26 protein-coding genes, 5 tRNA genes and 1 pseudogene are annotated in these 46093 nt (G+C 60.0%); 21 read left to right on the plus strand and 11 right to left on the minus strand.

The features are described from left to right. Window positions 1–17: 17 nt before the first annotated feature. Window positions 18–1229, minus strand: coding sequence for a pyridoxal phosphate-dependent aminotransferase (locus APH36_RS11510; protein ID WP_019099440.1), 1212 nt, complete (start codon window positions 1227–1229; stop codon window positions 18–20). Between the two features lie 167 nt (window positions 1230–1396). Between APH36_RS11510 and msrB the strand changes: the two genes are divergently transcribed. After that, window positions 1397–1792 (plus strand): peptide-methionine (R)-S-oxide reductase MsrB, encoded by a 396-nt coding sequence (gene msrB / locus APH36_RS11515; protein WP_060498721.1) that lies wholly within the window; start codon window positions 1397–1399, stop codon window positions 1790–1792. Between the two features lie 13 nt (window positions 1793–1805). Beyond that, entirely contained in the window at window positions 1806–2294 is a 489-nt protein-coding gene (locus APH36_RS11520) for a glutathione peroxidase (RefSeq protein ID WP_060498722.1), read from the plus strand. On the opposite strand, the gene APH36_RS11525 is transcribed toward APH36_RS11520, so the two are convergent. Further along, entirely contained in the window at window positions 2284–4641 is a 2358-nt protein-coding gene (locus tag APH36_RS11525) for a response regulator (RefSeq protein WP_060498723.1), read from the minus strand. The genes APH36_RS11520 and APH36_RS11525 overlap by 11 nt on opposite strands. Window positions 4642–4717: 76 nt before the next feature. Here APH36_RS11525 and APH36_RS11530 point away from each other — a divergent pair, with 76 nt between their 5' ends. Continuing rightward, window positions 4718–5605 carry an ATP-binding protein gene (locus APH36_RS11530; RefSeq protein WP_060498724.1) on the plus strand — a complete coding sequence of 296 codons (888 nt, stop codon included), beginning with the start codon at window positions 4718–4720 and terminating at the stop codon, window positions 5603–5605. Next, entirely contained in the window at window positions 5606–6088 is a 483-nt protein-coding gene (locus tag APH36_RS11535; protein ID WP_060498725.1) for a GAF domain-containing protein, read from the plus strand. A gap of 67 nt (window positions 6089–6155) precedes the next feature. Here APH36_RS11535 and APH36_RS11540 read toward each other — a convergent pair whose 3' ends face one another. Beyond that, entirely contained in the window at window positions 6156–6923 is a 768-nt protein-coding gene (locus tag APH36_RS11540) for a hypothetical protein (protein WP_060498726.1), read from the minus strand. 273 nt (window positions 6924–7196) lie between these two features. On the opposite strand from APH36_RS11540, the gene APH36_RS11545 reads away from it, so the two are divergent. The 5 genes from APH36_RS11545 (at window position 7197) to APH36_RS11565 (ending at window position 7759) form a co-directional block, all read left to right on the plus strand. Then, window positions 7197–7272: transfer RNA gene (locus tag APH36_RS11545), tRNA-Glu, on the plus strand. A gap of 4 nt (window positions 7273–7276) precedes the next feature. Then, a tRNA-Gly gene (locus APH36_RS11550) sits at window positions 7277–7352 on the plus strand. A gap of 91 nt (window positions 7353–7443) precedes the next feature. After that, window positions 7444–7519, plus strand: a tRNA-Glu gene (locus tag APH36_RS11555). Between the two features lie 3 nt (window positions 7520–7522). Beyond that, window positions 7523–7598 (plus strand) — tRNA-Gly (locus tag APH36_RS11560). A gap of 85 nt (window positions 7599–7683) precedes the next feature. Then, window positions 7684–7759: transfer RNA gene (locus APH36_RS11565), tRNA-Gly, on the plus strand. Window positions 7760–8492: 733 nt separating this feature from the next. On the opposite strand, the gene APH36_RS11570 is transcribed toward APH36_RS11565, so the two are convergent. From APH36_RS11570 to APH36_RS11580, 3 genes are all read right to left on the minus strand, one after another. After that, window positions 8493–9575 carry a fimbrial protein gene (locus APH36_RS11570; protein ID WP_060498727.1) on the minus strand — a complete coding sequence of 361 codons (1083 nt, stop codon included), beginning with the start codon at window positions 9573–9575 and terminating at the stop codon, window positions 8493–8495. Next, entirely contained in the window at window positions 9575–12148 is a 2574-nt protein-coding gene (locus tag APH36_RS11575) for a fimbria/pilus outer membrane usher protein (RefSeq protein WP_060498728.1), read from the minus strand. The genes APH36_RS11570 and APH36_RS11575 overlap by 1 nt, the downstream gene beginning before the upstream one ends. A 250-nt stretch (window positions 12149–12398) precedes the next feature. Next, on the minus strand, window positions 12399–17498 hold the full coding sequence (locus APH36_RS11580; protein WP_060498729.1) for an RHS repeat-associated core domain-containing protein: 5100 nt from the start codon (window positions 17496–17498) through the stop codon (window positions 12399–12401). 376 nt (window positions 17499–17874) lie between these two features. Between APH36_RS11580 and APH36_RS11585 the strand changes: the two genes are divergently transcribed. The 7 genes from APH36_RS11585 to APH36_RS11615 all read left to right on the plus strand — a co-directional run bounded on the left by APH36_RS11585 (window position 17875) and on the right by APH36_RS11615 (window position 35424). Further along, a complete protein-coding gene (locus APH36_RS11585; RefSeq protein WP_156342122.1) occupies window positions 17875–19707 on the plus strand; it encodes a hypothetical protein in 1833 nt (610 codons plus the stop codon). Between the two features lie 71 nt (window positions 19708–19778). Continuing rightward, window positions 19779–22274, plus strand: a complete 2496-nt coding sequence (locus APH36_RS11590) for a hypothetical protein (protein WP_060498731.1) — start codon at window positions 19779–19781, stop codon at window positions 22272–22274. Window positions 22275–22276: 2 nt separating this feature from the next. Beyond that, window positions 22277–25222, plus strand: coding sequence for a hypothetical protein (locus APH36_RS11595; RefSeq protein ID WP_060498732.1), 2946 nt, complete (start codon window positions 22277–22279; stop codon window positions 25220–25222). A 93-nt stretch (window positions 25223–25315) separates the two neighbouring features. Then, complete coding sequence (locus tag APH36_RS11600; protein WP_256219177.1) at window positions 25316–29104, plus strand: sugar-binding protein; 3789 nt, start codon at window positions 25316–25318, stop codon at window positions 29102–29104. A gap of 402 nt (window positions 29105–29506) precedes the next feature. After that, on the plus strand, window positions 29507–31516 hold the full coding sequence (locus APH36_RS11605) for a hypothetical protein (protein WP_125474451.1): 2010 nt from the start codon (window positions 29507–29509) through the stop codon (window positions 31514–31516). A 143-nt stretch (window positions 31517–31659) separates the two neighbouring features. Beyond that, window positions 31660–33849: an autotransporter outer membrane beta-barrel domain-containing protein gene (locus APH36_RS11610; protein WP_060498735.1), complete on the plus strand. Its 2190-nt coding sequence runs from the start codon at window positions 31660–31662 to the stop codon at window positions 33847–33849. Window positions 33850–33894: 45 nt separating this feature from the next. Further along, the gene (locus tag APH36_RS11615) at window positions 33895–35424 is read left to right on the plus strand and encodes a hypothetical protein (RefSeq protein ID WP_060498736.1); all 1530 of its coding nucleotides are present in this window, start codon (window positions 33895–33897) and stop codon (window positions 35422–35424) included. A 6-nt stretch (window positions 35425–35430) separates the two neighbouring features. Here the strand turns inward: APH36_RS11615 and APH36_RS11620 are convergent, their stop codons facing one another. The 4 genes from APH36_RS11620 to APH36_RS11635 form a co-directional block, all read right to left on the minus strand. Then, window positions 35431–36168 carry a molecular chaperone gene (locus tag APH36_RS11620; protein WP_082426373.1) on the minus strand — a complete coding sequence of 246 codons (738 nt, stop codon included), beginning with the start codon at window positions 36166–36168 and terminating at the stop codon, window positions 35431–35433. A gap of 66 nt (window positions 36169–36234) precedes the next feature. After that, window positions 36235–36774, minus strand: coding sequence for a fimbrial protein (locus APH36_RS11625; protein WP_060498737.1), 540 nt, complete (start codon window positions 36772–36774; stop codon window positions 36235–36237). A gap of 197 nt (window positions 36775–36971) precedes the next feature. Next, window positions 36972–37382: a PA2817 family protein gene (locus APH36_RS11630; protein WP_060498738.1), complete on the minus strand. Its 411-nt coding sequence runs from the start codon at window positions 37380–37382 to the stop codon at window positions 36972–36974. 97 nt (window positions 37383–37479) lie between these two features. After that, window positions 37480–39927, minus strand: coding sequence for an acyl-CoA dehydrogenase (locus APH36_RS11635; protein WP_060498739.1), 2448 nt, complete (start codon window positions 39925–39927; stop codon window positions 37480–37482). Between the two features lie 213 nt (window positions 39928–40140). Here APH36_RS11635 and APH36_RS11640 point away from each other — a divergent pair, with 213 nt between their 5' ends. The 4 genes from APH36_RS11640 (at window position 40141) to APH36_RS11655 (ending at window position 43168) form a co-directional block, all read left to right on the plus strand. Further along, window positions 40141–40551 (plus strand): hypothetical protein, encoded by a 411-nt coding sequence (locus APH36_RS11640; protein WP_060498740.1) that lies wholly within the window; start codon window positions 40141–40143, stop codon window positions 40549–40551. A gap of 151 nt (window positions 40552–40702) precedes the next feature. Beyond that, on the plus strand, window positions 40703–41326 hold the full coding sequence (locus APH36_RS11645) for a glutathione S-transferase (RefSeq protein ID WP_060498741.1): 624 nt from the start codon (window positions 40703–40705) through the stop codon (window positions 41324–41326). A 133-nt stretch (window positions 41327–41459) separates the two neighbouring features. Continuing rightward, window positions 41460–42392, plus strand: coding sequence for an ABC transporter ATP-binding protein (locus APH36_RS11650; protein WP_016715124.1), 933 nt, complete (start codon window positions 41460–41462; stop codon window positions 42390–42392). Continuing rightward, a complete protein-coding gene (locus tag APH36_RS11655; protein ID WP_060498742.1) occupies window positions 42389–43168 on the plus strand; it encodes an ABC transporter permease in 780 nt (259 codons plus the stop codon). The genes APH36_RS11650 and APH36_RS11655 overlap by 4 nt, the downstream gene beginning before the upstream one ends. 9 nt (window positions 43169–43177) lie before the next feature. On the opposite strand, the pseudogene APH36_RS11660 reads toward APH36_RS11655, so the two are convergent. Beyond that, window positions 43178–43684 (minus strand): annotated as a pseudogene (locus APH36_RS11660) (DUF2062 domain-containing protein); the annotation flags it as partial. A 142-nt stretch (window positions 43685–43826) separates the two neighbouring features. On the opposite strand from APH36_RS11660, the gene APH36_RS11665 reads away from it, so the two are divergent. Beyond that, the gene (locus APH36_RS11665; RefSeq protein WP_060498743.1) at window positions 43827–46040 is read left to right on the plus strand and encodes a DNA internalization-related competence protein ComEC/Rec2; all 2214 of its coding nucleotides are present in this window, start codon (window positions 43827–43829) and stop codon (window positions 46038–46040) included. Window positions 46041–46093 lie beyond the last annotated feature (53 nt).

The following is a 46093-nucleotide window of genomic DNA, read 5'->3' on the forward strand; positions in this document are numbered from 1 at the left end:
AACAATCCCGTCGAACCCTACTGCGAATAAGTCCGCAGGAAATTGCCGATCCGGCCAATCGCCGCTTCCAGGTCATCCACCCGCGGCAAGGTCACCACGCGGAAGTGGTCCGGCCACGGCCAGTTGAACGCCGTACCCTGCACGATCAGCAGCTTTTCCGACAGCAGCAGGTCAAGCGCGAACTTCTCGTCGTTGAGAATCGGGCACACTTTCGGGTCGATACGCGGGAACGCATACAGCGCACCCATCGGCTTCACGCAACTCACGCCGGGGATGTCGTTGAGCAGTTCATAGGTGCGGTTGCGCTGTTCCAGCAAACGGCCTGGCGGCAGCACCAGGTCGTTGATGCTCTGGTAACCGCCCAGCGCGGTCTGGATGGCATGCTGGGCCGGCACGTTGGCGCACAGGCGCATGTTGGCCAGCATGTCGATGCCTTCGATGTAGCTTTGCGCGTGATGCTTGGGCCCGGAGATGATCAGCCAGCCGGAACGGAAGCCCGCCACCCGGTACGATTTGGACAGGCCGTTGAAGGTCAGGCACAGCAGGTCGGGGGCCAGCGAGGCGGTGCTGATGTGCACGGCTTCGTCGTACAGGATCTTGTCGTAGATCTCGTCGGAGAACACCACCAGGTTGTGCTGGCGGGCCAGCTCCAGCATGCCCTGCAGCAGCGCTTTGGAGTACACCGCGCCGGTCGGGTTGTTCGGGTTGATGATCACCAGGGCCTTGGTGTTCGGGGTGATCTTGGCCTTGATGTCTTCAAGGTCGGGGAACCAGTCGGCCTGCTCGTCGCACAGGTAGTGCACCGGCTTGCCGCCGGCCAGGCTCACAGCGGCGGTCCATAGCGGGTAGTCGGGGGCGGGGATCAGCACTTCGTCGCCGTTGTTCAACAGCGCCTGCATCGACATGACGATCAGCTCGGACACGCCGTTACCGAGGTAGATGTCCTCGATGGTGACGCCTTCGATTTCCTTTTGCTGGCAGTACTGCATTACCGCCTTGCGCGCGCTGAACAGGCCCTTGGAGTCGCTGTAGCCTTGCGCGGTGGGCAGGTTGCGGATGACATCCTGGAGGATTTCATCCGGCGCCTCGAAGCCAAACGGCGCCGGGTTGCCGATGTTCAGCTTGAGGATGCGGTGGCCTTCCTCTTCCAGGCGTTTGGCGTGCTTGAGCACTGGGCCGCGAATGTCGTAGCAGACATTGGCGAGCTTGTTCGATTTGCTGAACTGCATGATGGGATCCCGATATGAGAAAACACGCCACCCACGCCGAAAGGTTTGAAACGGCAGGAAGCGGGTGCCAGACTGAACGCCTGGCACACGAAGCCAACTAATATACGTGCCACCCGCGCCCCGGAAAAGACGGTGTGGGGTGAAATTCAGCCTGCCGAGGTTCCTGCATGAAAAAGATCGAAAAAACCCTGGATGAATGGCGGTCGATGCTCGACCCCGAGCAGTACCGGGTATGCCGCCTCAAGGGCACCGAGCGGCCGTTCAGCGGCAAGTACAACAGCGAGCGCCGCGGTGGTATCTACCATTGCATCTGCTGCGGCCTGGCGTTGTTCGATGCGCAGACCAAGTTCGATTCCGGCTGCGGCTGGCCAAGCTTTTATGCACCGATCGAGGACAGCGCGATGATCGAGATCCGTGACACCTCCCACGGCATGATCCGCACCGAAGTTACCTGCGCCCGCTGCGACGCGCACCTGGGCCATGTGTTCCCCGACGGCCCGCCACCGACCGGCCTGCGCTACTGCATCAACTCGGTGTGCATCGACTTGCGCCCACGCGACTGACCGGAGCCCGACCATGGCTGGATCGATGCTGGACATCCCCTGCGTAACCCTGGGCGGCGAGCACAAGAAGCTTGGCGACTTCCCGGGCAAGGCGCTGCTGGTGGTCAATACCGCCAGCCAGTGCGGCTTTACCCCGCAGTACAAGGGCCTTGAGCAACTGTGGCAGGCCTACCGCGCGCGCGGCCTGGTGGTGTTGGGCTTTCCGTGCAATCAGTTCGGCAAGCAGGAGCCGGGCGATGCACGGGACATTGCGCAGTTCTGCGAGCGCAACTTCGGCGTGAGCTTTCCGCTGTTTCGCAAGATCGAGGTCAACGGCCCGGGCGCCCACCCGCTGTTCGTCGAGCTCAAACAACGCGCCCCGGGCATTCTGGGTAGCCAGAAGATCAAGTGGAATTTCACCAAGTTTCTGGTCGACCCCGCCAGCGGCCAGGTCACGCGTTACGCGCCCACCACCAAGCCGCAGGCCCTGGAAGCGGATATCGAGCGTTTGCTCAGCCGTTGAAGGGCACCCAGTGGTCGACCAGGGCCAGTAGCTCTTCACGGCGGAACGGCTTGGCCAGGTAGTCGCTCATGCCCGCCGCCCGGCAGCGTTCGCGCTCTTCGGGCATGGCGTTGGCGGTGAGCGCAACGATAGGCAGGTGTGGCCAGCGGCCGCTCTGGCGGATGCGCCGGCTGGCTTCATAGCCGTCCATGACCGGCATGTTGCAGTCCATCAGTACCAGGTCGAATTCATCTTGCTCCAGCATTTCCAGGGCCTCGGCGCCCTGGGTGGCCAGCTGCACCTGGCAGCCGAGCTTGGCCAGCATGCCTTGGGCCACGAGCTGATTCACCGGGTTGTCTTCTACCAGCAAAATCCGCGCTCGCCCTTGCTCCAGGCTAATGGCCGGGGTGGCCAGTGGGTGCTCGGGCTCATGGCCTTGCAAGGTGCGGCGCAGCGTCTGGTACAGGGCGTTACGTGCCAAAGGCCGGGCCAGTTGATGCAAGGGCGCCAAGGCCAGCGACTGCTCGTTGGGCAGGAAGTTGCCGTAGGCGGTTACCAGCAGAATCGGCGTTTTCAGTGCCGGGCGCAGTTCGAACAGGTGGTCTACGTCGTCGGTGATCAGCAGGTCGATCGCTGTGGTGTCCAGCGTGGCGCTGCTGTCATGGCGCTGGTAGGCCAGGCCCCAGGCGGGCAGCAGGTTCTGCAACAGCTCATTAAGCCCGCTACCGGCTGCACTCAGCGCGGCTACCCGGCCATGCAGCGGTGTCGGCGGGATGGCTTCGGTGTGCACCGGCAATGGCAGCTCGGCCGTGAAGCAGCTGCCGAAGCCTGGCTCGGAGCGAATGTGCAGGTGACCTTGCATGGCCTTGCACAGGTTGCGTGTGAGCGACAGGCCCAGGCCGGTGCCACCGTACTGGCGGGTGATGCCGGCACCGGCCTGGGTGAATGGCTGGAAGATCCGCGCTTGGGCTTCTTCGGGGATGCCAATGCCGGTATCACGTACCTCCAGGCGCACGCCGCCGACGATCGTCACCAGGCGTATGTCGACACGGCCGAAGCGAGTGAACTTGAGCGCGTTGGACAGCAGGTTGCTGACGATCTGCCGTACCCGCGTGGGGTCGCCGAGCACGCTGCTGGGGAAGTCGCGGGCGATCAGGCAGGTCAGCTCTACGCTTTGCGAGGTGTTCTGCGACAGCAGGTTGGCGGTGTCTTCCACCATCGAGCCCATGTCGAACGCAATGCGCTCCAGCTCCAGCTGGCCGGCATCGAACTTGGACAGGTCGAGGATATCGTTCAGCAGTTCCACCAGCACCTTGCCCGAGTCGTGGGCAATCGCCAGTTGCTGGCGTTGCTCGCTGGGCGACGGGTTGTCCAGCGCCAGGGCGATCATGCCGAGCATGCCGTTGAGCGGGGTGCGGATTTCGTGGCTCATGTTGGCCAGGAAGGCGGCGCGCGCCTGGGCCATGTCCAGCGCGCGGCTGCGGGCCTGTTCCAGCTCCTGGTTGGACAGGCTCAGGCTACTGTTGCTGGCTTTCAGCTCGTTGGTGCGTGCCGAGACGATGTCTTCCAGCTCGTTCAGGTACTGGGTCAGGCGGTTTTCTGCGGTGCGCCGTTGTTCGATCTCGGTGGCCATGCTGACGAACTGCTGGTTGGCGACCTTCACCAGCACGCCGATTTCGTCGTGTTCGTGCCCGTGTGGGCATTCAAGGCGGGTTTGCCGGGGGTTGCGCGGGTCGCTGCCGCTGAGTGCGCCGATCACCGTCACCAGTGGCTTGGTCAGCATCATGTAGAACAACGCCAGCAGGATGCCGGTCAGCACCAGGCTGCGGGCAAAGCCGTTGAGCAGGGTGATGCCGGCGCGGTCGAGGAAGCGGCTGCCGAAGGCGTAGGTGTCGACGTCCAGGTACAGGGTGCCGAGGTATTCCTCGGGCATGTGGGTAAGGTACAGGCGCTCCTTGAACTGGCGCTGTTCACCGAACAGAAAGTCGCTCAGTGGCCGGTAGCGGTCCTCCAGCCTGGGCCGCTCGACGTCGGCCAGCACCGTTTCGTTGTTGTCGATCAACCGCGCGCGGATGATGGCCGGCGATTGCAGCAGGCCACGGGTCAGCTCCAGCGCCAGTTCCGCGTCGATGTTGTAGGCGATGCGCGAGGCCGGGTTGTGGCTGATTTGCAGCAACGCGCGCACTTCGCGGTTGATGGACGCGTCTTCGCTGGCATAATCGATGCCGATCTGGATGAGACTGAGCAATGTTCCCAGGATGAAGCCGACCAGGACTGTCAACCGGGCTTGCTTGTATGACAGGCGATTGGTGAACTTGATATCCATGAGTCCCGAGCCGGTTTCACGTCCCTTGCGCTGCGCAAGCATAGCCGAATAGCCCCGGCAGCTGGCGGGCCTGTCACACATTCAGCTGGAAATCTCACCTGTCTTGTTAGGAGTCGTCATGGACGCTCGCTTGATTGCTTTCCTGGACCGCGCCGAATCGGTACTGGCGCGCCTCGATCCCCTGTTGCCGGCACAGCGCCCGAACATCGACTGGGGCGTCACCCTGGCCGCCCGCTGGCAGCGCGATGGCCGCAGTGGTTACCTGCTGCCGCTGGACGTCAGCCTGGATATCCGCCTGACCGACCTGATCGGTGTCGACAAACAGCGCGACCAGCTGGGCCGCAACACCCACCAGTTCATCAACGGCCTGCCGGCCAACCACGCATTGCTGTGGGGCTCGCGCGGTACTGGCAAGTCGTCGCTGGTACGTGCCTTGCTGGCCGAACATGCCGGCGCCGGCCTGCGCCTGATAGAAATCGAACGCGACCACCTGGCCGACCTGCCACGGGTGGTCGAGCAGCTGCAGAAGCTGCCGCAACGCTTCATCCTGTTCTGCGACGACCTGTCGTTCGAAGCGGGGGAGGGCGACTACCGGGTGCTGAAAAGCGTGCTTGACGGCTCGCTGGAGCAGGCTCCGGACAACGTGCTGCTGTACGCCACCTCCAATCGCCGCCACCTGGTGCCGGAGAAAGAGAGCGACAACGAGAACTGGAAGCGCGTGGACGGCGAGCTGCACCCCAGCGAAGCCGTGGAAGACAAAATCGCCTTGTCTGACCGCTTTGGCCTGTGGCTGTCGTTCTACCCGTTTACCCAAGACCACTTCCTGAATGTGGTCGAACACTGGATCGGCCAGCTGGCGCGCCCTGCGGGCCTTGCGTGGCAGCGTACAGAAGAACTCGACATCCTCGCCGTGCGCTGGGCCACCGGCCGCGGTAACCGTAATGGCCGTTGTGCCTATCAGTTCGCCCGCTACTGGGTCGGGCTGCAATTGCTGGAGCAAAAGTAAATGATCGACCTCAATGCCAGTGGCGCCGGCCTCGACGGCTACAACCTGCTGGCGGCGCAAGTGCAGGCGCTGTTTGCCGACGAGCGTGACTTCATCGCCAATGCCGCGCAGTTTTCGGCGTTTCTGTACAACCAGGTGGACGACCTGAACTGGGCGGGGTTCTACCTCAACCGCAACGAAGAGCTGGTGCTGGGGCCGTTCCAGGGCCAGGTGGCGTGCGTGCGCATACCGTTCAGCAAGGGCGTGTGCGGGGCGGCGGCAGCCACCCGGCAAACCCAGCGGGTGGAAGATGTGCATGCGTTCCCTGGGCACATTGCCTGTGACAGCGCGTCCAACAGCGAGCTGGTGATCCCGTTGGTGAAAGAAGGCAGGTTGATCGGGGTGCTGGACCTGGACAGCCCGAAGGTTGGGCGTTTCAGTGAAGCGGATCAGGCGGGGTTGGAGCGGTTGGCGGCGATCTTTCTGGAGCTGACAGACTGCTGACTATTGTGCTGTCTGTGCTGGCCTCTTCGCGGGCATGCCCGCGAAGAGGCCAGCACAGGTTAACGCATCAGTCGTACATCACCTTCTTCTTCCAGGTCTCTTCCTCATCGGTCTTGAGCCCGTCTGTCAGTGCGTTGTGCTCATCCTCCGCTGGTGCCATGCGGTCCAGCACCTGGGCGTTGGCCCGGGCCAGCAGCTTTTCCAGGTACGTCAGCTGCTCTTCATACACCTTCGGCTCCGGCTGCTTGCGCAGGTATTGCACGCCACGCTCGAACGCCAGGCGCGCTTGGCCCGGCTGGTTCTTTTGCAGGGCCTGTTGGCCAAGGTTGTTGAAGAACTCGATATGCAACAGCACCAGGATATGGCGGATTTCCTTGACCCAGTGCTTGGCCTCGGGTGCTGGCAAGAAGCCTTCCTGGGCGGCGCGGGTTACCTGGTTGTGCATCGCCTCCAGCAAGAAGCGCACGTCCTTGGCCTTGACCTCGGTGTGGATCGGGTTGGGCGGGTTGTTCACCGGTATCTTGTCGCCCTGGGCAATCAACCCCTCCAGTTCGGCGATGCGTGCCTTCAGCTCGGGGTTGTGCTTGTCCACCGCCAGCTGGCGCTGGTTGAGGTTCAGCTCCAGGCGGGCCAGCAGCAATTTGAGGGCCGGGGTCATGAACTGCCCGGGGAAGGTCTCGGTGATTTCGCCACAGCGGCGCAGGCGGTCGGCCAGCTCGATCCTTGTCCGGACGCGTTCGATCTTGCCGTTCTCGACCACATTGTTGAGGTAGCCGATCACGATCAGCAACGCGATGCCCGCCACGATGAGCAGGGTGATCAGATGTGGTGTCACCGTTAATGCCTCATTGAAGAAGAATTACAGCTTTGAGTGTAGTGAGTTCGCCGGAGGACGAACAGCGGCTATATGCCGACACTGGCTTCTCTCTATATCGACAACCCGCCCCGCATCTGCACCTCCCTCCAGCCGGAAGTCATTGATTTAAATAAATTTCTACAAAGGGGTTGACGCACCTCTGAACCATCCCTAGAATGCGCGCCACTTGCAGCGTAAAGCACACAGCGAAACGCGGCAGGGAGTGAAAGCAGGCAGTAGTGCCAGCAGCGTGTCCCCTTCGTCTAGTGGCCTAGGACACCGCCCTTTCACGGCGGTAACAGGGGTTCGAGTCCCCTAGGGGACGCCAAATTGCGGGAATAGCTCAGTTGGTAGAGCACGACCTTGCCAAGGTCGGGGTCGCGAGTTCGAGTCTCGTTTCCCGCTCCAGTTTCTCCGGCAACGCTTAACGGCGGGGCAGGAAAAGAAAATCCAGGGTGAATCGTGAGGTTCAAGTCTGGTGCACTGAAAAGTGTTGTGTGTCCCCTTCGTCTAGTGGCCTAGGACACCGCCCTTTCACGGCGGTAACAGGGGTTCGAGTCCCCTAGGGGACGCCATTTGCGGGAATAGCTCAGTTGGTAGAGCACGACCTTGCCAAGGTCGGGGTCGCGAGTTCGAGTCTCGTTTCCCGCTCCAGTTAAATACTGTGGCGTCTATGCGGTGCAGTGGTGGTGAAGGTCTTCATGGTGCTTCACGCCGAAAGCGTTAAAAGCTTCAAAATGCGGGAATAGCTCAGTTGGTAGAGCACGACCTTGCCAAGGTCGGGGTCGCGAGTTCGAGTCTCGTTTCCCGCTCCAAACATAAATTCACAGGTTTCCTTGAAACGTTGTGATTATCCAGAAAAAGAGGCCGGACAGGCTGTGTGAAAACACACTGAAAGGTCTTAGACCAAACGCCCCGACTTGTTCGGGGCGTTTGTTTTTGTGCTGAAAAAGGCTCTTCAGCCCATCAGCTGCATCATTTTCTTGGCACCCAGGACGCTGATCGCTCGCTTGAGGTTGTAAGCGGTCACGGCCGGCGACATCTCAGCTTTTGTCCCTTCGAGTTGTCGCAGCAGGAAGCGCCCGTTCACACCCGGCAAGGGGAAGTGTTAGCCAGAGGCAAAATGCTGGCCTGACGAACATGAAGCGGATCAGGCGGCACAGCGGGGTTAGGCGGCAACAATCGCCAAAGCCCAATACCTGAACGCTGTGACGTAGATCCGACAGGCATAAGCAGGAAGGTCACGCGAATTACTCTGGGAGATCTGTACGTTTGCCATTGTGCTACCGAGCGTCGTGAGGCGACGGGATGAGCATGCAGAAGTCAGCCGAAGCCGTAGTCGCTGCTGTCGAATATCCTGCTCGACGAACTTGACCGCATACTAGAACGGCGGGGCCATCGCTTCGTCCGCTAACCGCCGTGTACTGAACTGTAAGCACGCTGATGTGAGAGGACGGCGGGTGTGACCCGCCTCCTACTCGATTCTGTTCGTTTAATTTTCAACTTTGCACAGGTCGCAGGGTATTCCCTGCGACCTTTTTTTGCGCGTTATTTGTAGGTGACGGTAAAGGTCAGGCCCCCTTCGGCGACGCCTGGCTTTACAGTGGGTGCGCTCTGGTAATAGCGTGCCTGAAAGTCCAGCTGGGTGATGCCGATACTCACCGGCTTGACCGATTCGTCGGATTGCAGTGGCATGGGGCTGCCATCACCGCGCAACAGCTGGATTTCAATCCCGGCGGCATCGGACAGCGTGCCCAGGCTGAAGCGTCCTTCGGCCGGAACGGTAGGTACCGAGCCGTTCGCACCGTCCAGTATCAGGTGAACGTTGGCGGGGGTGGGGTTGGGGGCGCTGGCATCTTCGCAGTCGCTGAGCCTGATATTGAACGGTACCGCCGGGGTGGTGCTGCCCACCCCTTTGAAATCTGCCAGCGGATGGCTGCCCAGTTGCACAGGGTCGGCGCTTACCGCGTCGGCTTTCAGGGAGCACTGTGCCTGGTTCACCGTTGCGCTCAGGCGGAACTCCATCATTTTACCCAGGTTATGCATATAGCCATGAAACAGCTCGCCATTGATACGCTGGGGACCGGGGGCGATCGGCCCTGTCTTGATGAGCCAGGCCTGCCCCCTGATGGTCGACAATTCGGTGTTGAACGGCTGGTCGCGCATGGTGCCGCTGTAAGGGATGACGGGGCGGCTGCCGGAATCGGGAACGAAGGAGTTATTGGCCACCCCGTCAAACGGTGAACCAAGCTCTATGTAGACCCCAATGCCGGGGATGTTGGTTTCCATGACATGGCCATCGATGTTCTTGCCACCGATAGGTGGCAAGCTTCCAGCGAAGATGGCCGCGGTGTTGGGGAGCGTTGACTTGGGGGGGGTGGCGGGGTCCCATACGCACCTGGCTATCGCGCCTTCATTGCTGCTTTTGGTTATTGAACTGGTACCGATCACGGTCCCCTCTGCAGCATCGCGGGGTACCCAGAATGTCCCGATGTCACGCTCGAAGGTCATGTAGGTGGCGCCCGTCGAGAAGCTACAGCTTGCGTACGCGTTGCCAGCGCCAAGGCCCAGGGCCAGGCAGCAGGCGGCCAGCCGCATGCGGCGGCGGGGGGTGAATGTAAACACGGTCATCACAGCGTTTCCTGGATATTGTCGCCGGGCAGGCGGGTCTGGCCGCTGGCCTGAGGCGGTTGGCAGTGCAGGGTTTGCAGGCGGTAGCCACCGTTTTGCGCAAGTGCTTGCGGGTCGATAATCAGTGGGCAGGCGTTATCGCTGGCGTCGCCCCACAGCACACGTATGGCCTGTGGGCCTGTGGTGCGGGTGGACACCAGCGCCTGCCCGGCCTGGCCGACCACCCCCAGGCTTTGGCCGTTGGCATCGAGTACCTGGGCGCCAAACGGCACGGGTTGGCCGTTGGCCTGGCGCAAGGTCAGCACCAGGCGTGCCACATGCTCGGCGGTGTAGCTGGCCTTGACCACCGCACCCCGGCGCGGCACCACGTGCTGGCTGGCGTTGCCAATCACCACTTCCGGCGACAGGTCGTCGGTTTGCAGCACCAGTGCATTCAGGCGATAGGGGCGCAGGTACGGCACCAGCGCATAACCCTGTGCATTGGTGCGCGCCGAAGGGGTGTTCTGCACACCGACGCCGGCCACGTCGGGCACATGTACCAGGGCCATGGTTTCGCCCAGTTGGCTGCCGAGTGCCACGCCATCGCCATGCAGCATGATGGCGCCGCTGGCATTCACCGAAAGGGTGCGGTAATCGCTGCCTTGGTTGTAACCCATGCCGACATTGGCCAGGCTGCCTTGGTAATTGACCGACATCCCACCACTGCTGCGCCCCTGGCCGTCGTTGCTCAGCGAGGTACTGTAGCTGAGCTGGTTGTCCAACAAGCCGCCGCTCAAACTGGCGCGTTCGCTGGTTTTGCCACCGTCGTTGCGCAGGTCGAAGCTGGCTTGGTGCTGTCGGCCGAAGTCCAGTGGCACGCTGAGGCTCAGGCCGAACATGCGGCTGTCGTCGTTTTGCGAGTTCAATGCCTGGGAGGCGAACAGGTTGACCGACACTTTGCCTACGCGGGTGGTGTATTGCAGCTGGTACTGGCGGCGCTGGTTGCTGGTTTGCCAGTAGGTGTCCTGGGAAAACGTCAGGTTCAGCGTGCTGCGCTCACCCACGGTGTGGTACACCGAAGCTTCCAGGCGGCTGCGCCGGTTGCCCAGGTAGCTGCTGGCATGGCTGCGCTGTTGCACGGCTTCGTCGAAGTCGCGGTAGCCCTCGGTCGAGTAGCGGTAGCCGGCAAAGCGCAGGTTGGTGCGGGTGGGGAAGCTCTTGCCATAGCGCAGGGCAAAGCTGTGGCCCTGGGGTTCGCCCAGTGTACCGCCCAGGTCGGTGGAAGAGCGGGTCACATCGAACGACAATGCCCCCAAATTGCCGACGTCGCGGGCCAGGCCCAGCACGCTGGCCTTGTAGTATTCGCTGGAAAGCAGGCCGCCGTAGAGGGTGGTATCCCAGGCACCGCCTCGGGCCAGGGTGGCTTGCCAGAACAGCGGGTCGTCGAGCTGTTCGGCGCCGTCGTAGCGGCCAACGGTCGCGCTGTAGCGCCATACACCGTCGCGTAGCAGAGTGCCCATGCTGGAATAGGGTTGGGTGAAACGGCGGACCTGGCCATCGGCCTCGGTGATGACCACCTCCAGCTCGCCATGGCCAGAGCCTACGCTGAGGTCATCGATGGCGTAGGGCCCGGGGGCCACGTAGCTGGAATAGATAGGATAGCCATTGTGCAGGATTTCTACCTTGGCGCGGCTCTGGGCCACGCCGCGGATCACTGGGGCGTAATGCTGCATGGCATCGGGCAGCATGCCCGTGTCGGATGCCACGCGTGCACCGGTGAAGCGTACGCTGCGGAACATGTCGCTGTTGGTGAAGGTTTCGCCCAAGGTGATGTTGGCCTGCAGGCCTGGCAGGTCGCGCTGTGCATAGGTGTCGCTGCGGGTCCAGTGGCGTGCCCCGTCGGCCTCGTCGCGCAGCGCCTGCTTGCTGCGCAGGCGCCAGGCGCCCAGGTTGATGCCGCTGTCCAGGTACAGGTCCTGGCTGCTTTGGTTGCCCCGGCCACGCTGGCTGCTGTGCTGTGCCGAGGCCTGGTAGCTGATGAAGGCAGCGTTGATGCCGTTACTCCATTGCGCCTCGGGCACGCTGCCCGAACGGTCCTGGCGCAGGGCGATCTGCGGGATCGACAGCGACAGGCGCAACTGCGCGGGGTCGAAGTCGACGCTGGCGTGTGGCACCCGTTGCGCCAGGTCGAGGCAGGTGTCGTCGTCAGGCAGGGGGGCATCCAGGGCCTGTTCGCGCAGGTCGAGGGTGCGCAGTAGCGTGCTGGTCAGGCAGGGCTGCAAACCCTGGCCATCTGGGCCTTCGATGAAGTCGATGTCCTGTTCGTGCAGGGGGCTGAGGTTAAGGGTGAGCTGCACCCGGTAGCGCCCTGGCGGCAGGCGGGTCTGGGCGGCAAGGTTTTGCAGGGCCAAGGCTCCGGCGTCGGCTGGCTGGCCAGGGGCTTGGCGCATGAAGCCGGGCTGGAAGGCGATGTCGGCCTGGTTGGCCAGGGCTGGGTGGGCAAGGGTCAGCGCCAGGCAACTGCCAAGCAGTGGCGGCAGCGGGGCGAGGCGCAGGCGCAACGGCAAAAGTCTGCGCCGTTCGAGCTGGGGCATGAGCGTTTCCTGGGCGGCGTCTACGGACGATGCACAGGTAGGCTCGTGGTAGGCGCCTGGTGCTGGAAATGGATGGGTGTCAGGGCAGGTTTGGCTGCCGGGTCACGGTTTACAGGCGGGGGGCAGGGTAAGCGGGAGGGCGAGACTTGGTATGTCGGAAAATTCTGGTGTATGGCGTGCTTTGTATTCAAAGATGCTACAGTGAAGAAGCCCGCTGCCTTCTAGCGGCGGGCTTCGGGTATCGGCGTTTCTAGAGAGGGCCAAACTGTCCTGTGCCTACAGGTCCGTAATCTCGCCCTTTGTTTCGACCCACAATGAAATGACCCCATGGGCTTGCTGGCGCACCGGTTGACTGGTTAATCACCCTGGAGGTCTCACTCACTGTCGTTATCGCTTCACGGACTTGTCCAGGGCCATTGGCCATTGTCGGCTCAAGCACCGTGGAGCTAGTGCTTGTTGATGTTGATGTTGATGTTGATGTTGATGTTAAGGCTGGTGAGCTGTGTGGGGTTGCCTCAGCACGAGCGTAGCCGGTACTCGGGCGTACCGTGCGACGTGAGCGGGCAACGGTAAATTTTTTGATTTGATTGATAATGGTTGTGTTGGTCGACTCCGAGTTAATGTTCTGAACTATGACCTTCCCACCTGCGTTTGCCACCGCAGGTGCCGCTTGCGCGCCCTGCGCTGCGGATTTCGCTGCCCTCACCGCCGCTTTCGTGGCAGCGGCGCCGTACCCGGCGGCAAACATGCCGATAACCGCGAAAGCATTGCTGAGCTGATACAGCAGGTTGGACTGTTCCGGGTCGCTGTACATGACCGCTGTCGCTGCTGCCTGCATGCCCAGGGCAACGCCGTTGGCCGCCACGCCGACCACGCCAATGACATAGCTGGTGGTCAAGCCGATACTAGCCGGTGCCGACCATGGCATGGCTATCGCCGATGCAACGAAAATGGCTGCGGCGACGGCGACGCCAAGCCAGGCATACCAGGGCACCTTGGGCTGTTCTTCTTCCTTGAAGCGCTCCAGCGGTGCCTGGCGGCCTCGTGCTGCGGGCTCCGCGCGGTGGCCAGTTGGGTCGTGCCAGTAAACCGGGTTGCCCAAGGCGTAGGTGTACGGGTTGAGGCCGGCTTCTTCAGGCGGTAACGAGTCGGGGCTGTGGAAGCGCATCAAGCCTGGGTTATAGGCCCGGTAACCACTGCCCAGCAGGTACCAGTCAAAGGCGCGCTCACGGGCTTCGCCGTTGAACGCCAACAGGCTGCGCATTTGCTGGTCAGCGTCCTCGGGCTGTTGTTCACCATAAGGGGCATAGTGGGCATGCCGGGTGCCGTCTGCATCGTGCTCGGTGTTCACGCTGCCGGCATGGTCGGTAAGCAGCAGTGTGCTGGCCCCGGCTTGTTGCTGCGCCCGGGGTTGGCCGCCAACATGCAGGTACTCGGTGAGCAGGCCGTCTTCCACAAGGCTGTCCAGGCGATGCGCTTCATAGCGGCGCTGTACCTTGTGCGCGCCAGTACCGGAATACAGCAACTGGTCATGCCCGTCATAGCCATACTGCGCCGTTACCGTGCCATTGGCATCCTGTACCTGGTGCAGGCGGCCAAGGCTGTCGTAGTAAAGCGCGTTGCCACGCTCATCGTTGAGCATGTTGCCCTGCTCGTCGTAGCTGAATGTTTGCTCCGCCGGGCAACCTTCAGGCGGCAGGGTATGCGTGACCTTTTCCAGCCTGAAGCTGTCGTGAGCACAGTAGGTGAAGTTCGCGTCGTCCCGCTCGCCGTCACTGAACGTGGTGCGGCAACGCTCGATATTGTCTACAGCGTCAAACCTGAACAGCTGGCTGGTAATTTGTCGGCCACTCGCGGTTTGGATGGGGCAATCGTATTTGGTCAGGCGACCGAGGTCGTCATACTCGAATGTTTCCTCACGCAGTTTTTGCTCACCTTGCCAAAGGGTGCGCGAATGCAGCATGTCGTTGTCCAGCCACACGTGTTCCAGTGTGCGCACCTTGCCGTTGACGCTCAATGTCCGGAGGGTCTCCCTGCCCAGGCTATCGTAGGCCTGAATGCACAGGGTGACAGGTTGTTGCTCAGGGGGGGGGTGGGTGGTGTCGCGGGTCTCGGTGGTTTCCAGCAAACCGGTGTCTTCGTTGTAGGTCAGTGTCGACACCACCTTGCCCTGTGTCACCGTCGTGAGCCGGCCGTGCTCGTCATAATCGTAATCACGGGCCAGGCCATCGCTGTGCTTGTGCTGCGTTGGCAGGCCTTGCCAGGACTGCTGGTAGGTGGCGCTGTAAGGCGTACCGTCGGTGTCGGTCAGGTGTTCTTCGCACAGGTCGCCCTGGTCGGTGTATACATAACGGCGTTTACCCAGCGCATTACTGGCTTCGGTGATTTCCGCGCTTTTCGGGTCATAGCCAAAGTCTGCAACCAGTTGGCTCTTCAGGTGTGCGGGGCTGTCCTCGTCTTCGAGCGATGCAACAAGTTTGCTGGGCTGATCGGTCAGTTCCTGCTTGTATTCATAACCGATAATCCGCTTGCGTGTGCCTTTGGTTGTTGTGTCCAGGCTGAAGAGCGTGCGTTTGTCGACCAGGTGTGTGGTGCCTTGATAGGTGTACGCCTCCACCCGAGCACCCACGGTCATGCGCTCGACGCGGCCAAGCCCATCGAATTTGCGCTCGTGCAGCACCTGTTCAGGTGCATCGCTGTGCGCTTTCAAATGCAGTGCGGTGACCAGCTCGCCCATGCTGTGAGGGGCGAACGTGCGCAACAGGATGGCACCGTCTGGCCGCTCATTGCTGGCCATACGCCCCAGGGCATCATAGGTGAACCGGTTGGTGCGCTGGATGGACTGGTTATTGCCTTCGGGGGCCTGAATCGTCTCGGTACGGCTCAGGCAGCGGCCTAGGCCGTCATAGGTGTAGTCTGTGCGGCCAGCCTGGCGGGCAACGCGTTTCTTGCCCCCCTCAGGGGTGTCTACCTCCTCCTCCAGCAGACGGTACTCATGAACCGGCTTGTAGAAGCGGTTAAGTTTGCTGACAGTCTGTTGCAGCCTCTGCTCTGGCTTGTTCGGGCTCTCGATCCAGCGGGTCACCCGCTGGCCACCAGGTTCCAGCGGCGAGGTTTCGACACATTCCCGGATGCCATCGGGGCGCACCGTTTCGCAGCGTTGGCCCCAGCTGTCGTAGCGGTAGGATGACTGCAATTTGAGCACACGGGGCTCTGCTGCATCGTCTTTGGCCGGCAGGTAGTCATAGCTGGTTTCACGCTCCAGGCGGCCAGCCGAGTCATATTTCAGCTCGGCAACCGTGCGTTTGACAATCTTCCCGGTGACCGCATCCTTGGCTTCACGCTCCTGCCTGACCGGGCGGCGGCTACCATCGAATACGGTGCGGGTGATCACGCCCTTGCTGTCGGTAACCTCTTCGCAGGCGCGTTTACGCCCGTCATCGTCAAGCAGCTTGTAGGCGGTAGTACGGGTCGTGGCGAAAGCGGTGCCGGGGCTGGCGGTTTCCGAGGTGACGCGGCCCAGCACATCGTGGTCATAGCGCGTGAATATGCCATTGGCATCGTGCTCCAGCACCACCTGGCCGTTATGCAGGGAGTAGGTGGTGGCCGTTTTCTTTTCCAGCGTACGGGTATGGTCAGTGAAGGTTTCGGTGCTGCGGCTCCAGGTGAGCTGGCCCGCGTCATCATTGACCTTTTCGTACTTCCATCTGCTGGTGGTCGTGAACCCGTTGACCTGCAACTCTTGTTGGTCAACCCGGCCGTGCAGGAACGGGTTGTCGGTTTTATTCAGGTAGCGGCGCACTTTGCGGTTCAGCAACTTGCGCCCGGTACCCACGCCCTCGAACATGTCCTCCTGCTCCAGGGACAGCCAGGCCTGCATCTTCCAGTCGGGGTCTTGTGGCAGCGGGGGCAGGCTGGCATAGGTGTATTCACTGCTCAGGGTCTGCGCCAGCGGTTCGTTCGGGCTGGACGGGGCGGCAGGGTAGATGGTGACGGACTTGAGGTTGCGTTCGAAGCCTTCCGGGTCATCCGTACCAGGGTAGTAGGTACGTACCATGCGTGTGCCGTCAGGTTTAACCTCGGTCAGCAAGTTGCCATAGTCGTCGTAGGTGGTCGTCGTGATTTCCTCGTCGCCGACCGTTGGGTCACCCTCCATCGCCCAGGATTTGGTCACGGTAGCAGGAAGCTGGAAGTACGCAGGCTGGTCCTTGAACGGCAAGTTTTCCTTTTCGTGGTACTTCGTGGTGACGGTTTCGACGCAGCCGTTGTCCGTGGTGGCCTGGGACGTCATCAAATGGAAACGGTTGAACGTACTCACGACCGTTCGGTAGCGTTCGCCATCCCGGTAATGCTCGGCGGTAGAGGCGTATTCAAAGGTATGGCCGGTAAACCGGTAGAGTTGGTCCGTACCGTCTTCATTGCCGTAAACCAAGCCGGTGCCGTTGCCCAAAAAGTTATTGGTGGAGTACGTGTATTTGGTCAGTATGTGCGTGCTGCTATCGCGCACATCAGGCTTGACCCAGTGTTCATCGACCGAAGGCAGGTACCGCTGAATACCTGGGTATTTATGGCCCGCGTTGCCTTCGTGGTAACTGATTGTGTCTATGCCTTTGTCGGGGTTTTCGACACTGATCAGAAAAGGCAGTGTGTCGAAAATCTTGTACTTCATTTCCCAGTATTCATCACTGGAAGTGGGCAATGTGATTCTTTTGAGTTGGTTATTTTCCAGGTCGAGCAGGTATGTGGCCGGGTTGCGTGTGGTTGGGTTGACCGTGAACTCTGCGCGGAAATCGGTGGGGTATTTTATTTCAAGCAGCAAGCGGCCAGTGTCATCGACGATGGATTGCAGCCGTGCCTTGCTGCGGGTTGTGTCGTAGCCGAGAGTCACGCCATGGCCCGCGGCGCCCATTACCCGAACAGGTACAGCGGTAGTCGCGTCATTTGCCTGGGGCTCAAGTATTTCAACAAGGCCGCCTTTATGGGCAGTGCGAATACGTGTTCTGTTGCCTTTGCTGATGTTGCTGAAACGAAAACTGTCCAGTTTCCGCTCTTCGATGACGGGTGCGTTGCCAGGCCCATTGTCTGCAACTTTGAACGATTCGCCAGTGTGCAGTGAGAGCATCCCGGTGGTGGTATTGAAACTACTGAGTTTCAGGTTCCAGCCAATGCCAAACCCGTTGTTTTCATTGCTCATTGGGCTGAAGCTCAATTGCAAGGGCAGGTCCGGGCCGCAATGGTCGTTGGCATTCAACGCCGGAAGGGCAATGGACAACGTGTACAGGCCCGTTCGAGGGTCGACGCTGCTCTGCATGAAACTGGAAAAATTGAAAGCATTCGATGTAGTTGCCATGGTGCGGGTTCCTGGGGGGCGGTAGCCGTTGAATAGCCTGTGTTCAGCGCATGGCCCTGTATGGGGTGTCGTCAGGGGCGTAATAAGCCCTTTGGCCGTGGTCAGTGGACATCCACGACAAACTGTCTACCGCGAAGCCTAAAAAAAAAGCCCCTCCCACGCACCTGGCAAAACTACTAGGTGTACGCGCGTCCGGCACCGCAGGCGGTGTATGGGCTACCTGTTATTTTTGCCAGTTGCGGGGGCAGGTTGGCTGTTCTAAAAATGTGCTGGCAGATCACCGAGCTGGGCAACAGGCACTGGCATAACGCGATCATCTATTTAATTGACGGGTGCACGGGATTCTTTGTGCAAGCGGCAGGCGTTCGCCAATTTTTTGGAAGTTTTATATATGAATGAGCGAATAAGAGAAGGTGAAACCCTGGAGGCGCCCACCATCGAGGGTTTGACGGCATTCAATGAGATTGATCTTGATCAACTTGGCAGTCAGGACCTGGAGACCTGGGTCAACTATACCGGTATGGCTGTTGACGATGAAGTGTTGGTGCGCTGGCTGGGGCGAGGTGCTGCGGGTGAAGGGTATGATTTTACCGGGACGTTCACTGTCAAGGCACCTGATTTGATCGATGGTATGAAAGTAGTTATTGGTAATAGCTATATTACAGGCGCCGCAGGCGGCGAGGCATTTTATTCATATACCCGCGTGGCGGACGGCCCCAGGCCCGAAGCTCAATCGCTTCGAACTTTTAGTTACATAGGCATCAGGCCCCGAGGCCAAGTTGAAGCATTGTCAGTCCTGCAAGTGGTTCACTCCCATGGCCTGATCATTCAGCCCAACCAGTTGCCAAGCAGCGGGATGAGTGTGATGGTGCCCCGCTACCAGGCCATGCAGGTGAACGACAAGGTTACCTTGACGGTAGCGTGCTACGAGCCAGACGGCACGCTCGACGACACCTGGAAAAAAGTCGTCACCGTCGGGGAAAAACACTTCGTGCAAGACGCTATCAGTGATGTGGTCCCTAAAAGTTACTTTGACTGGATCGACCCAGGCTATGTACTGGCCTCCTACGAGATCGAGTTCGCAGTGGGTGGGCGCCTTAAATCACCGGTGCAGCGGCTGGACGTTGACTCCAAAGGCAGTTTGCCTGGCTACCTCAGCAAGCCCGCCATTGATGGGTATAACGAAGGTGACCCGCTGGACCCGGACAAATCGCCGAATGGTCTGCTGGTCAAGCTGCCTGCCTACCCCGGCATCGCGGACTCCGACTACCTGACCCTGCTATGGTCGGTCCCTGGCGCCGGGGGCCTGCAGTATATGCCATCGGCGCGTGTCGACCCGAGCATGCGGGCTGTCGACTCGATAGCTTTCCTGATCGGCCGAGAAGCCCTGAGTAAAAGCCAAGGCACCACGGTAAGTGTTTCCTACTTGTATGGCCGCGAGGGCGAGGGGTTGCGTTCGCAAGTGCTGCAAGTTGACGTGCAAAGTGCACGCGACCTGCCAGTGCCCGTGGTAGAAGGCGCCACGGGCGACGGCGCAGCCGACAGCGGCAACATATTGGCTGATCTGTCCACTTCGGGTGTGTATATCAATGTGCCTGCCGGTAATGTGCTGCCGGGTGAGGAGCTGCATGTGCACTGGTCTGGCGCTACCGCGCTTGGCGAATATGTGGCGAAAGCACCGGTTTCCCCTGATAAGCCGTTGCGCTTCCTGATTCCGCCCGCGTATGTACCCGCCAACATGGGGCGTTCGCCTGTAGATGTCAGTGTTCGTTTTAATGTGTTCTTCAGGCTGGTGAGGGATGAAGACAACTACACCGACTCGCCGCCTTACAAGTTGCGTATCAAACCACTGGATAACGCGACATTGCCGACCGTCGACTTGCCCGATGGCCCGGTGTACCTCAGTCAGTTACCAGCAGCGGGGGCCAGGTTGCAGATGGGCACCTGGATGTTCATTGCACCCGGGCAACTGCTGACGATTGTGATGGAAGGGGTAGACCTGCAAAACAACCCTGTGAGCTTTACGGTCAGGGATGCGAAGCCAGTGACGGCCGACGAAGCACGCACCGGTGTGGGTGAAATGCTGCCCAGGTCGGAATTCATGAAGTTGAAAGTGGGCGAGCGTTTTACGTTGTATGCCCGGGTGAGCTTCAACGGCGGGGAGTTCTTTTTGAAGTTCAGGTCGCAGTCATATCCGCTCAACCCGTAATTTTCATTGTTGACTTTTTTTCATCTGCAGGGCCCTAGGTGGCCGTGCACCCACGTTACTGGAGAATGATCATGACCAGACCAACTTTTTCTGAACTTTACACTTACATGGCAGAGGCTCCGCGCACCCGCGGCTGGGGCGCATTTTTGATCTATGACCGTCAAAAAGCCAATCTTTTGCTGATGCAGGAACATATCCTGCGGTCGGACAGTGGAGCCTGGATCGAACCCATTTCAGATGAGTTGGAAACCGAGACCGGCAAGTATTCACGGTTGGAAAACTTTGCTTTTGGTACACCGGTGCTGTCGTTTGAGAACTCGAACATAGGGGGCTCCATGGCCGCCTTGAGTATTCCTGTGATCGGCGGCAAGTTGACCGAGTGGAGCCGCGTACCCGGGGCGGAGTTGCCGACGCTGGTCGGTATATCGCATCTGGACCCGCTGACCGCGCCACGCGTCAAGATGAATATAAAGCTCAACGATGGTGCAGGCGGGGTAGTTGATGAAGATGGTCGCGTGTATCTGGACCTGTCGCAAAGTAACAGCTATTACTTTGAGGTGAGCCAGTGGAAAGAGCTGAATACAAAACTGGGGCAGCTTATACAGGATAGGTTTAAGGACCCAGGGCGGGGTGAGCAGACTTGGGAGTTGAGCAGGTTGGAACCGATGGAGGGAAACCTGAGTCCGACAACGTTCAGGCTGCGCACGCACTCCTTGGCCAGAGCGGGTAAAGCGGTGCCCAGTACTAATCAGGCAGAGTTGGAAGAGGGTGCCATTATTGTTGGGGTAGCGTTCAATGGTGCTGAAAATGGAGACTTTCCGGATGAAGATAAGCTAATGCCGTATTTGTTGCCCTCGCGTGAGTCGGGGGGGGTATATTCGGCAGGGATTGTAATGAGCAGTTACGCGTATGCGGCAAGCGCTTTGACAGAATTGTTCTACAAGATTCGTAGTGGTTACTACGTTCCAGCTCCTGTCACGTATGTTGAAGATAGTGATGGGTTTGTGATTGGTGCTAAGGGGGGAGGGTTTAGGGTTGAGGGTGGGTACAGTATTATAAATGAACCTAGATTTTACTTTCAGATAGATGTTCTTTTTGCTGGTGGGGTGCTCTCGTTTACGGCTGGTGAACGTGGGGTAATGGGTAAATGGGAGTATGATGGTGTGGCGGGTACAGCGAGTTTTGGTGTCAGAGCCGGTGAGCACTGGTCCAGGGGTTCATATACTTTTAATATGAGAGGGGGTGCAGAATTCGCCCTGTCGGCAAAAATGATTGAAGGTAGTGCATTGGAGCTGGCCGTTGAGGGGGAGGTGAAAGTCGATGCCATTTTTTACGTCCAAACCGGTGAGAAAGATCAATATTTGGACGAAGGTCTTGAGCCTTTTATAGAAGGCTTTAAAAATTACGTCGGGAATGTTGTGAGGAGCATTACAGGGAAAGTGGAAACTATTGATTACTGGCGCCTGAATAGTCTGCTCTTCCGCAACGGTCACCGCTCTATGCCCGACACTTTTTCGTGTCCCGGCGAGGTCATGCTACTGGGTGATTTGGCTCCCGCCCTTACCGCCTTCGCGATCGACCCAATTGAATTAACACTCTCTGCGGAGAATACACAAGAGCTCACGCTCACACCCGCCCCCCCGGCAGGGCAGGAGGTAACATGGGCGGTGAGCGCGCGCCCGGATGATCCCGAAAAACCTGTGGGGCCTGAAAACCTGGGCGAAGTCGTCAACAGCGTATACAAGGCTCCCAAAGCAGAGAAAATCGCCGGTACGTTCCGCCAGGTCATCATTACTGCAACCGTGGGCGAAAACAGCAGCAGCGCATTGTTCACCGTGGTGCCCAAGCCTGTAGCGGTAAGGCCGCAGTTGCTCAATGCGCTTTATTCCACTGAAACTTCAGAGCGTTACGTTCTGGAGGGCGGCAGCGTTGGCGCGAGCTTGACTTGGACCAAGGGTGACGGCTTCAAAGGCGAACTGCGTGACCCCACGGCTGACGACCGTAAGGAGCTGAATATTCCGGATGACAAGATTGTAAAAGTGTATGTAGCCCCGAAGAAGAATCCTGAACAAGGGCCGGTGTTGGGATCGCTCATGCAACTGGACCAGGTCCATGTTTCCGCTGCTGGTCGCACGGAGACCATCGATATCACCGTAGTTTGGTCCCCGACTGCAGCAACCTTGAAAATGACCAAGGACGGTACGGCACTGAAGCTGGTGCTGGCTGTGCAGGGCTGGGGCGGCGACCCGACGGATCTGCCACCTGAAAAGACCAAATGGTTCGTGGCCAAGGGTAAAGGCACGCTCGATGAAGCAAAGGGTACCTACCATCCAGCGGCGGACGAGGGTAATTCGGTCATCATTGCCGGTGTAGGCCTTGATAGCTTTGCGTGGAATTACGTTGTTGTGCCTATGCCATACACCTTCGAAGATGCGTTGGCCTTCGAAGAGATGAGCAAAGCCTTGCAGCCCACCCAGGCCGAGCGGGTCGAGTACACCGCCGAGCAGATCGAGTCGATGGAAGCCGTGAAAAAAGCCTTCAGCAGCCTCAACGTGACAGGGGCTTGATCATGTCTACTAACACCAAGCAGGCACTCCTCGATGAACTGAAAAAAGGCGACAGCACGCGCGGTAGCGGCGCGGTGCTGGCATTGGGCCGTGATGTTCTCAATGAGGGGTTGCAGAGAACTTTCGTCGAACAGTTCGACCAGCGTGGCGGGTTACTTGCCATCGACGGTGAATATTTCATCGAGCCGGCCGTAAGGACCGAAAAGGTGGCGTTCACGCAACTGACGCTAGGCCCGCCTCAGCTGTCTTTCAAAGGTGCTCTGGGCGTTTCGGGGCAGGTCAGGGTCAGCATGGAACTGCTCACCGGGGAGTGCGTGTCGTCCACGGTGCTGCCAGGTAACACCGAGCAATTTCGAAGGAGCCACGTGCTGGAAATGGGCATGGGCTATCGCTTCGAGGTGTATGGTCGTTTGAAAGTGCAGCCGCACGCCTACCTCGACAAGTACCAGGTCTTGCTCGACCTTACCGAAGCCAGTGAGCCCCGTTGCACGCTGGGTGGCAACAGCACTGCCGCCGTCAGGATGGGAGAATTCCTGCTCGAACAGCTCAAGCCCGAGTGGGTAATGAGCAACCCCTTGGCGGTGCTGGAGTTCGACATTTCCGGCCATAACGCCTTGGCTACCCGGCGCATCCAGGTAGTGGCACAGCAAGCCCCTGAGGGGGCCGGTGGCGGCTCATCGCCAGAAGACGACGGGGCGCTGCTGGTGCTGATGCAACTGGTTGGTGGCCGGGAGGTTGGCCAGCCTGGCAGCCCCTTGCCCTACCTGCTGCCCCGCAAGAATGGCAACGATAACTACGCCAGCGCGCTGCTGATCAGCCGAGAGCGTGCACCGATTGCAAAGGGTCGCACCAATGTCGCACTGGAGCAACTGGTGCTGCCCGATGCTTATCGGGTGGTGCTGGAGCAAGAGGAACACAACCCGCATGACATGATCGTTTTCGGCGACGTCGCCGCTTCTGCCGCTTCTCGCCAGCCGCAACCGCCCCTGGGCAAAGTGGCTGCGGACAAAAGCGCCGCCTTTACGGTCGTGACGCCCTCCGTAAAAGCGTGGACCGCACTCGATGTGAACACCCCGCTCGACTCTGGCAGCATCGAAGCCGGCCAATACCATGCCCCTGCAGCGAAAACGTTCCGGCGTCGGCAGCGCCTGGTCAACGTCAAGGCGCATTTTGCCAATGCCCAGGAAGGGGCGAGCAAGTCGTCATTGGTGGTCGCAAGCAGCGAAGACCTGATGATTTCACCACGGGTGATCATCTGGGGCAAAGGCGATGGGCCCGTTCTGCTGACCGCGTCGCAAGGTGGCCCACTGGAGTGGGCGCTCGAGGGCGATGAGTTCGGCAGCGTCGTGGGAGACCCTGAAGGTGATTCCGAAACACAGCACGCTATCTTTACACCGACTGAGCCTACGAATAACCCGCCCATTCGCCTGCAACGGATCAAGGTGACCAACTGGGAGGGCAACAGTGGATATGCGACGGTGGTCATTCTGTCCATGCCCGCACCGTTGCAGCTCGCACCCTTCCATGTGCCGAACATGGCTGCTTCAGATGGCCAGCAGTTTACCCTGACCGAATCACTCGCCGAGCAGGCCCCGGATGTGCCTTGGGGCGACCGACCTGCGGTGCAGAGCACCGTGTGGGAGTTGTACGGGGAAGGCGAACTGGTAGACGGGCATTACACGGCGCCGGAGGCGAGTACCGGGCAGGTCAGTGTGGTGGTGGGTGTGTTTAGCGGCCGGGCGGGGCTTGCAGTGGTCGAACACAATGCCGTTGCCTACCCCAGCAACTTTGTCGGTTTGCAGCGCTGGTTGGCCTTGAGTCAATTCAAGCTCTTTCTTAACGACACGACGAGGAAAAAGGCCTGGGCGAATGGCCGGCAACAAGTGGCTATCGATATTCATATCGAGACCAAGCCTTTTAACGGCGAGGATGGCGACACGTATGAACCGGTAAGCGATGCAGAGTTGGCCACCCTGCAGCTTACCCATCGGGATGGCACCTTGATCGAATGGCTGCCCGCTGACACCGAGGCGATCGTACCGGGCGGAAAAAAATGGGCCGCCAGCAAGTTTCGCAACCGCTTCGACTACTTGCCGGCGGGCGAAGCGCGGGTGTCTGCGCAAGAGGCGCAAGACGTGCAAGCGCGCAAAGAGCAGTCGAAGGGAGCGGGGGTAAAAGGTAAGGAAGAGGCGTTGCGCATTGTCACGGTTTACCTTCAAACCACCGAGGCGGAAGTACGTTGGATTCGGGCCAAGTTTCAAAGCCACCGTAATGCCTGGCACGACTCTTTCGTAGAAAACCCTAATGCCGACGGTGAGGTAGAACTGGGTGGGCTGCCACCCAAGCAACTGGATATCGCCGACCTGGAACCGTTCACTGGCGTGCGCGTGGCCCAGAAAAACGGGTTCGATGTGCTCGATTCGGGGGGGCGCGTTATCGATGGCCACAATTACTGGCACTTCACCACGCACTACTGGACATTGCGTGCCAGGGGGCAGCGACGCTTCGTCGATGTGCGCTTCGATCATGTTTCTGTTTTGGAATATGAAAGCGAGTTGCTCGACGAAACGTTCACCAGTTATGTGGGTGTTGCCTATGTGCCGCGCGAGCTGCCGGGGCGAACCGCTGAGCGGCGTATCGAGTATCAGGCCGAAATGGAACTGTTGGCGTCGCAGCACGCGGGTACACCGTTGAAGCGGGACCTTGTACAGGGGCACTTTAGCGCCGGCACGTTGCTCGTGGCGCTTGAACGGGTCCCGGACATGAAGTTCTGGTACGACCAGCAGGGCATCAAGTGGCGTGAACAGCTGAGCCAGCCATTGAAGTTTACCTTGATCGATAACTACGGAACGCAAGCGGCGCTGTCCATCCACTGGGGTAGAAGACTGGACGATAACTCGATCAGCCCGGTAGATGCCCGAAACTTCCTGCACTGGAAGTTCCAATAATGGTGGCTGCCCTTCAAAGGGCAGCCCTCTTCTCCTGACAGGTGCAGTCTAATGACGACAAATTCGTTAGTCCATTCCAATGCATTTAATTTCATGAGCTTCGTTCAAGGGGGGGGCGACCCCCGAACGGGGCAATACAATGTATCGCTCGCGCTGCCCGAACTGGTGGCCAACCGGTTAAGCGGCCCCAACTTGCCTTTGCACATCGGCTTCAACCCGATGAACCCTGAGGACTCAGGCTTTGGTGCTGGATGGCGCTTGAACCTGAGCGAGTATGACCCGCAAAGCCAGATGCTAAGCTTGCACAGCGGTGAGCGTTTCAAGGTATTCGACAATGGCCCAGGTACGCAGCCGGTCATACCGGAGCGCAAGATCGACAGTTTCCACTTCGAGAACATTTCTGCTGGTGCCACCACGCTGTATCGCGTGGCGCACAAGTCTTTGATGATCGAAGTTCTTGGTTTGCACGATGTTACCGAGCAGGGGCAACCCAACAGCAAGAAGGTGGCACTGCCTGTCAGGGTGCTGACGCCGACCGGGGATGGCATTACCCTGACTTATCAGCAGGTGGATGTGCCCTCTCCGATGCCGGGTATTCCAGCCAAGCGTGTGCCGTGCCTGGCATCAGTCGAAGATGACAGCAAGCGAAAACTGCTGGAAATCAATTACGCCAACCTCAGCCGGGTACTGATTACGCTCAACCCTGGCTCGGCGGCGCAGGTGACCTATACGCTGGAACGCGAGAACAGTGAGCTGGTCAAGGTGGTATTGCCGACGGCCGACAAAGGTCGTTGGGCATTCGAATACAAAAAGATCGGCCAAGTACGCTGCATTGAACGCATGCGTACACCGGTCAATGGCATCGAAGAAATTTTCTACAAAGATGAGGGGCACGCGCTGCCGGGCGCCGGGCGCAGGACACTGCCTCATGTAGAGCGGCACCTGGTTAGCCCGGGGGCCAACCAGCCACAAATGCGTACCGACTACGTATTCAGCTCGAATAACTTCTTGGGCAACAATACGGGTATTTCCTTTGACGATAGCGGTGAAGACAACCTCTACAAAGTCACAGGCGCAGACTATTTCTATGACAGTACCGCCACACATTATAAAGGCGATACCCCGGTCTACACGGTCAAGACGTCATTCAACCGCTTCCACTTGATGGTCGATAAGGTCACCACGCAGAACGACTGCATCGAAACCCTGACCTTGCAGTACCCGGCAACGGGCAACAGGCCATTCAAGGACCTGGACAACAATTTCCAGTTGGCCGAAAGGACCACGACCTCCTGGCGCAAGGGGGCAGGCAGCACGGCGCGGGAACAGTCGGAAATGACCCGCTACGACCACCATGGCAACCTGGTGGAGAAGACCGAAGCCAACGGCAAGCGGACCCTGATGTCGTACTACCCGGCGGCGGACGACCCGGACACGTTCGTGCGCCTGCTCAAAACCGAGGAGGTCATCCCGGGGCCTGGCGAAGCCGGGGCCAAAACCTTGCTGCGTGAATACCGCTATCAGACGGTTGCATCGCGGGATGACGACGGGTATGCACGCGGCGCGTCAATGCGTAGCCATGAGCAGCTTCGCGTGCGTGACGGTGCGGTGCTGTCGACGTTGGAGACGCATTACCACGACAAACCACTCAACCCTCTTGAACATGGCCGTGCGCGTGAGCAAACCCTGACGCTCAATGGCAAGGCAACGCTTACCGAATATGCCTACAGTGAAGTTTCGGTAGACGGCCACGCTGCCGTACAAACTCAGGAAACGGTGACGGGGTTCGATCATGGTGAGCCTCTGCCGGCGCGTGAGTTGATCAATGCCAAGGGCAACGCCGAGCGACATGCGCAAAAGGTCATTACCGTGCAGCATTCGATACTGATTGGCGAGCCACTGCTCAACTATGACGACAACCAGGTGCAGATTGCCTACGCGTATGACGAACTCCGTCGCGTCACGCGTGAAACAGTCGACCCCAAAGGCAAATACAGCGCATCGCGCAGCTACAGTTACTACTTGTCGTCCGACGGCCAGCAGGCCTGGCAGATGCAGACGGATGTGAAGGGGGTCAAAAGCTGGAGCTATGTAGACGGCCTGAACCGTGCGGTACGAGTGACGCGCCAGGATCCGGACTTCGGCCGTACTCGACAAGCCAGGGAAGAAGAACGGCTCAGTTACACCGCGCGCTACGACGAACTGGGCAACCTGGTGGAGGAGACCGATTACGATTGGCTCGAGCTGAAGAACTTGCCATTGCGTACCCTGTACGAGTATGACGACTGGCGCCAGCGCCGCGTGGAAATAGGCCCGGACAAGGTGCGCATGTGCACGGAGATCGACCCGGTAGGGTTACCGGATCGCCTGGGGCCGGTACACAAGGAGTGGCGAGAGTCCATCGACCGTCGGCAAGTTACCGGCGTCACCATTACTCGGCTGAACCTGTTCGATGCGCCTGTCGATGTCGAGCGCCTCGACAGCAAAGGCGCCCGGGCGAGTTTGCACCGCTACTTCTACGATGGCTTGGGGCGCACGGTGCGGGAAGTGGATGCGCGGGGTTTTGAAACGGCTACCACCTATGACGAATTCGACAGGCAGGTGGACCAGACATTGGCTGATGGTTCGGTGGTACACCGTGATTATGCGCTGCACAGCGCCGCTGATTTGCCAACCTTGATCAAGGTGCTCGATAGCACCGATGGCGGCGATTACGTGCTGGGTACACAAACCTTCGATGGCCTGGACCGCATGGTCGAGTCGGTCACTGGGGGGCGTAAACGCACCATGCTGTTCGGCATTGGGCAACGTCAGCCCGAAGCGGTGATCACACCGTCAGACCACCGTATCGACTATGAGTACCTGCCGCAGTTGGGCGAGGAGCCATTAAGCCGCAAGACCCTGGGCAAAAATGCGGCGTATACCTATGACGAACACAATGCTCGTCTGTTGCAGTGTACCGAGAATGAAGAAATGCTCGAGCGTGAGTACTACAGTACCGGCGAGCTGAAAGTTGAAAGGCGCCAGCACAACGATGAGGCGCAACCGCATGAGATGTTCTATGTACACAGTTTGAAGGGCCGCTTGCTGGGGTATACCGATGTACTGGGCAAAACCCAGTCGTATGAGTACAACCCGCTTGGGCAGCTGTATCAGACCAGCCTGGAAAATGTGACCAGTACATTCCGTTATGACGAGCTGGGCAGGACCGCCAGCATACTCACTGAAACCGTGGATGAGGACGGCAGCCAGCGCTGTCTGGAAACGCAGCTGTTCTACGATGATTTCGAGCGCGAAGTGCGTCGGCGTTTCGATTTTGGTGACGCAGTACAAACGTTGGCCCAGACGTACAACGAAGTGGATGGCATTGACAGTAAGACGTTGACGGCCGGAGAACAGGAAGGCGACAAATTACGCCATGAAACCTTCGAGTACGATGACCGGGCGCGGTTGTCGAAGTATACCTGCGAGGGCGTCAGTGAGTATGTACCCGTTGACCCCTACGGTAACAAGATAGACAGCCAGCTGTTCCGTTTCGATGGCCGAGACAACATTACCCGGGTCAGGACTGACTTCGAAGGTGGCCGGCTGAATGCCACGTATCAATTCACCAACGAACACGATCCGGTGCAACTGATGGGCATTACGCTGCAGTGGGTAGCGGTGGCGGAAGCAGACGGCGAAGAGCAAGAGGTTGTGCTCAGACAGGAAGAGATCGAGTTGAAATACGACCCTGATGGCAACCTGATACTGGATGAGCAGCAACGTGAATTGACCTACGACCCGATGGGGCGTCTGCAGACGGTGCATGTGCCGTCGCAAGGCATTACGGCAAGCTATGGGTACGATCCCCTTGACCGATTGGCGTCGCAGGATGCTTGACCGTTTGAGTGCGCTATCTGATTGATTTAGAACATTGAAGCTGTGTTGGAGCCTGCCTTTGTGCAGGCTTTTTTTTGGGGTGCGCCAGGCATGGCGCGTTGCGCGTAGCGCAACCCGTTTGGCTGTAGTGGCCGAGCGAGTGACTTGGAGGTGAAAGTCCTCTACACACCCGGCAAGGGGGGAGTGTTAGCCAGAGGCAAGCGTGCGTATCAGCGTGTGGTCAGCAATAAGGGAGCACCGGGTGCAGATGGCATGACGGTCGCTGATCTGGCTGGCTATGTGAAACAGTATTTATTACGCGTGACCTGATAAAAATGCCAGTTGTCGGCTGCGTTCGGGCGGTGTCGAATGAACGGTAGCGCGACCAAGGCGCGGTTCTTTCATTAATGCCTGGAGGTGGGTGTGACTCATTCGAAGGATCTGAGCAAGTGTTCGCGGGATGCACGCGGTGCATTCAGGCTTGATCGCGCAAAACTATTGGGTGCGTACACGGAACCCAGTCAGTTGAAAGACCTCGTCGTTGACGACGAGCTATTTGCAGACAAGGCCGACGGGACAGTAAAGAACGTTTATATTTTGCCGGGCGGGCCTGACTTCATTGTCAAGGTGCCTGCCTGGGTTTTTACGGAAGAGGACACTCTCAGGATTGAACATTCGCGTGACAATGTGGGGTTCGAAACCATCCACGAGGAGACCATCAGGTACTTTGATGACGATCTTGAGAACCCGTATCCGGTAAAGCTGGATATTTCACTGGACGCACTGAGTACCGAAGGGGTGCATTATCTCAGGAGTTATGTGCTGTCCGATAGCCTGGAAGAAGAATGGTCAGACGCACTGACGCTGCGCTTTGACCGTGTTCCCCCGTACGCCCGAACATTGCCTGCCAAGTTCCTTCCCGTACCGGTGGTGACAGACGACAGCCTTGCTGCACAGCACGGCAATGTCATCCTTGAGTTGCCAGCCTACCCGGATTGGCAGATAGGTGACCGGGTCGTATGGTACTGGTTGAAAGAAGTCCCAAAAGAAATTGGCGGTATTCAAGAAGTCGCGACCGCGCTCACCACTGGGCAACTGCAGCATTTGCAGGTGCCGGAAGACATTGTTCGCCAAGTCGGCGATGGTGGGCTGTTTGCCGTCTATGTGCTGGTGGACAAGGCGGGCAACATCAGCCAGATATCCGACTATGTGGCTATCGATGTGGCGCTGGGCAAGTTGCCTGCCGTCTTCGGGGACCCGGTGGTACCGTTGGCGACAGCGGCGGACAGTTATCTGATTGACCAGGGCGATGCCCTGGAGGGGGTCGAGGTCTGGGTGCCGCTGTTTGCAGACTGGAAGGCCACTGATACGGTACGGGTAACCTGGAAAACCGCCGAACTGCTGGCGGAGCCGGTGGGCAGTGCACCGGCTGAATACGTGAGGGTTAAGGTCGACAGTGCGACACTGCTGCAGGAGTATGACGGAACGGCACTGCCGGAAGAAACCACGGTGCGTTATGACGTGTATCGAGGTACGCACAAGCTTGGCGGTGCGCAGACACAGGTCTATGTGAACTTCGATTCCATCGACCCCGGCTGGCCAGGCCCGGATTGGCCAGAGCAGGTGCACCCCGGCCTGGAACTTGCCCATGTCAATGGGCGCGGCAGTAGCAGTAATGAAGATGAACTCGACAGCGGCGATACTGGCCTGGACGCTGACATCAAGATTGTCTTGAGCGACCTTATCGAAGAAGACGACATCTTGACACTCGACTGGGGAAGCCAGGCGCAAGCAGTGGCGTATGTCGTTACTGCACAAAACAAAACCGACGGTGAAAGTGAGTTCCCTGTGCCTTGGTCCGTTATAGAAGCCGAGGGCAACAAGGTGGTGACCATCCATTATTGGGTTAGCCGACCTGGCGTGCATAACCCTATCAAGTCAGGCGTCACGTCGGTGGCGGTAAGCGCCGTTGTAATTACAGCGGACCCGGTGGACTTTCTGGAGAAAAATGCCAACGGCCAACTGAACTGTACGTCGATCAAAAACAGCCTGCCACATGCTGACAACGGGGCAGTGCAATTGGTGGTACCTGACCTGAGTGAGTATGAAAAATATGGGCCAATCACCGAGGTCGAAATTACCTGGTGGGCCGTCAAGGGGGGGCAAGAAAGCCAAGGTGAAGATGAAGTGCCTGGCGTGAGGGAAGTCTTCAAGGTAAGTATTGGGCCGGACGCGCCGTTGGAGGGTTTCATATGGCGAGTCCCCTACGATAAACACGTTGCACCCACCTACGACCCTGATAACCCGCTGTTCTATCGAGCGCGTGCGCGGGTGACTTATCGCTTCACTGCCGGCAGCGAAACCATTGTTTCCAAGCGAGGTGATATTGTGCTGGCCATGTATCAGCCTAGCGGTGCCTGTGATTTTTCATGAAAGCTGGCAATAGCCGGGTGATGAATTTTCCTATTGTGTTGTAGGGGTTTTCCTACAACACAATAGGAAGGTGCTGTGTAGTCTTGTCGGAAATATCTGAGACATCAGAGCCACTCCAATTTCGACTTGGGCGAGGATCGCACATGAAAAAACACTCCACCCCCCTCGGAAAAGCAGGCAAGCGTGCCCTTGCACTGGCGTTGACACCGCTCTGGCTGGTGAGCGAAGGCGCATTGGCATTGACGACGGTCTCGCGGGACCAAACCATTGATGCCGCGGTACCGCTGGACAGTTACCAGGTACTGGCGGGCGCCACGCTGACCGCCAACGGTGCCACCACCCAGCAAATCCAGTTGCGACCCAGCTCGGCACTGGTGTTCAGCGCCAGCACCCTCAATGCCACCGGCGATGCGTTGCTGGTGGGCAGCGCTGCCGTGGCCAGGGTCACGGACAGTACCATTGTCAGCCAGGGGCGCGGGATTGTGCTGGCACGTACCGGTACGGTGGGGTCCACGGTCGAGTTGGTAGGCAGCACGGTAACGGGCCAAGTGGGCGGGGCAGCGCTTGCCAGCAATTCACGGCTGAGTATCCGCGATAGCCTGGTGCAGGGGACCGGGGAGGGCAGCTCGGGTGTGCGCATGTTCAACGGCCGTCTGGACGTGGCGAATAGCCGGATCATCGGTGCCCAGGAAGGTATCTTGGTCAATGCTGACGCTGCGGTGGCAGGGCAGGCAAACATTGACCTGCAAAATACCCTGGTCGAAGGGCAGGCGGGCGCGGCAATCGTCGTGGCCGGCAGTGCTGCGGGGCCAGCGGCTGCAAGTATCAAGGTCGGCAACGGGTCGCGCCTGGTGGGCAGCGATGGCACGTTGCTTGAGGTGCGTAACACATCGTCGGCCACCCTGTCGGTCGATAATTCGCACCTGGTCGGCGACGTCAAAGTGGAGGACGGCTCCAGTGCCGCGTTGGCACTGGACAACCGGTCGAGCCTTACTGGCCATCTGGACGGTGTTTCGAGCCTTGGCATCAACGGCCAGTCAACCTGGGTGATGACCCAGGATGCCAGTGTCGGCAGCCTGGCCCTCGATGATGGCAACGTCCAGTTCGGCCAGCCGGATGCCTACCACCGGCTGACCGTGGAAAACCTGTCGGGCAGCGGCAGCTTCGTGATGCATGCAGACTTCTCGACCGGCGATACGGACTTCCTGGATGTTACCGGCCAGGCTACCGGCAACCACAGCTTGCTGATCGGCAGCTCAGGCCAGGACCCGCAGGTAGAGAACCAGCTCCATGTGGTGCATGCCGCGAGTGGTGATGCCACCTTCTCGCTGGTCAATGGCCGGCTCGACCTGGGGGCATTTTCCTATGGCCTGGTTCAGCGCGGTGAAGACTGGTACCTCGATGGGTCGCGTAAGGTGATCAGCCCAGGTACGCAGTCGGCCCTGGCGTTGTTCAATGCGGCGCCGACTGTCTGGTATGGCGAGCTTGCTTCGTTGCGCAGCCGGATGGGCGAGTTGCGTCTGCAAGACGGCCAGCCCGGTGCCTGGGTGCGCGCTTACGGCAACAAGTTCGATGTGGCGGCCAGTTCCGGCGTGGCCTACAAGCAGGTGCAGCAGGGTGTGTCGTTCGGCGCCGATGCCCCGTTGCCGATCGGTGATGGGCAATGGCTGGTGGGTGCGCTGGCGGGTTACAGCCGGTCCGACCTGGACCTGTCGCAGGGCACCTCCGGTGACGTGGACAGCTACTACCTGGGCCTGTACACCACCTGGCTTGACCCGCAGAGCGGGTATTACTTCGATGGTGTGGTCAAGCTGAACCGCTTTGAAAACGATGCCAAGGTAGCCCTGAGTGATGATGGTCACACCAAAGGCGACTACAGCAATGTTGGCGTGGGTGTGTCGGCCGAGTTGGGGCGGCATATCGCCCTGGATGACGGCTATTTCATCGAGCCGTATACCCAATGGTCGGTGGCGCGGTTCGAAGGCAAGGCCTACACGCTCGACAACGGCCTGCAAGCCGAGGGCGACGCTGTGCATTCCGTGCTGGGCAAGCTCGGCAGTACCTTGGGGCGCACCATTGACCTGGGTGATGCCCGGGTGGTTCAGCCCTACGTACGTGCAGCCTATGCCCATGAGTTCATCAACAACAACCAGGTCAAGGTCAATGGCCATCGATTCGATAACGATTTGTCCGGGTCACGTGCCGAGCTGGGGGTTGGGGTGGCAGTTTCGGTGGCCGAGCGGCTGCAGGTGCATGCCGATGTCGACTACAGCGCTGGCGAACACATCGACCAACCTTGGGGGGTAAACCTGGGGCTGCGTTACAGCTGGTGAGCATGCCAATAAGGAAGACCTCGGTCTTCCTTTTTTATTGGAGAAATGAAGATGCAGGTGCCTGGTAAATTTCTGCGCGGCTTCCTGGGTTTTTTCAGCAGGCCATTGAAGGAGGGGGCAATGCGCGAAGCGCCGCAGGCGCTTAAGCCAGTGACGGTGACCGATCTGCTGCCCGATATCGACGGCGGTGAGCACAACCTGCTGCCCGTGAGGGCGACACGCAGGCCTTTGCCCATCAGCATCCCCATGTGGCTGGTTTCGGACCCCAGTGATGAGGGTCCTGAGCGACTGGTCGTGAAGTGGGATGGGCAGCCGTTCGTTGACAAGACGTGGACCACGCCAGTGCAACCCGCGGACCTTGAGCTGGAGGTGCCCGTGGCGCTGCTGGGGGAGGGGCGCCACACCCTGATGTATCAGGTGACCCTGGGTAACGAGGAAAGCACTGTTTCTGATGAGCTTTCAGTGCTTATCGACAAGACAGCGCCTGTGCCGGGCGGGGGGCGTGGCAGGCTTGAGCTTGTCGAAGACCCCGATGAAGTTGAGCGCGATGGCCTTACGGCCCGATACCTGGAGCGGCACGCTGACCGGCTACGCACCCGGGTACCGACTTACGACAGCCCTGCCGTGGGCGATGTCATTACAGTGTATTGGGGGGACAAACCTGATGATTCCGAGCAGGTGGGCAGCCTGACATTGACCCAGAACGACGTGTTGCTGCCGATTCATATCGACTTCCAGGGTGAAATGATTCGCCAGTCAGGTGACGGGGTGCGCTACGCGTATTACGAAATCGAGGATCGGGCCGGCAACCTGAGCAATCTGGCGAGGTCGCTGGAGCTGGACGTCAGGGCGCAACCGGCACCGCGCCAGTTCGACTGGGTGGAAATTGCCCAGGCAACCGGAGCAAGCGGTGACCTTGCGCTGAAGCTGGATGACTACATTGAACCGTTGTTGGTCGCGGTGCCGATGTCGGCGCAGTGGTTTCCAGATGAAACGGTTACAGTCATTTGGGGTGAGCCTGAAGATTATGGCTATTACACAACCTCCGAGGTCCATCCGGGGACCGAGCGCGCTTATGCGATTCCCGAGAAGCATGTGTTGGCATACGCGAAAAAGACGTTGGTGGTGCGCTATGAAGTCAGAGACGATGCCGATGTGTTTCCTTCCGCGGTCAGCCATCTGAAAGTGACCGAGTTCAGTAAAAGCGGGTTGCCCATGCTTGCGCTCGAGGGGGCCGATTCGAACGGCTTCAGCCTGGGTTCGGCACCCGAACGTGTGCCTGTCAGCTTGGGTACATGGCGGGGCATTGCTGTGGAGCAGCAGGTCAATATCAGCGTGGGTGGGGTGCTGCAGAGTGGGCTGGAGGCTCCCCCTCAGGCTGTGCTGAACGCGCATCCGCTGACCCCAGCGCAAGTGAGTCGGGGGATTGGCGCAAATAAAGAGGTCACCGTGCCGAAGGCGTACCTTGCGACCCTCAAGCGTAACGAGCCGTTCACCTTCCTGGTACAGGTGAGCTTCGACGGTGGTGGCACATGGGTCGATTTCCCCCGGTATAGCCCGACCCTCAGGGCTTGAGTGCAGTCACAGGCGTTTTACCGGGCGGGACAACTCTGGCGTCAGGCCGCCATGATCATTGATGGTTGTGAACTCGACCCTGAGACCTTCCTGCACGGTTGAGGTTTTGAGGGGGTAGGTTTGCCTGCCCATGGGGATGGCCATCTTTCTGGCATCGATTCTCTCGCTGCCCTTGGCGCTGCGCAGGGTCAGCTGGTTGAAGGTGAAGTAGTAAGGGGAGGGGTTGTCTACCACCAGGTGCGGTTTGCCTTCCAGTGTTTGCACCGACCAGGCCAGGTTTTGCAGGTGGTCGTGCGGGCGCCCCTTGAGCTGGGAAGGACGGTAGAAGACCTTGATGCGAGTGCGCAGGGCAAAGGTCAGCGCATTTTGTGCGGCGCCTTCCTGGACTTGTGGAATTTCTTGCAGGTTGAAGTAGAACAAGGACTCGCGGTCCTGTGGCAGATCGTTGGGTATGGCGTTGATCTGTATCGTCTGTTCGTTAGCGGGTTCGAGCCGGAACAGGTTAGGTGAGGCAATCAGCGGTACGGCCGTTGTGGTGTCGTCGGCTTCGGTGTTCACCCACGCCTGTGCGGCATAGGTGGCCTTGGATGGGTTGGCGGCGACGACCGATGAGCTGCGCTTGGCACTTTCGTGAATGATTCGGGTTTGGCTGATGGTCAGCGCTGCCTGTGCGAGGGAGGTGCTACAAGCGAACACTATTGCACAGCTGTACAGCGTGATGAGGGAGCGGGTAAAGAGTGGCATGATGTTACACCGAAGGCATGCAGATCTAAGGCTGCACCAGATGCGCAAACGCACCTGGTACATCAATTACGGCAGGGCTACCACAAAGCTGACTTCAGCTTCTGCGACACCTTCCTTTACGGTAGGGAGGTGAGATTCATAGTTGGCGTAGAAGATCATGTCGGTTGGGGCGGTTTCGTACAGGTCGTAATCAAGCGAAGCGGTGCCTGGCGCGATTTTGGCGTGAGTGCGGTCTTTGATCGCCAGGCCCAGGCCGTCTGCGCTGCCGCGTTGGATCCCGTACAGATCGGAACCGATCGGCCCGTGTAGTGGGCTGAAGGTAACGTTTGCAGTGCTGTTTGGAGGAATGGTGCAGGTGGCGTCAGGTGTTACGCGCAGGGCAAACGCAACCTCTGGTGTGGCAGTACCGGCAGCGGCAAAGTATTTGGTGGTGTAGTTGCCCAGCGTTACGCGTGGAATGACCGAGCCACCTGGGTTGACGACTTCGATAGGGCAAGTGCCACCGGCATAGACAGTGCCGTAAAAGCTGATTTGCCCGGTTTCAGGGGCAGCGAAAGCGGTGTTACTGGCAATGCCCAGTGCAAGCAGCATGAATGTTTTTTTCATCGCTATATCCTTGGTTTAGTTGCGAACGTCGAGGCGTTCAGAGCAGCGCTCCCCCTTGGCCTGGCACCTTGGGGACGGGAGGGAGCGTCGGGCATACTAATTTCTTGGAAACTATCGCGATGTAGGAAAAACCGGAGATTTAGGTGTGCTTTGCGACACTGTTCAAAGAGAGGGGCGCCGCGCAGGCATCGATGAGGTCAGTGCCGCTGCTCGGTCTTTGGTGCACCGAGTTGTGCTTTGTGCGCATGCCAGTCAAACGCTTCGCCTTTCTGCTCAGCCTCGTAACGGCGCTCTTCCAGCTGCTGGTACAGCTCCAGCTCTTCGTCGGGCATGAAATGCAGGCAGTCTCCAGCGAAGAACCACAACAGGTCACGGGGTACCAGGTGAGCAATTTGCGGGTAGCGCTGGATCAGCTGGCAGATCAGGTCCTGGCCCAGGTACTGGCTTTCCAGCGGGCTTTGTGAAAGCAGGGCCAGTAGTTCGTCGAAGCGTTCGAGAAACAGGGTGTGGCTTTCCTCCGGTACCTGCTCGGCTTCACCCAGGGCCACCAGGATGGTGCGCAGGTGGTTCAGCAGTTGCAGGTGGTATTCCAGGTGGGGGTTGGCCATGGGGCGGTCCTCAGGGTGATTGAAACGGGGGCGGAGTATACGCCGGTTGGCGAGCGGGTGGGGAAGGTGGCGATGGCGCCACACTCCCCACCAACGGTCAGCGTACCTTGCCTTGTACTGGCAGCAACTGCGCTTTGTTGAAGGCATCTACATCGATCACTGCCCGGCGTGCCTGCTCCGCCGCCTGCAGCCGTTGCCCTTCGCCAGGCTGTAAAACGCCGTTTTGCACAGCCGCTTCGATTGCCGACTGCCCAGGTGCCGGGTGCACTTTGCCTTCTTTGATCGCCTGGTGCAGTACCTTGTGCAAAGGTGCTGCTGCTTCCAGCAGGTCGCAGGCCCGTTGCAGTGCTGCCACCGGGTCGCCATCGGCCTGTGGCCTGAAGCAGCCGGCGAGCAGCTCTTCAAGCGCGGGGTCACCCTTGCTGCGGCCAATCAATGCCGCCACTTCTGCATCCAGCTCATCGCTCGGCCCGGTATGGCGGCGGCCGAACGGGAACACCAGCAGCCGCAGCGCGCCGCCAACGAAACGGTTCGGGAAGTTGTCGAGCAACTGGTCCAGGGCTTTTTCCGCCTGGGCCAGGCTTTCTTCCATGGCCCAGCGCAGCAGTGGCTGCATATGCTCGGCTGAACCCAGGTCGTGATAACGCTTGAGCGCTGCGCTGGACAAGTACAAGTGGCTCAGCACGTCGCCTAGCCGGGCACTCAGGCGTTCACGGCGCTTGAGGGCACCGCCCAGCAGCATCATTGACAGGTCTGCCAGCAAGGCAAAGGCAGCAGCCTGGCGGTTCAGGGCGCGGAAGTAGCTTTGGCTCAGGGCATCGCCGGGCATGTTTTCCAGGCGACCCAGCCCCAGGTTGAGCACCAGCGTGCTGGCCGCATTGCTGGCGGTGAACATGATGTGTTTCATCAACAGCTCATCGAACTCCCGCAGCGCCTGGTCGCGGTCCTCGCGGCCGGCCAGGGCCATTTCCTTGAGCACGAACGGGTGGCAGCGAATGGCGCCCTGGCCGAAGATCATCAGGTTGCGCGAGAGTATGTTCGCACCCTCGACGGTGATGAAAATCGGCGCCCCTTGCCAGTTACGCCCCAGGTAGTTGTTCGGGCCCATGATGATGCCCTTGCCGCCGTGTACGTCCATGGCGTGCTGGATGCATTCGCGACCGCGCTCGGTAAGGTGGTACTTGAGGATCGCCGACAGCACCGAAGGTTTCTCGCCCAGGTCGACAGCCTTGGCCGTCAGCAGGCGTGCGCTGTCCATCAGCCAGGCATTGCCGCCAATACGTCCCAGCGATTCCTGGATGCCTTCGAAGGCTGCCAGCGGGACGTTGAACTGCTCACGAATGTTGGCGTACTGCCCGGTAACCAGGCTGGTGTACTTGGCAGCACCGGTGCCTACCGCTGGCAGGGAGATGGAACGGCCGACCGACAGGCAGTTCATCAGCATCATCCAGCCCTTGCCGAGCATGGCCTGCCCGCCGATCAGGAAGTCCAGCGGCACGAACACGTCCTTGCCGCTGTTGGGGCCATTCATGAAGGCGGCGCCCAGCGGCAGGTGGCGTTTGCCGATGTCTACCCCCGGGGTATCGGTGGGGATCAGTGCCAGGCTGATGCCCAGTTCTTCTTTCTCGCCCAGCAGGTGGTCGGGGTCATAGGCCTTGAAGGCCAGACCCAGCAAGGTAGCGACCGGCCCCAGGGTGATGTAGCGCTTTTCCCAGTCAAGGCGTAAACCGATGACCTCTTCGCCGTTCCATTGCCCTTTGCAGATTACCCCGGTGTCCGGCATGGCCCCTGCGTCGGAGCCAGCCAACGGGCCTGTGAGGGCGAAGCAGGGGATGTCTTCGCCACGGGCCAAACGTGGCAGGTAGTGGTCGCGTTGTTCATCGGTGCCATAGTGCAGCAGCAGTTCGGCCGGGCCGAGCGAGTTGGGCACCATCACCGTGGAGGCCAGGTCGCCGCTGCGGGTGGCCAGTTTCATGGCCACCTGTGAATGGGCGTAGGCGGAGAAGCCTTTGCCGCCATATTGCTTGGGAATGATCAACGCGAAGAAGCCATTCTGCTTGATGTGCGCCCACGCTTCAGGCGGGAGGTCCATGTCCTGGCCAATTTGCCAGTCGCTGACCATGGCGCACAGTTCTTCCGTCGGGCCATCGATGAAGGCCTGCTCTTCTTCGGTCAGCTTCGGTGCCGGGTAGGAAAGCAGGGTGCGCCAGTCGGGGCGGCCGCTGAACAGTTCGCCGTCCCACCACACGGTGCCCGCATCAATGGCTTCGCGCTCGGTTTGTGACATGGGCGGCAGGGTGCGCTGGAACCACTTGAACACCGGGCCCGTGAGCACCTTGCGCCGCCACTCAGGCAGTGCCACCAGGACAAATTTAAGCGCCAGCACGAGCCCTATCAGCGTCAGCAGCCAGCCGGGGGCGTGGCTGAAAATGCCCATCAGCAGCACATAGGCTGCCGTGATTCCCAGAATCTGCAAGGGCGCCAGGCGCCGGTGCGTGAGGTATGCCGCGCCGATCACCAGCACCACCAACCACAACAGCAACATAATCGGTCCTCCTTGGTACCAGGGGCTTGAGCCGTCTCACAGAGCTTAGACGCTGTGCTGTAAGCGACCGGGTCAGAACAGTGACAGGGTGTGGCGCCGGGAGTTTCACCGCAGGTTTGCGCGTGGCCCGACCTGGCAATTCTGCTAGGTGCGCAGGCGCTTTCGCTGTTTTAAATTCAAACCCACATAACGCTTCAATCTAAGGTGCGCATCATGCAAAACGACAACACCCCGTATCAGAACGGCGCCGTCATTTTCTGGAAGGAAGTCAACAACACTGGAGAAAGCCAAAGCCTGACGTTGCCAGACTGGGGAAGCGGCGAGGCAGTCGACAAAAGTGTCAGCGGCGAATTTAGCAAAATCGCCATGAGCGATATTCCCTCTGCAACCACCATCACGTTGAGCCAGGGAACGGGCTCGGGCAAGGTCTACATCAAACTGAAAGCCACCCATCAACCCGCCTCGCTTGACCGTACCGAATTTCAGTACCTGATGGATTCCTACACCGTTGGCGACTTCATCAGCGAAGGGCTGGGCCTCACGCTTGTGGAAAAAGAGGGTAAAGCCTCGCGCGCCGGTATCGATTGCCATGTCCAGCTTTCCAAGGCCCCCCCGGCCGCCTGAGCCGCTTTCTTCTTTTTGCCCCCACAGGTAGTGCGCCAAGCCCGAAAAATGCGCAATTCCTTTGGGAGCGGGCGTGCCCGCGAAAGGGCCGTACGGACGACAAAACTCTGGGTTAGACTGTGCAGCCTCCGCATTTCATAAGGACGTTGCCATGCTGAAAATCTGGGGCCGCAAGAATTCGAGCAATGTGCGCAAGGCGCTGTGGGTTGCCCAGGAGCTGGGTCTGGACTTCGAATCCATCGACGCCGGCGGCGCCTTCGGCGTGGTCAACGAGCCGCATTACCGCGCCCGCAACCCCAATGGCCTGGTGCCCATGCTTGAGGACGGCGACCTGACCCTGTGGGAGTCCAACACCATCGTCCGCTACCTGTGCGCCGAGTATGGCGCCGAGCAGGGCTGGTATCTGGAAGATCCACGCCAGCGCGCCCTGGCTGACAAGTGGATGGACTGGACCACCTCGTCGTTCGCCGCACCGTTCCGCCCGCTGTTCTGGGGCCTGCTGCGCACCCCGGAAGACCAGCGCGACGGGGTGGCGATCAACGCCGCGCACAAGCAGTGCGCTCAGTTGCTGGCCATCGCCGACGAAACCCTGGCCAATCAGCCTTACCTGTCCGGTGACCAGATCGGCATGGGCGACATCCCACTGGGTAGCTTCATCTACGCCTGGTTCGAAATGCCCATCGAGCGCCCGGCCATGTATCACCTGGAAGCCTGGTATGAACGCCTCAAGCAGCGCCCGGCTTACCAGGCTGCGGTGATGACCGCGCTCACCTGACCCTGCTTCGATAGTCATTATCAATAGATGTGACTGTACTTGTGCGGCCTGGCCTTGCACCATGGCCGCACTCACTGCGCCAGTGACTTTACCTGGCGTGTCCTGCACCTTTTTCCTCGGTAAGTGACCCGCTATGAGTTCCGCCCTGTCCATCCGACAGCTCACCAAGACCTACGGTAACGGCTTCCAGGCCCTCAAAGGCATCGACCTTGATGTTGCCGAAGGCGACTTCTTCGCCTTGCTCGGCCCTAACGGCGCCGGTAAATCCACCACCATCGGCATCCTGTCCACTTTGGTGAACAAAACCAGCGGCACGGTCAATGTGTTCGGCCATGACCTGGACCGCGAGCCTTCGGCGCTCAAGCGCTGCCTGGGCGTGGTGCCGCAGGAATTCAACTTCAACCAGTTCGAGAAAACCTTCGACATCGTCGTGACCCAGGCCGGTTACTACGGCATCCCGCCCAAGGTGGCCAAAGAACGCGCCGAACAGTATCTGACCCAGCTGGGGCTGTGGGACAAGCGGGATGTGCAGTCGCGTTCGCTGTCGGGTGGCATGAAGCGCCGCTTGATGATTGCCCGCGCGCTGATCCACGAGCCGCGCCTGCTGATCCTCGACGAGCCGACTGCAGGTGTGGACATCGAACTGCGCCGCTCGATGTGGAGCTTCCTCACCGAGCTTAACCAGAAAGGCATCACTATCATCCTCACCACCCACTATCTGGAAGAGGCTGAGCAGCTGTGCCGTAACATCGGCATCATCGACCACGGCACCATCGTCGAGAACACCAGCATGCGCCAGTTGCTGGGCAAGCTGCATGTCGAAACCTTCGTGCTCGACCTCAAGCAGGACCTGGCCAGCGCGCCGGTGCTGCAAGGCTACCCGTGCCGGCTGCTGACCCCGCACACCCTTGAGGTGCAAGTGGAAAAGGACATCGGCATTACCGCGCTGTTCGGCCAGTTGGCTTTGCAGAACATCGAGGTGCAGAGCCTGCGCAACAAGACCAACCGACTCGAGGAGCTGTTTGTGTCCCTGGTAGAGAAAAACCTGTCGAAGGTGGCCGTATGAGTGTGGAACTGCGCACCAACTGGGTCGCCCTGAACACCATCGTCTACCGCGAAGTGCGGCGGTTCCTGCGCATCTGGCCGCAAACCTTGCTGCCGCCAGCCATCACCATGGTGCTGTACTTCGTCATCTTCGGTAACCTGATCGGCCGGCAGATCGGCGACATGGGCGGCTTTACCTACATGCAGTACATCGTGCCGGGGCTGATCATGATGTCGGTGATCACCAACTCCTACGGCAACGTGGTGTCGAGCTTCTTCGGCAGCAAGTTCCAGCGCTCGATCGAGGAACTGATGGTGTCGCCGGTATCGCCGCACACCATCCTCGTGGGCTACGTGCTGGGTGGCGTGCTGCGCGGGCTGGCGGTGGGGGTGATCGTGACCCTCCTGTCGATGTTCTTCACCGACCTGCAAGTGCATCACCTGGGCGTGACCATGGTTGTGGTGCTGCTGACGGCGACCATCTTCTCGCTGCTGGGCTTCGTCAACGCGGTGTTTGCGCGCAACTTCGACGATATTTCGATCATCCCCACCTTCGTGCTGACGCCGCTGACCTACCTGGGCGGGGTGTTCTACTCGATCAACCTGCTGCCGCCATTCTGGCAGACCGTGTCACTGGCCAACCCGGTGCTGCACATGGTCAACTCGTTCCGCTACGGCATTCTAGGGGTGTCGGATATCAGCATTGGCACGGCGATCACCTTCATGCTGGTCGCCACTGCAGTGCTCTATGGGGTGTGCGTTCGCTTGCTGGTCAGCGGCCGCGGGATGCGGGCCTGAGGCCTTGCACCGGCATTGGCGACGGCGCCACTGCCGGCCCACCCACCAGCGCCAGTACAGCATGGTGGCGAAGTAGCCGGCGATGCCCAGCACCACGCCGCACACCACCGAGCCGAGCAGGAAGGGTTGCCACAGCGTCGACAGCTGGTCGGTGATCCATTGGAAGGTCAGCTCGTCGGGCAGGGTGCGCGGCGGCACCTGCATCAGCCAGGCGCCGGTCATGTAGGTGACGAAGAACACCGGCGGCATGGTCAGCGGGTTGGTCAGCCACACCAGGCTGACAGCAATCGGCAGGTTACCGCGCACCGGAATGGCCAGCGCGGCGGCCAGCAGCATTTGCGCCGGCATCGGGATCAACGCCGCAAACAGGCCCACACCCATGGCCCGTGCCACCGAATGGCGGTTCAGGTGCCAAAGGTTCGGGTCGTGCAGCAGCTTGCCGAAAAAACGTAAGGACTTGTGTTCCCGAATGCTGGTCGGGTCCGGCATGTAGCGTTTGAAAAGTCGGCGCGGCATGTAGGCTCCCGGAGCGTTTATCCAGGCAGTATGCCCTGATTCTGATTCAGCCTCGTTTAGAGTTTGTGACAATTGTTGAGCAAGGGTTGCCGGCAATTGGGCTATGCCTCAGAGGGTGATTTGCCTTCTGGAGCTCTACCTCATGCGCACAGGGATGTTTGCGCTCGCGCTCGGGCTGTTGTGCCTGGGCTTTCTCCCCGCATTGCCATCGGTCGGATGGTTGATCGCGCTGGCGGCCTGCGCTGTCGCCAGTCTGTTCACCCGCGTGTGGCCGTTGGGCTGCTTTCTGCTGGGCCTGTGCTGGGCTTGCGGGTCTGCTCAGCTGGCCCTTGATGATCGCCTGGCTGCCGGCCTGGATGGCCGCACCGTGTGGCTGGAAGGGCGGGTGGTTGGCTTGCCGGTCCGAACGGCACAAGGCGTGCGTTTCGAGCTGGACGCGGCACGCTCGCGGCGGGCCGAACTGCCGCAGCGCCTGCAACTGAGCTGGTTCGGTGGGCCGCCCCTGCGGGCGGGCGAGCAGTGGCGGCTGGCCGTGACCCTGCAGCGCCCGGCCGGGCTGTCGAACCCGCATGGGCCAGACCGCGAGGCGCAACTGCTGGCACGGCGGGTGGGTGCCACGGGCACAGTCAAGGCGGGGCAGCTGCTGGCGCCAGTAACCGGTGGTTGGCGCGATGCGCTGCGTCAGCGCTTGCTCGCAGTCGAGGCCAATGGCCGAACGGCGGCGTTGGTGGCGCTGGTGCTAGGTGATGGGGCGGGCCTGGCCCGGGAGGACTGGCAGACGTTGCAGGCCACCGGCACGGTGCACCTGCTGGTGATTTCTGGCCAGCACATCGGCTTGGTCGCCGGTTTGCTGTATGGCCTGGTTGCCGGGCTGGCACGTTGGGGTTGGTGGCCTGCACGGCTGCCCTGGTTGCCCTGGGCGTGTGGCTTGGCCATGACCGCAGCACTGGCCTACGCTTGGCTGGCCGGTGGGGGCGTGCCGGTGCAGCGTGCCTGCCTGATGCTGGCCGTGGTGCTGCTCTGGCGTCTGCGTTTTCGTCACCTCGGTGCATTGTTGCCGCTGTTGTTGGCGCTGGTCGTGGTGTTGCTAGTCGAACCGCTGGCGGCATTGTTGCCGGGGTTCTGGCTGTCGTTTACCGCAGTCGCCACGCTTCTCTATTGCTTCAGTGCCCGGCTAGGGGGCTGGCGGCCCTGGCAAGCCTGGACGCGGGCGCAATGGGTAATCGCTATCGGTTTGCTGCCAGTGTTGTTGGCCACTGGCCTGCCGGTGAGCTTGAGTGCGCCGTTGGCCAATCTGGTAGCGGTGCCGTGGATCAGCCTGGTGGTGTTGCCGTTGGCGCTGCTGGGCACGGTGCTGCTGCCATTGCCCGTGGTAGGGGAGGCGTTGTTATGGCTGGCGGGCGGGCTGCTGGACCTGTTGTTCCGAGGGTTGGCGTTGGTGGCGCAACAGCGCCCGGCGTGGATGCCGGCGGTATTGCCAGTGTGGGCCTGGTTACTGGTTTGCGTGGGGGCGCTGTTGGTGCTGCTGCCTCGGGGCGTGCCGTTGCGTGGGTTGGGGGGCGTGATGCTGTTGGCCCTGTGGGTGCCGAGGGAGCCGGTGCCGCTTGGGCAGGTCGAAGTCTGGCAACTGGACGTCGGTCAAGGGCTGGCAGTGCTGTTGCGCACGCGCCACCACAACCTGCTTTACGATGCCGGTCCGGCCAAGGGTGACAGTGACCTGGGCGAGCGGGTGGTGCTGCCGACCCTGCGCAAGCTGGGGGTGGCGGGCCTTGACGTGATGCTGGTCAGCCACGCCCATGCTGATCATGCGGGCGGCGCTGCCGCCATCCAGCGAGGTCTGCCGGTGCGGCGGACAATCGGTGGGGAAGCGCTGAACGATGTTCCGTTGCAACCTTGTGTCAGCGGCGAGCGATGGGACTGGGATGGCGTGCGATTTTCGCTATGGCGTTGGGCCGACGGACAGAGCAGCAATGACCGCTCGTGCGTGCTGATGGTCGAGGCGCAGGGCGAGCGCTTGCTGCTGGCAGGGGATATGGAGGCCGGTGCCGAACGGGCCTGGCTGGCGGCAGCCGAGACGCCGAGGGTCGACTGGTTGCAGTCGCCACACCATGGCAGCCGCAGCTCGTCCAGCGAGGCCTTCATCCGTGCCACGGCGCCGCGCGGGGTGCTGATTTCGCGGGGGCGCAACAATAGCTTCGGGCACCCGCATGTACAGGTGGTCGAGCGCTATCGGCGGTATGGGGTGACGATACATGATACGGCGGTGGAGGGGGCGTTGCGGTTGGTGCTGGGGCGGCAGGGGGAGGTTGAAGGTGTTCGGGGGCAGCGGCGGTTTTGGCGGGCTCAACTGGACTAGGGGGGGCAGGTCTACGCCGATACATGTTTAGCGTCCACGAGATCGAGCGCCGC

Origin of the sequence: Pseudomonas sp. NBRC 111133 (assembly GCF_001320605.1) — a bacterium.
Lineage (GTDB): Bacteria > Pseudomonadota > Gammaproteobacteria > Pseudomonadales > Pseudomonadaceae > Aquipseudomonas > Aquipseudomonas monteilii.

Excerpts from the sequence above, each read along its gene's own strand:
- APH36_RS11600 (WP_256219177.1), top strand. The coding sequence starts at position 25,316 with ATGAGCTTCGTTCAAGGGGGGGGCGACCCCCGAACGGGGCAATACAAT.
- APH36_RS11635 (WP_060498739.1), bottom strand. The coding sequence starts at position 39,927 with ATGTTGCTGTTGTGGTTGGTGGTGCTGGTGATCGGCGCGGCATACCTC.
- APH36_RS11645 (WP_060498741.1), top strand. The coding sequence starts at position 40,703 with ATGCTGAAAATCTGGGGCCGCAAGAATTCGAGCAATGTGCGCAAGGCG.
- msrB (WP_060498721.1), top strand. The coding sequence starts at position 1,397 with ATGAAAAAGATCGAAAAAACCCTGGATGAATGGCGGTCGATGCTCGAC.
- APH36_RS11655 (WP_060498742.1), top strand. The coding sequence starts at position 42,389 with ATGAGTGTGGAACTGCGCACCAACTGGGTCGCCCTGAACACCATCGTC.
- APH36_RS11570 (WP_060498727.1), bottom strand. The coding sequence starts at position 9,575 with ATGACCGTGTTTACATTCACCCCCCGCCGCCGCATGCGGCTGGCCGCC.
- APH36_RS11525 (WP_060498723.1), bottom strand. The coding sequence starts at position 4,641 with ATGCTTGCGCAGCGCAAGGGACGTGAAACCGGCTCGGGACTCATGGAT.
- APH36_RS11530 (WP_060498724.1), top strand. The coding sequence starts at position 4,718 with ATGGACGCTCGCTTGATTGCTTTCCTGGACCGCGCCGAATCGGTACTG.
- APH36_RS11535 (WP_060498725.1), top strand. The coding sequence starts at position 5,606 with ATGATCGACCTCAATGCCAGTGGCGCCGGCCTCGACGGCTACAACCTG.
- APH36_RS11630 (WP_060498738.1), bottom strand. The coding sequence starts at position 37,382 with ATGGCCAACCCCCACCTGGAATACCACCTGCAACTGCTGAACCACCTG.
- APH36_RS11595 (WP_060498732.1), top strand. The coding sequence starts at position 22,277 with ATGTCTACTAACACCAAGCAGGCACTCCTCGATGAACTGAAAAAAGGC.
- APH36_RS11580 (WP_060498729.1), bottom strand. The coding sequence starts at position 17,498 with ATGGCAACTACATCGAATGCTTTCAATTTTTCCAGTTTCATGCAGAGC.
- APH36_RS11575 (WP_060498728.1), bottom strand. The coding sequence starts at position 12,148 with ATGCCCCAGCTCGAACGGCGCAGACTTTTGCCGTTGCGCCTGCGCCTC.
- APH36_RS11610 (WP_060498735.1), top strand. The coding sequence starts at position 31,660 with ATGAAAAAACACTCCACCCCCCTCGGAAAAGCAGGCAAGCGTGCCCTT.
- APH36_RS11510 (WP_019099440.1), bottom strand. The coding sequence starts at position 1,229 with ATGCAGTTCAGCAAATCGAACAAGCTCGCCAATGTCTGCTACGACATT.
- APH36_RS11620 (WP_082426373.1), bottom strand. The coding sequence starts at position 36,168 with ATGCCACTCTTTACCCGCTCCCTCATCACGCTGTACAGCTGTGCAATA.
- APH36_RS11590 (WP_060498731.1), top strand. The coding sequence starts at position 19,779 with ATGACCAGACCAACTTTTTCTGAACTTTACACTTACATGGCAGAGGCT.
- APH36_RS11615 (WP_060498736.1), top strand. The coding sequence starts at position 33,895 with ATGAAGATGCAGGTGCCTGGTAAATTTCTGCGCGGCTTCCTGGGTTTT.
- APH36_RS11650 (WP_016715124.1), top strand. The coding sequence starts at position 41,460 with ATGAGTTCCGCCCTGTCCATCCGACAGCTCACCAAGACCTACGGTAAC.
- APH36_RS11665 (WP_060498743.1), top strand. The coding sequence starts at position 43,827 with ATGCGCACAGGGATGTTTGCGCTCGCGCTCGGGCTGTTGTGCCTGGGC.
- APH36_RS11640 (WP_060498740.1), top strand. The coding sequence starts at position 40,141 with ATGCAAAACGACAACACCCCGTATCAGAACGGCGCCGTCATTTTCTGG.
- APH36_RS11625 (WP_060498737.1), bottom strand. The coding sequence starts at position 36,774 with ATGAAAAAAACATTCATGCTGCTTGCACTGGGCATTGCCAGTAACACC.
- APH36_RS11520 (WP_060498722.1), top strand. The coding sequence starts at position 1,806 with ATGGCTGGATCGATGCTGGACATCCCCTGCGTAACCCTGGGCGGCGAG.